The sequence below is a fragment of the Paenibacillus allorhizosphaerae genome, assembly GCF_042659105.1.
GTDB lineage: Bacteria > Bacillota > Bacilli > Paenibacillales > NBRC-103111 > Paenibacillus_G > Paenibacillus_G allorhizosphaerae.
Window position 1 is genome coordinate 115343 of sequence record NZ_JBHSRV010000007.1, and the last position, 57671, is coordinate 173013.

The following is a 57671-nucleotide window of genomic DNA, read 5'->3' on the forward strand; positions in this document are numbered from 1 at the left end:
CGAGTGTTCCTTCCCCTTGCGCAATGAACTCAGTAAGGATTTGGCCTGTCGAGAAAATGACAGGAAGGAAGAAAATAACCCGGAAAAAATCCCGGCCTACGAACTTCTGGTTTAGCAAAATCGCTACCATCATCGAGAATACGATAATGACCGGAATCATCAGCAGCGACTGCCGGAGGAACGGCAGCAGGTCGTTATATAACAACCCGCCGTCCGCCAGCAAAATTTCCCGGTAATACTGTACCCCGACCGGCGTATATTCGATCCCGCTAGCCGTGATTTTTACCCGTTGAAAGCTCATATAAAGCGAATAGCCTAATGGAAATGCAATGAAGGAAAGGAAGCCGATTACCCAAGGTGCGATAAACAGCGAGCCTTCCATCTTGCGGAGGGCAACGGAGCTGAGTCTAAATTTACGGTTCATGACGTTTTCCCTCCCGTTACCACGATGAAGTCCTGTGCCGGAACTCTCAGACTGCCGTTTGTATATTGCTGCGCATTGTAATTGACAATGACCTTCTTGCCGCCTTCATACTCCGTCTCCATCACGTTTGGAGCGAGAGCGCGATGGCCGACAATGGCTTTGTCCTGTACATCGCCCAAAGCTTGGTTAAAGCGCTGATATTCTTCCACCGCTTTGGCTTCCCAATCGCGGTAGTTCATGCTGTAGTACCAGATCGAGTAAGCGCCTTTCATGTCTCCCGATTTGGCACTGGTGAATATGAATGACGGGTATGCTCCATATTCGATGGACCGTAAAAACTCGCTCTGATACTGGTCTCTCAAGTTCGACCAGTTGGATGTGTAAGTCGCTAATCCATGTAACGCAATCTGAGCGAACGGAATGGCTTCATCTACGAACAGGTCATATGAATAATCCTGCGGCAGCCGGTGAAGATGCGTAATATTGGAAATACCGTAGAAGTTCGGTCTATCGACGCTGACGTTGCCGAGTGCCTCTTTGGCTTCCTTCAGCATCTCTTGCTGCACGCCCACGGACTCCGTCCGATTTGTTTTGTAACGGTCGTTAAAGTCGCTGTTCAGGAAGCGACCCGTACCATCTTCAAAGAACAGGCCGTCTGCGCCAAGCTGCTTATATTTTTCCAAATCTTTGGTAAGCGTTTTGGCGCTAAATCTTGGGCTTACCAGCGTGATCTTAGCTCGGTTGTTAAAGTTTTCTTCTTGCAGCAGTCGGCCTGCCAAGTTCCGCGATCCGTCATATCTCGGGCTGAAGCCGTCGCCGTTCGTATTGTTGTACGAGTAGTTGGCGTTCAACAGTACCGGGATTTTGAGCGAATGAGCATAATCGATAAACTGCTTCATCCCCTCATTGCCGCCGAGCCGCTTATCGACCGGGAACAACCCGCCGTAAGTGCTGTAACCGCCGTTCTGCCATCCGGAGTATTGGATCGCCATGTTCTCGATTCCGAGACCGTACAGCCGTTTCACCATTTCCATCGCTTCCGATGTGGTTGTTCCTTTCAAGTACTTATCCCAGAGCAGGCCCTCTTTAATGTCAGCCCCCATGATGTCAAGGAAGAACGGCACTTTCGCGCTTTCCGGCTTCAGCGGCTTGAGTCCTTTTTCTTTCATCAAGTACTCTCTGTACTTAGTAGCCATTCCCACGTAATCGGCTTTTGAAGGTTCGAGCATATAGTATCGAACGGCACGCTGCTCCGTCATATACATCTGCTTGCTGTACGTGTAAAAACCTGCACTGCCTTTCTGGCTTGTGTTCTGGAAAAACTTGATCCGGTACTGCCATTCCGGTGTTACCCAGTTATACGTACCGAATGCGCCCGCAGGCGAAGCGAACAGCTTCGAATATTCTTCGCCGGCCGTGATGACAGACACGAATGCCTGGCTGCCGGATTTCATACCGAATACCGGCATGGTCACCTTTTGCCTATTGGTTCTTTCGACAAAGAAGGAGAAGTCGTTTCCGTACATGTTTTCACGGTACACGGATTTATCGTTGGTTCGGTTCGGCTTGAAATGAATCAGCGCGCCGGAACCGTCCGGCAATACCATATATCCGTCTTGGCCCAAAGAAGGCTGCGCTCCGAAGAGTGGGTACAGCTTCAAGTTGAGCAGGCTCAGCTTGCCTTCTTTAATATCTTTGTCGATGATTTTCGTTTCTACATAGTCGGTAGTCAACTTCACTTCCACCGGAATTTTAAACTGGGTCCCGGCAAAATTGAAAGTGACTTTGAAGCCGTCGGCCGTTTTTTGAAAACCTTCCAGCGTCCCTTTGTCTTCAAGCCAGCTGACGATTTTCGGCTGCGACTTGTAGTTCGCCATATCGATATACTCAAGCATGATCGGCGAACGAAGATTGTTTCTCCATGTGCCTGTGATCGTTTCTTTCGGCCATTGCTCCGGATCCGGGAAAGACCTCAGTACTTGCCCGCTTCGCTTGTCTTCCATTTTGAAGTGAGCCGTTGTGCTGTCTACCCAGAGCTTGAAATTCGCATTTTCCGCCATGACCTGAAACTTGCTCTCATCAGGCATTTCATTTTTCGCTGCTGCCTGCTGAGCCGCCGTTGGAGCGGCCGGCTGAGCCGGAGCGTTCTGCGCAGGCGCTTGGCCCTGCTGGTCGGCAGCAGGCGCATTCGCAGCCGGTGCATTCGCAGCCGGTGCATTAGCAGCCGGCGCATTAGCAGCCGGCGCATTCTCGGCGGCGTTTAGCAGCGGACCGCTCTGGAACGTGACCAGCGTCGTACCGACGACAACCGCCAGGGCGCTCAGCTTCAATTTTTTGCTTATGCGTCTCATCGGATCGTCACCTCCTGGTACACGGAATAGAAGAAGTCCCACAGCTCATTGCTGAGACCGAACGTAATGAAAATGAGAACGCCCAAAATCGTCATCGTTACCATTGAAAGGACAATGTTTACAGCCGTTTCTCCGACGCCATAGTTTTGCATCGACTGAACTTTCCAGAACACCAGCAGGAACACCCAGCCATACAATGCATTCTCAAGGAAATTGTAGATTGCGCCTTCGCTCAGCGTCATGACGCTGGAGAGCAGCGTCAGCGGCAGGCCGACGATCACAAACGGGAAGACCGCATAGGAAGTACCGTAAATGACGTCGCGGAAACGACCTTCGCCGCGATAAATCGTACTGATCAAATAGTTGGCGACAACCCAGCCGACCCAAACGACCGCAAACTGCGTAAACACCGTGATCAAGCTGATCTCAAGCACGACGTTCGGGTTAAACGTAAAGTCGGTCGCAACGCGCATGATGCCGAATGCGATCATGCCCGCCAGCAATAAAATCATACTGCTCGCCATGCTGCCTTTATTCTCGTATCGGATCGCCGAGAAGCCGTCGATCGGATGCTTCAAAATATAAAATACGTGCTTCAATTGAATAACAAGTCTGTTCTTGGAACGTTCGCGGTTGCGCCATTTTTTTCTCCAGGCCGCTTTACGCGTGAACCTATTGAACAGAAAGATGAGAAGGAAGCCGAAAATGACGACGTTCATGAGCAGGCCGAAATGTTTCTGGAACCATATCAATCGGATTTGCCAGAACGCATCGGAGTAGCCTTGTACGAAGCCGGCTTCTTTAAATAGCGCTTGCGCCTTCTCGAACTCTCCTTTTTTGTACGCCGCCTTGGCTAAACCAAGTACCGCAGGAGTATAGTAGGCGTTCAAGCGAAGCACTTCCTGCCAATATTTCTCGCTGTCCTCGTACCGGCCTTCTTGCGTCAACTGGTTCGCTTGGTGAACGAGCGCTCCGAACTCCGACAGCCGGAACCTTTGAACGGCGTTGTTCTCTTCGTCGAGAATGAACAGCTCGTTCTTGGAGTTGTTGGCAATCGCCGACGGCGTTTTTACGACGCCGAGCTTAGTCGCCGATGCGGATACGTCGCCGCCCCAGTAGAACAGCAGGTTGCCGCTGGCGTCGTATTGGTTGACGTATTTCAGCGTCGAGTCGATTGCCGTAATGTTGCCGTCGCTGTCAACGGTCAAATCGCTGAGCTGCGGCTTTTGGTTTTTATCGCTCGGCGGAAAACGGACTTCGCCGAACGCCCTGGTGGTTACTTTGTCCGTGTACTCGTCTTTGGCCGACAGCAAGTCTTTCCCTGCGATGTTCAGCTTCTTGATCTGTCCGGTCGCGATCTCTTTCGTCGCCGTGTAGATAAGTCCGCCTTTATCGGTCGTCACGCTCGCAACGGAACCTGGCAGCTTACTGATTTCACGCAGGTACATTTCCCGTGTATATACTATGCGCTTGAACGCATCCATTACGGAAAATTCGGTTTTGTTGGCTCCGAAGAAGCTTTGGAAGTTCCCTTCCGGGTCCAATTGCAAAAGCCCTTGGTAACCACCGAGTGTTGCGATGTACAAGAAGCCCCGTTTATCTACGACCAGCTTGATCGGATCGTATTTGAACGCTTCCGGCAAAAACTTGGAATCGGGCCGTTTGTATTCCTTCAGCAGCTTGCCGTTGGAATCGAGGCGAATCACCCGCTTATTGCCCGTATCCGCAACATAAATGTCGCCTTTGCCGTCGATGAAAAGACCTTCCGGCTTTTTCATCGGACTTTCCTTCACGTCCAGAATGCGAACTAAATTGCCATTCGGGTCCAGATGAACGATCCGGTTATTGCCGGAATCCGCAATGTAAATATTGTCTTTCTCATCGATAAACAAATCCTTCGGCTGAACAAGCGGGGAAAATACCTGCTTGCTCGGATCTTTCGGATCCGGAATGTAAATTTCCCTGCCCATCACTTCTACCGGGTTGTATGCGGATTGTGTCCATACAAGCCGTTTATAGCTATCTCTGTAGTTCGTATCGTAAGGTACGTAAGCCATTGCACCCGCCGGCCACAAGGAAACGGCCAAAACGATGACCGCCAACATAAGGAGGAGGGGCTTACGCCGAAATTGAGTTAGCAAATGGTATTCCCCCTTCCTTATTTGATACCGGAATGCGCCATCGTAGCGATGACTTTACCCTGGAAGAACAAGAAAATCAGCAGGTTCGGCACGAACATGACGAGCGCAGCTGCGGCGGCGGCCCCTTGACGGGCTACGCTGTTAGCCAGGTTGTTCGTTAAGGTCGACAGGAAGAACGGGAAGTTCTTCATCTCATCGTCCTGCATGAACAGCGTCGAGGTTTCCGTGTTGCCCCATGAACCTTGGAACGTCAGAATCGCAACCGTAGCGACCGCCGGCATAACGACCGGAATGACGATCCGCAGGAAAATGAAAAATTCGCCAGCTCCGTCGATCCTTGCAGCTTCCAGCAGCTCGTTCGGGAGCTGATCGATAAACTGCTTCAATAGAAACACGCCTACCGGCATCGCCACAATCGGCAATATATGTCCGAAATATGTGTTCATAATTCCCAGATTGCTGACCACGAGATACCGCGGAATTTGCACCGTCTCCGGCGCGAACATGAGCGTCAGCAGGATCGTCCCGAAGACAATCTGATGTCCGGGAAACTTATGCTTCGATATCGGATAAGCACAAAGGGCACTGACGATCGTCACGCAAACTACAGCGCCACCGGAAATGATCAAGCTGTTGAACAAATATCGTGTTACCGGTATTGTCGAGGACGACGCTACCAGGAACAGCTCCGTAAAGTTTTGGAACGAAGGTTCTCTTACAAAAAAGTTCGGCGGATATACGAACAGCTCCTGATAAGGCTTGAGCGCATGGTTAAAAATAAACACAAGCGGGAGCAGCATAAAGACGGCGAGTACAAAGAGAAAGAAGACGAGCACTTTCTGAAAGCCGTCCATCGAGTTCAGCCTCGATCTTTTCCCAAAAGGAATTAGCCGTTTCCAATTTGCTAATGCGCGTTGCATTATTCGCCCTCCTTCGGGCCGAACAAGCCCCAGCTTAATTTGTTGGAAAAGTACATGATGAGCAGAAGGGAAACCGAGATTGCGGCAGCATAGCCCATCTCAAACCGAATGAATCCATAGTCGTCGATATGGTTGATAATCAAGTGTCCCGAATACTGCGGCGTCGGGTTCACCCCCGACAATTCCACCCCGATCGCCCCTTGCTTAAAGGTGCCTACGATTGCCATAACCGCGCCGAACAACATTTGCGGCTTCATAGACGGAATCGTAATGTACCAAATCTCTTGTAGGCGGCTGCTCATCCCGTCGATTCGGGCAGCTTCGTACAGCTCCTGATTCACGTTCAATATTCCCGCCAGCATCGCTAGAAAGCCTACGCCCATACTGGACCATAGTGTAACGACGATCATCGAGTTCATCAAATACGCTTTGTCGGTCACCCATAACATAGGTTGATCAATTATGCCCAGTTCAAGAAGAATACTGTTCAAGTATCCGATCCGGTCACCGGTAAGAAGGGGCAGCCATACTACGGACATTGCAACCCCTGCGGTAAGCGAAGGTGTATACATGGCCAGCGCGAACCATCTGGTCGCTGTGCTTGGCAGCTGGGAAATAAGCCATGCCAGCACGAACGCAGCAATATATCCGCCCGGTCCTACGATGAGAGCAAACTTAAACGTGTTCGGAAGGGCATATTTCAAGAACGTCAAGTCCTGCGAGATCAAATTCGCAAAGTTCGTCCAACCGATGAAACGCGGCGGTTCAATTGCATTGAAGTACGTGAAACTTAAGCCGATCGCCGCGATGACCGGGATTAAAATAAATGCGAGAAAACAGAGCATGAACGGTGCAATGAATAAGTACGACAACCGATAAGACCATATCTCGGAAAGGAGGCGTTTGAACTTATCCGTCAGCGTCGGTTTGACGGGAGCGGTTCGCTGCCGAACCGTCCCCGCAGTAGCGTTCGCCTGATTACTTAACATATGCCTTCACTCCTTCCCAAGGTTTGGTTACGATCGGCAGTTCCATCGATTTCAAAATATTGCCCTCGGCATCGACAAAACCGAATTCCTGCTGTTTACGCCTGAGCTCCCGGTTGATTTCCATGACGGCGAGCTCCAGTGAGTTTCGGTAGTTCATTCCATCGACTACCGTACGGTTCCATGCATTATTGATTTCACGGGTTACAAAGTAACCGCCCGGCAAGTTCGGCATATCTTTGTACCACTGCCATTGATTCAGAATGACGTTAGCGTCTTCCCGCTTCCAAGGCAGCTTGGTGAATGCCTCCAGATTCGATGTGTTCCAGCGGAATGCGATCCCGTTGAACGCCTCAAGGTCGGAACCGTAACGTTCCTGTACATCGGCGGAGTTCCACCATTTCAAGTACTCCCATGCTTCTTGCTGTCTTTTCGATTTTTTGAAAATTACGCCTGTCGACTGTCCGCCTCCGGCCCATCGTTCGATCGTGCCGTCCGGCTGTTTCGAACCCGGAAGCGCTGCGATTCCCCAACGCCCGTTCAGCTCCGGCGCCGCAGCGGAGAGCTTGATGTACATGTTGTAGTCAGCAACACCGATCGGCATGTCGCCTTTACGGAAATGCTGATAGAAGTCCGCTACCTCGCGGTCAATCGCGTAAATGTTGAACATGTCGGCCCATTGCCGGAACGCTTTGAAGCCTTCCGGCGTATCCATCGCCGTCTTTGCTCCGTCTTTCGTGAAAAACTCCGCATGGTTCTGGTAGAAGAACATCATGAATTCCTTCGGGTTAGCGTAGAAGTTCATATAATTTTGCTGAAGCGTAGGTAAAATGTCGTATACATCTTCCCATGTTTGCGGAAGCGGAATGCCTAATTTGCTCAAGATATCCTTGCGGTAGAACAACACCTGGAACGATTGCGTCTCCGGCATTGCATAATACCCTTTATTATAATAGAACGGCAGCCACGATCCCGGGCTGTAGCGCTTGTAGATTTCCTGGAAGTCCGGGAACTGCGATATATCGACAATACTGTTCCGAATCGCGTAATCGATCGGCAAGTCTTGCGACAATCCGAGCGCGACGTCCGGCTGAATACCGGCGGCGTTCGACAATACGAGAAGTTGAGAAGTCGGAAGCAGGTTCACTTTTACTTTGATCCCGGTTTCCGCCGTAAACAATTCGTCCGTCAACTCCTGGAGCTGCGTAACATAGTCGCGTCCACGGAGTACCCATACGTTCAGCACGCTATCGTCGATATCACTCAACCGGTTTTTCGAGCGGAACGTATAGAAGAAGTTGACAACCATGCCTTTCATCTTGGAGAAGATGGAAGCTTCCATCTTCGGAAAGCTCTTCTCTACCGGCGCGATATAAATTTCGTCGAACTGCAACGGCTGCTGAATGAGAGTATCCGTAAATTTGCTGACTTTCTCCTGCATGGAGGAAATTTGGTCTGCCTTATACGGGATATCGTCAATCTTCTTCAACATTTTGGCGATATCTTGTGCCGAGGATTCGAAGCCTTGGCTGATGTTATCCACACGGCCGTTGACTTCTGCAGTAAGCTTAGCAAGATCATCTAATTGCTTCTCGATAACCTCCATACGCTTCGGCAGATCGGGCAAATCTTGAGCAATGCGGTATGTTCTGTTCTTGTCATCCACATTACCGGTCAACGACTTCAAATCCCAGGAGACTTCTTGAAGCAAGTCGGCAACTTGTTCGATGCCTCGAATGATCGGCTTAAACGGCGCATGCGTGACGGACATGGAGAGCGTATGTTTCCCTTTTTCCAAGTAAAACTCGTACGGCTTGCCTGCGTCGTCCTGAAGCGCCAAACCTTCCCAACCGGTCGAATACGGGAAGCGATACGTTAAAAATTCCTGGAACGGTACTTTCCCGTCAATCCGGATCGTTCGGAAGGAAGACTTTTGCGAAATCGTATTTTGAAGCGTCCGGGTAGCAATTTTGTATTTGCCCGATTCCGGAACATCAATCGTCCATGTAAGCTCCTGCGTCTGGTTATACCATTTCTTGCCGCCGATGCTGTTGAACGTGATCTTTCCTTTGGCCAGCGGAACGGTGCGTTGATCCGTGTCCGATGCCATCTGGATCGCAGAATCGTTCTTAATCGACGGTTCTTCCGCTTGAATTGTAATCACTTCCGCGGCTGCCGGCTTCGATTGCGGATATGCTTTTGCGACATCGGCGTACGGCTGCAGCTTTTGCGGCGGAGCCAGTTTGATTGACTCGATGGCTACCGGCTCATAGCCTTGCAATCTGATCGTATGCGTGCCTTTAGAGAAAAACCATTGCAGCGGATCCGCATAGGCGCCGCCGGAATCGAAAATCGGTGTTGTCATCCATGTCGTAATTTCGTCCGATCTCGGCCGGATTTGATCACCCTCGTCATCCACCTTGATCGGACGGGCGTCTTTCCATTGACGATACAACGTAATGGAGGACGTTTCCCGGAACGGGCGTTTGCCGTCGACCGACATATCCCATACGATCGGGCGGCGAAGTCCTTTTCCTGTTACCGGACGGTAAGAAATTTGCATTTCATATAAACCGTCGGAAGGAACGTCAAAACGGTACTCGACGAAGCCTTCGCCTGAACCGCCTCCGTTCCATACGAGGACGTTGCTTTTCCCTTCGTAGTTGCCAACCGTGATGTTCTGGTTTTCCGATTTGGCCGACGGAGCGGAACCTTTGATTTCGATCGTCGAAGTTGCCGGCTTGGCACCTTTGTCGATCCAGCCCTTGAGCGTGTCCGCATAATAAGGTTCCGTATCGGATAATTGCACGGCGCTCGCATTCGGCGTCTTGACTGCCGTCGCTGAAGCCGCAGGCGCGGCAGGCGCTTTCGCATCCGTTTCGGCCGCCGACGCCGAAGGCTGACCCGGCGGCACCAGTCCGGTAAGACCGAGAGCTCCAGCCAACGTTAATACTAGTAAGCGTTTCCATGGGTGTTTCGAGGATTGAACGGAAGACAATCGTGTCACTCCTTTCCTAATCAATGGAGTTAATCTATAAAACGTTCGCCGGTTTCATAATTGAAGAACAGCGCTTTGGACATGTCGATCGCTACTTTCACCTTGTCATCTTCTTCAAAGCGGTAGCGAGGATTAACGCGGGCCACGAGCATGCGGTCCTGGCCGATATCGAGATGCAGGAACCGGTCCGCACCCATCAATTCGTCCAATTTATAAGTTCCTGGCACGACGGCGTTCGGGAACGCTTCAAATACGATTTCTTCTAGGCTTACGTTCTCCGGCCGAATTCCCAGAGTTACCGTCTTGTTCACCTGTTTGTTCTTAATCAGCGCATGTTTCTTTCCTTCCGGAATTTCAATCGCGAAGCGCTGTGTATGGAACTCCAGCTTGCCCGGTACGTTTTCCAGGATGCGGCCGTCGATGAAGTTCATTGGCGGCGATCCGATAAAGCTCGCAACGAACGTATTGCTTGGCGTCGTGTAGATCGTCTCCGGCGTATCAACCTGCTGGATGATTCCGTCCTTCATGACGACGATCCGGTCGCCCATGGTCATGGCTTCAATCTGATCGTGCGTTACATAGATCATCGTAACGCCGAGCGTTTTGTGGAGCTTGATAATCTCCGTACGCATTTGCACGCGCAGCTTGGCATCGAGGTTGGACAACGGTTCGTCCATGAGGAACACTTGCGGGTTACGGACAATCGCTCTTCCGAGCGCTACGCGCTGGCGCTGACCGCCGGAGAGTTGTCTCGGCTTCCGGTCGAGGTACTGCTCGATCTCGAGTACGCGGGCCGCTTTTTTAACGGCAAGGTCAATTTCGTGCTTCGGCAGCTTCCGCAAGCGAAGACCGAAAGCGATGTTTTCATATACGCTCATGTTCGGATAAAGTGCGTAGTTCTGGAACACCATAGCAATGTCGCGATCTTTCGGCGGCAAATCGTTCACCAGCGTATCGCCGATGTAAATTTCACCTTCGGAAATATCTTCAAGTCCTGCAATCATCCGAAGTGTGGTGGATTTACCGCAGCCGGACGGTCCAACGAAAACAAGAAACTCCTTGTCCTGAATTTCCAGGTGGAAATCCTTCACGACCGGGTGCTTATCTTTCCCGTATCGCTTGTATAAGTGATTGATCAAAATCTTGGCCATGTAATCGCCTCCACGCGCAATTTACACTATCTTTTCTATATATTAGCTCATTTAGTGTGAAGATAGTGTGAAGTTTTCTTTTCAGCAATATAGTCCATGTTTATTGAGGGAATCGTTCATTTTTATTTTGTTTTTTTTGTGTTAATTTTTGTAAAGGTTAGCGATAGTAACCTGTATTGAAGTTGTGCTTTTACTAAGGGAGGGTTAGGCAAATGGAGACGCAGACGGCGCCGCAGTCAGGGGCGCGAAAGGACGCGGGCACTTCATCAGCCGCAGGCAAGAAGAAGCTTTTTCAGCGTTACCTCGTTTTTTTGAGGCCTTACCGGCTTCGACTGCTGGGGATTATCGGTCTTGGCATTCTGCAATTCGCCGTACCGATGACCACCCCGCAAATGACCAAAATTTTGATTGACGAAGTGCTGCCGGGAAAACCGGGATTTTGGACGCTAGGACGGGTCATCGGAGTATTAGGCGCCGTGTATTTGTTCGGCATCTGGATCAACTTTTTACGGAGCACCACCACATTCCGTCTTGGAAATCGAATGGTATACGATATCCGCCATCAGTTGTACCGCCATATGCAGCAGTTATCGCAGCGCTTTTACGACAACCGGCAGGTCGGCAGCATCGTATCCCGAATCATTAACGACGTGAACGGTGCGCAAAACATCATTAACGGCGGCGTCATCAACCTGATCATCGATTTGGTTCTCGTGTTGTTCGCCGGATTCATGCTGTTTACGCTTCATTGGCAGCTGGCGCTGTTGTCCTTATGGCTGCTGCCGCTTTACTACTTGACTTTTACGAACATGAACGTGCGAATCCGCCTCACCTGGCGATCGGTACACCGGCAGATGGAGCGCATTAACGGCGTGCTGGTGGAACGGATCAGCGGGATGAAAGTGGTGCAGTCGTTTAATCAGGAAGATAAAGAGATGGCCCGGTTCGAGAAGCAAGCCAAGCATCATATCGGCTTTGCCAATCAGGCGCAGCTGCTAGCCGCTTCGCTCGGCCGCTTCAGCCAAACGTTCACTCAGGCGGGAAACCTTATCATCTGGTTTGCCGGCGGAGCTCTTGTGCTGAAAGGAAATTTGACAATCGGTTCGCTGCTCGCTTTCCAGGCGTACCTCGGGCAGCTGTACGGTCCGATCCAACGGTTCGCCGAAGCGAATGCGACGATTCAGAACTCGCTCAGCAATATCGAGCGAATCTTCGAAGTATTCGATATCGAGCCGGAGGTTACGATCAAAGAAAATGCCAAGCCGTTGAATCAATGCCGCGGCGCCGTCCAATTCGACAACGTATCTTTCACCTACGTGATGGAACGGCCGGAACGGCCGGCATCGGATGACAAGAAAGGCGAATACGATCCGGATCTCGTGGAGCTTGCGAAGCCGGCGAAGAAGTTTTACCTTGTCCCGCCGAATACAAGAGTTGAACCGCCGCCGACGGTAACGGAGTTCCGCGTCGCTTTGAAAAGCATCAGCTTCGAGGCGCGCCCCGGCGAAGTCATCGCTCTGGTCGGCCCAAGCGGCGCGGGCAAAACGACGCTCGTCAACTTCATCCCGCGATTCTACGATCCCGATGAAGGCGCGGTACGAATCGACGGGGTCGATCTTCGCGACTACAACCTGTATGACGTGCGCAAGCATATCGCGGTCGTGCTTCAGGATAACGTGCTGTTCTCCGGCACGCTGTATGAAAATATTGCTTACGGCAACCCGGACGCGACGGAAGCGGATGTGCGGGAAGCGGCGAAAGCGGCGAACGCCCACGACTTTATTATGGATATGGAGCAAAAGTACGAAACCATTGTCGGCGAACGGGGCGTGCGTCTGTCCGGCGGACAAAAGCAGCGCATCGCCATCGCTCGCGCCTTGCTCAAAAAGCCGCGCATCCTGATTCTGGACGAAGCGACCTCGGCGCTCGACGCCGAATCGGAATCGCTCGTGACGGAAGCGCTGGAGCGGCTGATGAAAGGACGCACGACGTTCATTATTGCGCATCGGCTTGCGACGGTCGTCCGTGCGGACCAAATCCTGGTGCTGGAGAACGGCGGAATCGTCGAAAAGGGCAGCCATCGGGAACTTCTTGCAGCCGGGGGGTTGTATCGCGATTTGTACTCTAAGCAGTTGAAAGCGATGAACCCCGAAGAAATGCTGCGGCATTCGTTGGGATAACGCTGCAGAAGATGAAGATAAGCAAGAAAGAAGCAGTTCGCCACCGACAAATAGGTCCCCCGACGAGGGGCCTTTTTTTGGCTCAACCAGTAAGCGTTTTCAACAATGATGGAAACGATCTGTCTACAAGAAAGCTTATGCACGAGCGCGAAATGATGATCATCAAAATGGTTTCCACTCGTAGTTTTTGATCTAAGGAGATCATCCGCTGTTATCGAAATAGTAAAGAGCCGCTACTGTTTCCATCGATTCGATCGTAATATCCGGCAGGCCGGGCATTAAGGCGTTCGCTTCCCGAAGATCCATCCATTTGACTTCCGTAACGTCACCGTCGGGATCGGCAACTTCCATGCCTCCCCCCGTGATGCGAGCTAGAAACGTAAAGATTAAAGCATGATGATCGCTTCCCGTGAAAAACACTTCCCGCACCGAATAAATACCGGCGGGTTCAATCTCATACCCGGTCTCCTCTTTCGTCTCGCGTTTGACCGCTTGCTCCAATGTTTCATTCGCTTCAACCGCACCCCCGGGGATACTCCAGTAGGACGAATCTCTCCTGTTGTTTTTCACCATTAATATTTTGTGAATCGAACGATCATACACGAGGGCACAGGCGACATCGACTCTTTTCAACACATCACCTCCTCAACATGAAACTTGTTAATAAGCATAAACCATTATAGTCTATTTTAACATGTGTTCGTAGTAATACTAGCTATATTCCGAGCATGCTTTTTTCATAACATGCTATTCCAACAAGATCGTCTTATTTCCCGAAACGGTGGTTCATCATATTCTTACGGCAAATATGCTACACTAGGTAAATACAAGAAGACTAGCGCTGCCGCCAAGGCAAGCGGGAAAAGGAGACCGCCCATGACAGATCAAGTGAAATCGTATTTGGAAAAGGAACGCGCCCGGCATTTGGATGAAGTAATGGCGTTTGTGCGCATTCCGAGCGTCAGCTCCAGCACGGAGCATAAAGTACATATGAAGGAAGCGGCCGAATGGCTCGCCGACTCGCTGCGCCGTGCGGGTCTGGAGCACGTCGAGGTCATGCAAACGAACGGCCATCCCGTCGTGTACGGCGACTGGCTTCACGCCCCCGGCAAACCGACGGCGCTCGTCTACGGCCATTACGACGTGCAGCCGGCCGAACCGCTAAGCGAATGGAACACGCCGCCATTCGAACCGGTGATCCGGGACGGCAAGCTGTACGGGCGCGGCGCTACGGATGACAAAGCGCAGCTGTACACGCATATCAAGACCGTGGAAGCGTTCCTCCGAACGGAGGGTCGCCTTCCGGTCAACATTAAATTTTGTCTCGAAGGTGAAGAAGAGATAGCCAGCCCCAATCTCGCGCCGTTCCTGGAGGCCCACGCGGAGCGTCTTGCCGCCGACCTGATCGTTATCTCCGACGGCCCGATGCATGACGAGGGCGTGCCTTCCATTTGCTGCGGGCTCCGCGGACTGTGCGGATTTCAGATCGATATTGCGGGGCCGAAGAACGATCTGCACTCCGGGCTTTACGGCGGGGGCGTTGCCAATCCGGTATCGGCGCTTGTGGAGCTGCTCGCCTCTATGAAGGACACGGACGGAACCATTACAATCGAAGGCTTCTACGACAAGGTACGCCCTCTGACGGACGCCGATCGGGAAGCCTCGCGGCCTCTGGAGCTCGATGATGCGAAAATATGCAGCGAGCTGCATGTACCGGAACTGTACGGCGAGAAAGGATACACGTTCCTGGAACGAACGACAGCGAGGCCGACGCTGGAGATTAACGGAATTTACGGGGGGCATCAAGGCGAAGGCTTAAAGCCGATCGTGCCGTCTTCGGCCGGGGCGAAAGTGTCGTGCCGTCTTGTCGACGAGCAGGACCCGGATGAAATTATGGCGCTGATCAAGCGTCATATCGACAAGCATCAACCGCAAGGCGTGACGGTATCCGTACAGCAGTCGCACCGCGGCAAACCGTTCTTCATCCCGCCGGAACATCCGTACATCCAGGCCGCGGCCAAAGCGTATGAAGACGGCTTCGGCAAACCGCCGGTCTATATCCGCAGCGGCGGTTCCATCCCGATCGTCGAGGTGTTCTACCGCCTGCTGGGCACCCCCGTCGTCATGATGGATTTCGGCCTGCCCGGCGAAAATATGCACGGTCCGAACGAGCACTTCCATCTCGACAATTTTGACAAAGGCATCGCGACGCTTTGCCGCTACTGGCAGGAGCTGCAGCTGCTGTCAGAGCAAGCTTAATACAAAATGCCCTCCAAAACCGCCTCAAACGGCGTTTTGGAGGGCTCTTCATTGTTACATCAAACCTCAACCTCAAACCTTATTCATGCTTTTGTACGTCTAACCTATCGTTCTTCGCAGCCGGGCTTCCCATACAAAAGTACCGAAAGGCAACAGCACGGCTACTATGGCCCAAAATACCTGAAGCAGCGACCAACGATGCTTGATCCACACGATGAGAAGCAGAAGCATAAACAAAACGAACAACACGCCATGCGCCATTCCGACTACGCGAACGTAGCCCGGCATATCGGCAAAATATTTGAGCGGCATCGCGATAAACAGCAAAATCAAATAAGAAAAGCCTTCAATAATACCTATACTGCGAAAAATGCCCATGACGGATTTCCCCATTCCGATCCCCCATTTCATTGCATGTCCAATGCATCTTAAATCGGCAGCCCTTCGACCATCTGCAATATTCATATCCATTGTAAGGGCTCTCAATTCGGCAATCAAGACACTTTCCTAACGCAATTGTGGCATTTTTCGCAAAAACAGGGCAACCTCCCCCGATAGATGATTTACCGGAAAGATTGCCCATTCGTTATTATTGCTCCCGCATTTGTTTGGCATAAGAAGAAGGAGTGATTCCGGTGATCCGTTTAAAGACGCGGCTGAAATAAAATTCATCCTCATATCCGACCAATTTGGAAATTTCGGTCAAGTTGAATTCAGAGGCCCCGAGCAGCTCTTTTGCATGATTCATCTTTACGCGGATGATGTATTCTTTAGGGCTGAAACCGAACAGCCGTTTAAATTCCCTGGAGTAGTGACCTGTGCTTATTCCGGCCAACTTGGCCAATTGCTCTATGGATAATGGGGAGCGGTAGTGCTCCGTTATATACTCGCATGTGAATTTGATCGCCGAATCAGTATCGCTCCAGTATTGCTGATCGCGCACATTTTCAATCAAGAGCAGCCAGAGCTCCCGGAACGCGAGATTGCAACGGTACTGGGAGATCGGATCGCATGCTTTCCATAGCTTATACACCTTATCGAACAGCAGACGCACTTCCTGTGGCCGCTCCAAAGCCAGCATCCCGCGCAAGGGGGCTAAGCCGTCGTCAGGCGGCTCAGACAACCAATGCTGCTTGTCCTTGTACACCATCTGGTAATCAAACCGGATATGATAAATTTCTACGTCCTGCGTCTCGGCAATCCACCATTCGAATAATGTATCCGGAACGAAAATCATGACCTTCCCGGCTTCAATCGGGTGCTCTACGCCGTTCATCACATACGTGCCCTTGCCGCTTACAATATAATGAATGGAATGAATGCTGTGAACGTAAGGTTCTTTGCGGGCTCCCGCGGGAAGAATCGTGTTTCCTGCGAAGCTGATCGAGAATGTCGATCTATGCAAATGGTCGGCAAGCTGTGTCGCATTCATCTCGCGAAACTCCCCTTAGGATTAATGAAATCCGGATCCTCGGTACATGGCGGCGATCGATACCCCCCGACGATCAGTTGGCCGGGCGCAAGACGACGAACTGTTTGCCTCTGCCTTTAGGCACCGTCCCTTCCTGATAGGAAACGATAAACGCCCGCCGCACCTTATCTGTCTCATTGCCTTTGGAGGCATGCCACAGCAGCGCATGAAACAGCAAAATGGAGCCGGCCTTCATAGGAACGGGAATCGCCCCGCTCAAGTCCACTTCTTCCTCGATCAGCGCCCTTCGGCACGTACCGTTGTTTTTCGCCGCTAACGGCATTAGTCCTCCCGTATGGCTTCCGGGTACGACCCACAAACAGCCGTTCGCTTCATTCGTGTCCTGCAGAGGAACCCAAATGGACATCCGCGCGGAGCTCGAGACCACTTCATTATAATAAGCGTCATCTTGATGCCAGTGGCAGACGGATTCGCTATGCGGCAGCTTCGTAAGCAGCTTCGAGGAAAAAATGGAGATCCCCGGCTTTACGATGTCTTCGATAAGCGTAAGGATTCGCTCGTCGTACGCAAAATTTTTCGTTTTGTCGGTCAGCAGCGCCAATTGATAAATGAATCCTTCGTGCTCCCCTTGCGTTTGCAGCCGCGTATCGCCCGTTTCCGACAGTGCATGAAGTTCGTCATTCATCTGCTGCAGTTCATCAACCGAGAAAAAATCCGGGATAACTACATAGCCTTGCTCATCATAATGTTTCTGTTCGTCCTGCGTCAATTTGCGCATGATCATCACCTCTGACGTCGTTGTTACGCCTATTCTACTACTCTGCAGAAAGCGATACCATGGAGAAATAGGATGCAGGGAATGGACAAATCTGATATGGATGACCTGTAAAAAAAGAAGCTATGCCTTACGGCATAACTTCTTTTTTGCTCGAATTAGTATTGCCTTGTCGTCAGTTGGTCCAGGCTTTTGAACTCATATCCCTGCTTCTTCGCGTCGTCGATAATGCGTCCCAGCGCCTCCGCGTTATCCTTCGATACGCTATGCAGCAAAATGACGGCCCCGGGATGCAGCTGCTGCATCACCTGCCGGTACGCATAGTCCGCGCCTTTCTGTTCCTTCGGATCCCAATCGCGGTATGCCACCGACCAAAATACGTTTGTATAGCCCAGCTTGCCGCTCGTCTCCAATACCCGTTCGCTGAAAATGCCACGCGGCGGGCGAAGGTAGCGCATTTCCTGCTGACCGGTAACTTGGGCTACGCCTTCCTTCACTTTGTCGAGTTCGTCTTTGATTTGAGCAGAGGAAATTTGGCTCATATCCGGATGGCTCCACGAGTGATTTCCGATCAGATGACCCTCGCTGGTCATGCGCTTCATCAGTTCCGGCTGGTCCTTAATGTAATGGCCGGTGACGAAAAAGATGGCCGGAACTTGCTTTTCCTTCAGGACGTCGAGAATTTGCGGCGTGTAGCCGTTCTCGTACCCGTTATCGAACGTAAGGTACAGCTCTTTGTTCGCGGTATTCCCGAGAAAGACAGCCCCGTGCTTCTCCACGATGCCTCTGAAGCCCTCTTCGTTGATCGAGGCCGGCGAGCCGTTGCGGCTCTTCTTAAAGCCGAAATGATAAGTACGATCCGCGTTGCCGCCGGCGGTTGCGGTCCAAGGCGACACGGCTACGCTTAATATCAATATCATAAGAATGGTCAAGCAGCGCTTCATGTGTATAGTCTCCTTCCGGATTTTTTCAGTTGCAGCGGCAGTGGCAGATAGCTACTATAGGAAAATGCGGTCGTGCTATGTTATTGTAGAAAGAGAGGTGAGACTGAACATGAATTATGTCGTCATTGATCTGGAATTCAACGGACGCAAGCATTACGACGTAAGGCCGATGGAGATTATCGAAATCGGCGCGGTTAAATTAAACGAACAGCTGGAAATTACGGACACGTTCCAATCCTATATACGGCCCAACTTCCCGATCAATCGGTTTGCGCTGCAATTTTGCGGCATTTCGAAAGAAACGCTGCTGGAAAGCGATTCGTTTGCCGAAGTGATCGGGAGGTTTCAGCAATTTTGCGGCGAGTCTTGCAAGCTGTTTGCCTGGGGTGCCGGCGATTTCTTTCATCTATTCGTAGACTGCAAAGTGAACCGTCTGAGCTCTGCCTGGCTGGACAAGCTGGTAGACTTGACCCGTTTCTTTGAAGGCGGCTTGCAGCAAGCTTTGGTCGACCATCAATTGGAAGCGATCGGACAGCATCACTCGGCTCTGGACGATGCGCTCAATGCGGTGCAGCTGCTCAAGCATCAACCGGAAATCATCCAATCTAATCAATATTTTGCACCCGACCCATTTAAACTATGTACCGGCGGCATTAAAAAGCGGATTATGCTTTGCGTGGACGAAGCGATCGCCCAAAATAAAGTGCTGGCATGGAGCGAGTTCAAAACAGATGCTCAAACGAGACAGTATTTCAAGGTAATGCATCTGACCGAAGACGAAATACGGCTCGTCGAGCAGTTGTTCATAAAACTGTCCAACATGAAATACGGCCGCAAATGGAAAAAGCTGCAGACCACCTGATGTTTCAGGGGCTGCAGCTTTTTTCTTAAGAAATTATCCTTTCACCGCGCCGGCGGTAATGCCTTGAATAATGTACCGCTGCATCAGCAGGAAAAAGATCATGACCGGGATGACCGCCATCGTCAGCGCCGCCATGGCCAAATGCCACTCGTTCGTATATTGGCCGAAATAGACGGATGAGGCAAGCGGGATCGTCTGATTTTTTTTGGAGCTCAACGTAATGAGCGGCAGCAGGAAATCGTTCCAAATCCAAAGCGAATGCAAAATGGCGATCGTCGTTGTAATCGGCTTCAATAGCGGCATTAGTATCCGGAAAAAGACGCCGACCGGTCCGCTGCCGTCGATGTGCGCCGCTTCCTCCAGCTCGCGGGGAATGGACTTGATGAAGCCGTGATACAGGAACAAGGCGAGCGGAATGCCGAATCCCCAGTACATCATAATAATGCCGTAAAGCGTATTGATCAGATGCAGGTCCTTGGCGACTTTCACCAGCGGAATCATCATCGTCTGAAACGGAATCACAAGCGAAGACAGGATGATCAAAAATATCGCCTGACTTACGCGTCCCGGCCGGCGAACGAGCTGATAGGCTGCCGCCGAGCTGATCAGCAGGATTCCCACTACCGAAAATACGGTAATAATCAAAGAGTTCATGAATACGCCGAGAAAGTTGATTTGCTTCCAGACGACCCCGAAATTTTTAAACTGGAATATATGGGGAAGCGCCACCGTCGAGGTTACGACCTCGTTGTAGGTTTTAAATCCGTTGATAAACGTCAAATATAACGGAAAAAAGAAAGCGATCGCGAGCAAAACCATACCGAGTTCAAGCAGCAGCTTGCCTGCGCCATAACGTTCCCGATTCACATCTCCACCTCCCTGCGTTTCATGATCGCGACTTGAATCAGCGTGACGGATGCGAGCACAAGGAAGAAGACGACGGCTTTCGCCGAAGCGTACGTAAACAGATTCTTCGTGAACGCGTCCAAATAAATATGCAGCGCCAGCGATTCCGTCGCTCCGAACGGACCGCCTCTTGTAAGCGCGAAGTTCAAATCGAACCCTTTAAAGCCATTGGAAATCGCCAAAAACAAATTGATCGTCATCGCCGGACGAATGAGCGGCAGCACGACATGCCACAATTGCTTCCCCTTGCCCGCGCCGTCGATTTCCGCCGCCTCGAGCATATCTTTCGGCACTCCCTGCAGCGCCGCCAAATAAATGATCATGAAATAACCGACGGAATGCCACACCGTTACGATGACGAGCGACCAGAACGCATAGTTCGGCAAGCTGAGCCAGTTTTTCATAAACAACGTCCACCCGGTCGCGGCACCGATCTCGCCGAACAGCTGCGTAATAATGAACTGCCAAATGAAACCGATAATGACGGGACCAATGACATAGGGCAAAAAAAACGCCGTGCGCAGCACATTGCGGCTTTTCAGTGCCATATTGAGCACCAGTGCGAGCAAGAGTCCAAACAGATTGAGCAGCACCGTGGTGATGACAACGAATTTGGCCGTAAACGCAAACGATTTCATGAAACCGGTATCTTGCAACAGCTTCGCGTAATTGCTCCAGCCCGCCCAGCGAATATTGCTGCTGATGCCGTTCCAATCTTGAAACGAGAACACGATCGCGCGGACAAACGGAACCAAAACGATGAGCGTAAAGAACAGCGCGGCAGGGGCGACAAAGGCGATATAAACAAGATTTTGCCGGGCTCTGGTTTTTATCATGTTCCTCCCCTTTCATAAGGGCGCGAAGGAAAGAAGGCGCATAGCCCGCCGTTATGGAGACTATGCACCTTCAACGCACCCGACTATTTTTTTCTTGCGTTCCAAATGTTCTGTACTTCCGCCAGCGCCTGTTCTTTCTTCATCTGCCCGCCCACATAAGCTTGCAGCGGCTTTGCAAATTCCTGGTTCGTACCGGAAGGCCACAGCGTATGCGCCCACGGAATCGTTTGATTTTTCGAGACGTACGCGCTCAAATCTTCGGCCAGCGGTCCGAGATCCGGCGTCGTCTTGAGGTCGGTAAAGGCCGGAATCAGCTTGAAGGAATCCACCAAATACTTTTGGCCGTTTTCATGGATCCAGTTCAGGAACTTCTTGCTTTCCTCCAAGTTTTTGGAGTTTTTGTTAATGACGTAGTAGCCTGGCACGCCTACCGGCATCTTCGTATCGGCGGCATTGTCGGTGAGCGGAATCGCGAACATGCCCATTTTGATGTTCGGGTTGATTTTCATAATCGAGTCGATCGTCCATACGCCTTGCTGCATCATGGCCGTTTTGCCGGAAGAGAAGTCGGCTACTTGATTGTCATAGCTGACGCCTACCGATTCCGCGCCTTTTCCGTATTTCAACGTCGAGTCCAGCACGTCGAAGAATCCGTTCATCGCCGCGACGTCGCTGACTTTCGCCTGGCCTTTATTGATTTTATCGATGGTCGCAACCGGATCTTTCTCGTAAGCAAACGGCAGGTTGAACAAATGCTGGCCGAGAATCCACCACTCTTTGTAGCCTTCGGCAAACGAAGGAATATTCGCCGCCTTCAGCTTCTCGTTCGCCTGCTTCAATTCCGTCAGCGTCGTCGGCACTTTGTCGATGCCTGCCTTCGCGACCAAATCTTTGTTATAAATAAAACCGTACCCTTCGAATGCGATCGGGAAGCCGAGCTTCTTGCCGCCTACGGTCATCCCTTGCACGGCGGAAGGAGATACTTTGGACATCCACGGCTCGTTCGACAAATCCGCCAATTTATCGGACCAGTCGGCAATATCGGTATACGCCTTGGTCATGAACACATCCGGCTCGTCTCCGGAAGCAAACCGGGTTTTGAGCAGCGTCTCGTAATCTTTGGTCACTTGCGCTTCGATGATGACATTCGGGTTTTGCTTCATGTACTCATCGGCCATCGCCTTTACTTTATCTGTAATCTCCACTTTGAACTGCATTAACTTGATCGTGACTTTACCGCTGCCGGCTGCATTGCCCGCCGCCTTGTTCGAACCCGCCTGACCGCTCGGCTCATCCCCGCCAGCACAGCCGACGAGCGACGACAAAAGCAGTGTGCTGACGGTTAACGTAGAAAGCCATTTTTTCATATACTTTCGTCCCCCTGCATCGTGGTTTCTTGTGGTTATGTTGTTTATTGTAAGGATGCGCAGGTCAAAAAGGCAGAGAATATTTTCGCCCAAATAAGGAATTTATGAACCTCGATGCATTTTGCGGTACGACAGCGGCGGGAGCCCGTTTTGTTTTTTGAACACCTTGCTGAAATAGTTCTCGTCGGCGTAGCCGAGCATACCGGCAATCTCCGACACGGACAGCTCGGTATGCTTCAGCAGCGATGCGGCCTTCTCCATCCGCAGCTCCGTCATGTACGTCATCACGGTCGTGTTGTACAGCTCCTTGAATTTTTTGGCGATATATTGCGGACTGAAATGAAACAATTCGGATAAGTCGGACAGCGAAATATTGTCCTGAAAATGCTTGTGAATGTAATCGCGAATCGACTGAATGCCGCGGTTTCCAGCGGCTTCGCCCCCTTCTTCCTCGATCAGCGCCCACCATTGGCGGACGACCGCCTTCTCCCATTCATCCAGATCACTGATCCAAAGCGGAACGGACAAGTCCGTCGCATGCTTATAAAACAGCTGCCGAGCCGCCTTCTCCAGCATGAGATTCGCCTCGATGGAGCAAAGCTGCAGCTCCTTCAGGCAGAGCGAGCCGCGTTCGCGCAACGTCTGGACGAACGACCGGATAATTTCGGCAATGTAGATTTTATTTTTCGTTTTGAGCGCGTTCAGCAAAAGCACTTCCTGGGCGGCGAAGCCCGGCAGCTCCGCCGGCTGCGACAGGTGCGCGGAGCGGTCGACGACGCTTAATTGGAGCAGCGCCGAACGGGCTTCCTGGGCGGCGGAAGGCAGCGATTCCACCCCCGCTGCCGTCTCGCACAGCCCTGCCAGCACTTTGAGCCCGAGAGTGGACTCCCATGCGCCGGTCACCTTCCCGATATAACTGGGGTATAGACCGGACAAGCCCTCACCCTCGGAGGAAGTGAGCAAAATCCACTGGTAGTCGTCAAGCCGACATAAGTAATGAGAACCGTACAAGCGCAGCGCTTCGTGGGTTATATTGTTGACGGCGAACAAGAACAGCTCCCCGTCTCCGGAAAAACGCCGGTCCACCAGCTCCATCCGGTTTTTGGGCAGCAGAAACGCCACGTTTATTTTTTCCATGGAAAGTCCGGTTTTATAGAAAAGACTGCGTATACCTTCGTGAAACGCAACCTCCCCTTTCAAATACAAAGCCAGCTTCTGCTCGTCGAGCAGCGCACCCGCCTGGCGCAAACGATGCTCGGTCTCGCGCTCGTCGCGCAAGCTGTTCTCCCTCTGCCTCCAAGCTGCAATCGCCCGCTCCAGCGCCTGCTCCAGGTCCGCTTTGCGGAACGGCTTGAGAATATAATCGACGCCTTGCGCGCGAATGGCGGCCTTCGTATAAATGAAATCGTCATATCCGCTCACCACGATGATTTGCGTGTCCCAGCCTTCATCGCGAATCCGCTGCAGCAGCTCCATCCCGTTCATCTCCGGCATGCTCATGTCGCAAAACAAGATGGCCGGCTTATACTCGCGAATAAGCAGCAGGGCTTCCGTCCCGTTCTCCGCCATAAGCCGCTGCTCTATGCCGAATTTGGGCCAGTCGACGGACAGCTCGATCCCATCCCTTACGTGCTCTTCGTCGTCTACAATCAACACTTTCAATTCGACCCCTCCTTGTCGGCAGCCCCAGTGTCCACCGTAAGAACAATTTCCGTCGCTTCGTAAGGCGTGCTTTCCATCGACCAAGCAAATCGGTCGCCGTAATACAGGCGCAAACGCTTGAGCACATTAAGCAGCCCGATGCCGCTTTCTTCCCCGTAATGAAGCCGGTCTTCCTCATACTGTTTCCGGATGCCATCCATCACGTCCTGACTGATCCCTTTTCCGTTATCGATCATGCGAATGACCAGCGCCTCGTCCCATTCGATGCCGATATGCAGCGTCCCCGTGCCGCGCCCTTTCTCCATGCCGTGAACGATACTGTTCTCGACGAGCGGCTGCAAGATCATTTTCGGCACTTCGATGCAGAGGGCTTCATTCGGGCAAGTGAGCGTATAGGACAACCTGTTTTTGAAACGTCCCGTTTGCAGCGATAAGTAGTGTTCAATATGCTCAATTTCCAGCTTGAGCGGCACGGTCTCCGTCTGCAGATCCATACTGTAGCGCAGGATGGCCCCAAGCTCGCCGATCTTGTCGCTTACTTCTTCCGAGCCGTGGCGCAGTGCCAGCGTCCCTATGGATTGCAGCGTGTTGTACAGAAAATGGGGGTTGATTTGCGCCTGCAGCATCTTCAGCTGCGCGCTTGTCAGCTCCAGCCGGTTGCGGTATTCCCGGTTCATCAGGTCGTCCAAATTATGAATCATCGTCTGGAACCGCTGCTCCAGAACGCCCAATTCGTCTTCCCGCCCGGACGGGCGCTCAATCCGAAAGTTGCCGGTTTCTACGCGGGCAATGCTGCGGAGCAGCCGTTTAACCGGAGAGATCGTGAAATACGACAGTAAAAAAGCCGTTACGAGCACAAAGGCAATCGCTGCCATCTGAATAATCAACGATCGGCCCAAGGTTCGATTGGCGGACTCGTTAATCGCCGCCGATGGTACAAATTTGACCAGGGTCAGCGGCAGCTCCATGTAGTGATCTTTCATATATACGAATACCCCGTGCTGCCCGTTGAAGTCGCCTTTAAACGAACCTTGCGTCCTCCCCGCGACAAGTTCATTCACGGCGGCCGGCTCCATAGCCGCTCCTCCGCCTGAATCGTACAACAGCTTCAAATCATCCTGGATGTACAGGAATACATCGTTTCCCTCGGACAGCCCCGTGCGCAAGATGGTCCCGATTTCATCCATGCCGATATACAGCGACAGCACGCCGAGCGTCTCCGGCCTCGGATAATCGACGAGCAGTTGATGGAGCGCGAGCACTTTTTCTTTATCGACGTAAGCCACCTCGTACCGGTGCGTTCTCTTCCATTCCCGGTCTTCTTTACCCGGAATTGCCATCGGCGGCATGTGGACGTTGATCCCGACCTGGCTGTTGTTGTATTTCATAAACGACTGCCCGCTGAGCGCGCTCATGTAGCGGGTCGCGCGAAATTCGGAACGGGTGTTGTAAAGATTGTCCACTTGCGTAGTGATGAATAACGATTGGGCGGGAACGATCTCTTTCGACCGCAAATACTGCATCAGCGTCTGATCATAGTAAAAAGAAACGGATACCCGATTCAACTCCTGCATATACCGCTTAACGTTTTCCATGCTGAGGCTCATTTGATCCAGATTTAAATCGATCACTTGTTTTTTGACTGAATCGGAGGTCGTTTTGTACGAGATGATATTCGACAAGGTATACGGAATAATGGTCGAAATCAGCATCCCCGCAAGCAATTTCGCCAGCAAACTTCGCTTGAACCAGTTCATCGGTTTTCCCCTTACATATTTTCGTTTCAAACTCATTCACCCCCCATCATACCAACGCACCTTGTCGGACGGCAAAAACAAATTTATGCAATTTTGGCGAGGAAGGATCGGCAAGTCTCGGAACGGGAATCGTTATCATTACATAATTAGACAACGTTCGGCAAACAATGAAACAGAGGAAAGATTGGCAGCGGAGGTGCGCATAATGACCATTTGGGACTGGATGAAAAGACGCTCTAAACAGCAAAGAAAAAAACAGCAGCAGCCTCGCGTCGCCGACTCTTACCTGGATCAGGCTCCTGAAGAACTCCTCACTTCGAATTTGGAGGAAACGATTCAGTTCGTCACCGATCTGCTGGGCAGCTCCGAAGACTTTACGCTGCGCCGTCTGCATGTGTTCGGCGAACATCCCGCGGTGATGTTTTATATGTCGAATATGAACGATAAATCCACGATGAATACGGATATTTTGAAGCCGCTTATGTATACGCCGGACCATTTGGTTGGGAAGCCCATTCCGCTGGACAAGCTGAGAGACATTTTGCTGTACGAAACGCTCTATTTCAATAAAGTTGCCTCTATCACCAAGCGCTCTGTCTTGATAGAACAGATATTACGCGGAGGAACCGTCGTTGTGGTGGAAGGTCTGAGCGAAGCGATCGGCCTCGACACGGCACAAGTCGAGAAACGTGCCATTCAGCATCCCGACACCGAACAAGTCATCCGGGGCCCGCGGGAAGGCTTTATCGAACAGCTCGGCACGAATATATCACTGCTCCGTTACCGGCTCCCGACAACCGATTTTCACGTCAAAACTATGCAGATCGGGCGCATAACGAAATCCAAGGTAGCGATTTGCTATTTAAAGGGCATCGCCAACGATGCCCTGGTCAGCGAAGTGGAGAAACGGTTGTCGGTGATCGATATCGACGGGGTGCTCGACGTCGGTTATTTGGAGCAATACATCGAGGATAATCATCACTCACCGTTTCCTCAGACGCAAAATACGGAGCGAACCGACAAAGCGGTGGCCAACATGCTGGAAGGCCGGGTCATTATTCTCGTAGACGGCTCTCCGTTCGCGCTCATCGTCCCGACCGTATTCAGCCAATTTTATCAAACGGCGGAAGACTATTCGGAACGGTATTTGATGGTCAGCTTCATTCGGGTAGCCAGGCTGCTGGCCCTCGCTTTTTCCCTGGTGACTCCGTCCTTGTATGTCGCCATTATCTCGTTCAACCCGGAGCTGATTCCAACCGAGTTCGCGGTAGCCGTGTCCGGCGGACGCGCCGGCGTTCCGTTTCCTTCGGCGGTCGAAGTGCTCATTATGGAAGCGTCGATGGAAGTGCTCCGGGAAGCGACCATTCGTCTGCCGCAGCAAATCGGCGGAGCGCTCTCGATCGTCGGGGTGCTGGTCATCGGCCAGGCGGCGGTATCGGCCGGCTTCGTCAGCCCGATCACCGTTGTCGTCATCGCCCTGACGACGATCGGATCGTTTGCGACTCCAGCCTATAATGCCGCCCTTGCATTGCGGCTGCTTCGCTTTCCGCTTATTTTTCTTGCCGGCATGTTCGGGCTGTACGGCGTGATGGTCGGCCTCATTTTGATCGCCAACCACATGCTGTCATTGAAATCGTTCGGCGTTCCTTATATTACGCCTCTCGTTCCGGGCAGCTTCCAGGGAATGAAGGATACGCTTTTCCGCGCGCCCCTCTGGAGTATGAAAAAAAGACCTTCGATGCTGCATACGCCTAACGACACCCGCGTAGGAAAGCAAGTATTCGACGCGCTCAAAGAGCCGCCCGTCAATACACTTGATCCGATCAAAGTAGGGAATCGAAAGGAGCACATGGACCATGGAATATCCTCGCCAGATCACGGCGATTCAAGCAGCGGCGATTCTCATTAGCAGCATCATCGGGGTCGGCGTGCTCCCCCTGCCTCTATTTGCCGTTCGGGCGGCGGATACGGGAGCCACGCTGGTTACGGTGTTAGCCATATTGCTTGCGTCCTTCGGGCTATGGCTGATCACGAGGCTTGGCATGCGCTTTCCGACCTTGTCATTTGTCGAGTACAGCGAGCTTATATTGGGCAAATGGCTTGCCATGATCGGCACTGTTCTGGTAGTGCTGTTTTTTGGCATACTGACCTCGCTGGCCGCAAGGGAGTTCGGGGAAGTCGTCATTACGGCCGTCCTGAAAAAAACGCCGCTTGAAATAACGGTCATCGTCATGCTGCTGCTGGCTACGCTCTCTTCGAGGAGCGATATAACGACTTTCACATATATACACCACTTTTATTTGCCGATCATTGTGTTTCCCGCCATTCTCATTGTGGCGCTCTCGCTAAAAAATGCACAACTCGTCAGTATGCTGCCGATTTGGGGAAACAATCCCAATCCACACTCGATGGTTCAAGGTATCTTGATTGTCGCCGCCCTGTTCCAAGCTTCGTTCGTGTACACGATGGTCATCCCTGCCATGCGAAATCCAAAACGAGCGATGATCTCGAGTTTCTGGGGCATGATTATCGCCGGCGGGCTCTACTTGTCCATCGTCATCGCTTCCGTCGGCGTATTCGGCTCCGAGGAAACGAGCAACTTGCTATGGCCGACGCTGGAGCTTGCTAAAACGACGACGCTGCCCGGCAATATATTGGAGCGGCTCGACGCGGCATTTCTGGCCGTCTGGGTTACCGCCGTATTCACGACGTTATTCTCAACGTACTACTTCACGATCCATACATTCTCGAAGATGATCCGTTTACGGGATCATAAAGTGTTATCCTTATTCATTCTGCCGTTTTTGTTCGCGGCGGCCATGTACCCGGAAAACATTTTGCACATGTATGAAATTATCTCGCTTGTCGGGCGAATGGGACTGCTCGTCACGGTCGCATACCCGCTGCTTCTGCTAATTGTCGCTTCCATTCGCCGCAAAAAGGGGTGATTCCATGAATGGCGGAAACATACGCATACCATTGAAACTGTTCCTCTTCCTGGCATTCCTGTGCATTGTTCTAACGGGATGCTGGGACCGGCAGGAAATCGAGGAGCGGGCTGTCGTGCTTGGAATCGGTATCGACGATGCGGGGGAGGGGGCCGCCAAAGAAGAAAACGAGATTTCGTTTATTCACGGCACGATCCCTCCTCCGAAGACGGGAATGATTCGCGTCACGGCGCAAATCGCCGTACCGGGACGTATTCCGCTTGGCCCCGGCGGCGGTGGCGGAGGCGGCGGACAAGGCGGAGGCGGCGGGCAAAATACGGTCTGGGTCGTGAACGGGGTGGGCTATACGATCAACGATGCCATCAACAATTTGCAGCAGCGCGTCTCGCCGCCTTTATTTTTCGGTCATTTGCGCATCATCGTCATATCGGAGAGCGTCGCGCAAAAAAGCATTAAAAATTTAAACGATTTTTTTCACCGGAATCCGGATATACGCCGAATGAACTGGATGTTCATTTGCAAAGGCTACGCGGAAGCGCTGATGAAATCTTCCCCGCAGCTGGAACGCGTCCCTACCCTTTATCTCATGAATACGATGGACCAATCGGTTAAAATGGGCAGGTTCCCGAATGACTTCCTAGGCATTTTTTGGAGTGCGTCTTCTGCGAGAGGGAGGGAAGGCTATCTCCCCTATATTACGCTCAAACCGCAAGGAACCGTGGAACTGAGCGGGCTCGCTTTTTTTCGCGGCGATAAACTGGTCGGGACGACCAAACCGCTTGAAATCCCCCTGTACATGGGCATTGTCGGGCTTAATCCCGCAGGTGGCGAAGCTTTCGTCCAGCTCCCGGGATCGAACGCGCATTACCTGTTCGGCGCGCGCAACCGAAAATCGGTCATCACGCCGGAAATTCGCAACGGGAAGCCGCATGTGAAAATCAAAATTTATATCGAGGGCAATATTTTGGAAAAATCGAACGAAGAAGTACGGAGTACGAGAGAAGTGCTCCTCCAAATCCAACAGGAGCTCAGTAAACGGGTCGTTGAAGCCTATGACGGCTTGATCCGAAAAACGATGGCTAAAGGCTCGGACATTTTCGGCTTCGGCGAGCATATCAGAGCCAAAGAGTGGAGGTACTGGAACCAGGAAATCAAAACCAAAGAAAATTGGCAAAAAATGTATAAAGATCTGACTTTCGATATTGACGTTCACATCTTTATTCGCCGCGTCGGCATGAAGGGCAAATAAACGCGGGGCCAACTTACGGCATGAAGCGTCCGGGGAGGAACGAGCATGGTTTCCGGTTTTTCGATCGGGTATATGAACTTTACGGTTTTTTTGTTTTTGTTCAGCGGGATACTGATCTTGTGGATTGATGTGAAAAACTATGCAAGGGAAGGCATGCACAAGGAGAAGCTCGCTTCCCGCATTATGGGGTGGATGAGCCTGTCGCTCGCCGTTCTCGTCTATATCGGGAATTGGATTTATCAAAAGATGTATTGAATGATACGAAATTGAAGGCGGCAGAAAACGGATGAGCGTGCATTCCTCACGGATGTTGAGCCGCTTTGACCGGGTAAAGCTGCGGCCGCGCTTCCCTGTTGTAGCGGCTCTCCGATCGGATTGCGGGATTAAGCACAACGGCTTAGCCTCTGCCCGCCTTTCTTTGGTGCTCACGCAGATCTTCGTAGCTCCTGATGACGGGGACGGCGGCAGGCGGGGTCCAAGGCAAATATTTGTCCGCGTGGGACGTATTGAATAGCACCACCGATTCCCCGCGGGTAATCCAGCCCCCTTCGCGAAGCTGTATGAGCCCTGCGAGCGTGGCGGCCCCTTCCGGCGAGCTGGAGATGCCCAGTCGCCCCATTTGCATTTGCGCTTCCCGGATTTGCTCCGCCGTAACCCCGAGTGCCGTCCCTTGCGACTGTTTTACGATTTGCACCACAAGCTCGCCGTCCGGCGGATTCGGCACTCGCAGCCCGGTCGGCTTGGATGTGACCGTTTCGGTAGAAGGCGGTACGAAGGCGCCCGTACGGAGCGCATCGACCAGAGGCTGGCAGCCCGCCTCTTGCACGCTAACGAATCGGGGCAGCTTTCCGCCGATCCACTTCAGCTGAAGAAGCTCCTGAAACGCTTTCCACATACCGACGATGCCCGAACCGCCGCCTGTAGGATAAATAATGACATCCGGCAGCATCCAGCCAAGCTGCTCGGCCAGCTCCAGCCCCATGGTCTTCTTGCCTTCCACTCTCCCCGGCTCTTTCAATGTACCGGCATGAAACCATCCTTGCTCTTGCGCCCCTTCTTCGATAATCCGGCTTGCGTCGTGAATCATTCCGTCAACCACATAAGTAGAAGCGCCGTAACGCAAACATTCTTCGATGATGATGCCCGGACAATCTTTGGGAACGATTACGGCCGATCTCATCTCCGCACGCGCCGCGTAAGCGGCCATCGCCGACGCCGCATTTCCATTGGACGGCACCGCTACGTAATCGATCCCGTGCTCCTTCAACAGCGAAATGGTCGAAGAAAATCCTCTCGATTTGAAGCTGCCCGTCGGGTTTTGTTCCTCCCGTTTCACCCATACCTGCCGTACATTGAGTTTCCGCTCAAGCGGCTTCATGGACAACAGCGGAGTCCACCCTTCGCCCAGCGTCACGATGGATTGTTCCCGGGCTAGCGGAAGCAGCTCCTTGTACCGCCACATCGTTGCGGGTCTTTCCTTCAGCGCGGATTTGTGCACCGTACTGCGTATGCGTTCCATATCGTATTCTACCAGCAGCGTTCCGCCGCATCCGCATCGCCCGCTCAGTGAAAAACGGACCGTGCGGGCGCATCGGGCGCACGTTTGCCAAAACTTGTTCACAGCCGGACCTCCGTCCTGTCATGAGATGCTTTTCTTCGTACATAGACCGAAGCGGATTCGTTATACGATACGTATCCGGCGGCGATCTGCGAACGGCTACGGCCTAAATTTGCGGAAATAAGGAAACTTTAGGCGGTCCCGCCCATACGATGTGGTGTACCTACGTGAAGGAGGAATTTCATGCTCCGCTTAATGTGCAAAGGTAAAATTCACCGGGCGACCGTGACGGAAGCCCGATTGGATTATGTCGGGAGTATTACGCTGGACGCGCTGCTGATGAAAGAGGCTCATATTAAGCCTTATGAAATGGTACAGATCACGAGTCTCCGCAATGCGACCCGCTGGAAAACATATGCGATCCCCGCTCCCGAAGGGTCGGGCAAAGTGTGCCTGAACGGTCCTCCGGCGCATCTGTTCGAGCCCGGAGATCTCGTCATCGTGCTCAGTCTCGGCTTGTTTGCAGAGCAGGAAATCGACGAATTGAAGCCGTCGGTCGTCTTTGTCGACGCGGACAATCAAATTACAGGGGTGGAGCATCACGATCTGGTCGTTTCCGAACAGGATGCGAAGCTGGACCAAAACGGGTAGGCCGCTCATGCGAGCGGCCTGTTGGTCGTGATATGAAGTTCGGTTCGGTGTCGAAATCGGTCCAATGCGGACGGTTACGCGTACACGTCAAACGGAAAACGATACGGTCCCGCTGCGGATAGCATCCTGTTCGAAAGCAGCAGTTGTATTCCGGACTGCGCGCCCATCAGCAGCTTTCGATCAGGCGCGCGAGCAGCGACGTCCGCGCCGGTATCTCAGCGACGCGCACGTACTCGAGCGGCGAATGCGCATGATCGCCGCGCGCGCCAAGGCCGTCCAGCGTCGGCGTGCCGACGGCTGCCGAGAAGTTGCCGTCGCTGACGCCGCCGGTGGCGGTTTCCTCCAGCGCGATCGCCAGCTCCGTCCGCGCCACATCGCGGGCGAGCGCGTAGAGCGAAGCGATCGCGTCGGTGCGTTCCATCGGGGGCCGCATCATGCCCCCGGTCACTTCGATTTCCGCTCCGGGGAGGAACGGCTTTAGCAGGGCGAATTCCGCCTCGATCCGCCTTGCTTCCTCAAGCGTAGCGACGCGGACGTCAATTTCCGCTTCCGCATGCTCGGCCACGACGTTGCTGCCGATTCCGCCATGAACGACGCCAACATTGACGGTCGTCCCTTGTGCATAATCGGTCATGGCGTGCAGCCGTTGAATCTGGCAAGCCATCTCCAGAATGGCCGATACACCCTTTTGCGGATTCACACCGGCATGGGCGGACACGCCCTTCACCGTCAGCTTGTATCGGCCGCTTCCCTTGCGGGACGTCTTGAGCGCGCCGCTCGGCTCCATCGGCGGCTCCAGCACGAAAGCGGCCGCCGATTGCCGCGCCGTTTGCTCAATAAAATCGCGGGACGTCGGGCTGCCGATCTCTTCGTCGCTGTTGATCAGCAGCACCACCCGTTTGCCTGACGGAAAACGGCCGGCGTCCTGCAGCGCCTTCAGCGCGAACATCGCCTGCAGCAGCCCCGCCTTCATATCGTAGACGCCGGGCCCGTAGGCGTTGCCGTCTTCGATGCGAAACGGCCGCTTGGCCGCTTCGCCCAGCGGCCAAACGGTATCGTAGTGGCCGACGAGCAGCACTTGCTCCGGCCCGTCGCCCACTTCGCACAGCAGCCGGTCCCCGGCGACCGGGTGCGGGACGCGGGTGACGCGCCCCCCGGTCAAGCGGGTAAATTGCTGCGCGTACCAGTCCGCCATTTTGTCGCCCGCTTCCTTGCATTTGGACGGAGAGTCCATATTGACGCTTTCCTCAAGCAAGCGAAGCAGCTCGGGGAGATCGGATTGGATTTGTTCGGTAAGGTTGTATGACATGGTTGCAATGCATCTCCATTAGTGGGACTGCGAATTGGAGCCGAACAGGCGGTCCAAACCATAAACGCGTTCCAAAATAATAATGAATACAAGACTCAGCAAAATGACGACGGACGAAATCGAAGCGACCAAGGGATCGAGCGATTCCTGCATATGGCTGAAAATCGCCAGCGGCAATGTCGTCGTAGACGGGGAAATCAGGAACAACGATACCGTCACGTTGTCAAACGACGTCAGGAAGGCAAAAATCATGCCCGACATGATCGCCGGTTTGAGCAGCGGCATCGTAATATCCCAGAATACATTGATCGGCTTCGCACCCATAATGTAAGCCGCCCGTTCCAGCGTGTAGTCAAAAGAACTGAGCCCCGTCAGCACAAGACGGACGACGTACGGGATGGAAATCAAAATGTGCGCCAGCAGCAGTCCGAAGAACGTACCTGCGATCCCGACCCGCGTAAAGAACAGCAGCACCGCGATCCCGATAATGAGCGCGGGCACCGTCAGCGGCGACAGCAGCAGTCCGTTAATGACGCCGCTGCCGCGGAATTTGTATTTGTGCAGCGCCAGACCGGCCAGCGTGCCAATGATCGTAGAGATGACCGCCGTCAAAGCGGCCAGTTCGAGACTAAAGATGAACGACTCCGTAAATTCGGGGCGGTCGAATATTTTCGCATACCACATGCCGGAGAAACCGACGGGCGGGAACGACAAATATTTGACCGACGTGAAGGAGGTCGGAATGACGACAAGCAGCGGCGAAATGACAAACAGTACGACGATAAACGTAATGGTGCCGAGCAGCCAATTTTTTTTCATCATGAGGAAAACACCTCTTTATACCGCTTCGTTTCCACAAGCTTCGTAAACAAGGTCACAAGCACGACCGTCGACGTCAGCAGCAGGAAAGAAAGCGCGGCGCCCACTTGCCAATTCAGCTGGGTCATAATTTTCTCATAGGCGATGACCGGCAGCACTTTCACCGATGTGCCGCCCATCAAAGCCGGCGTTACGAACGAGCTCATGGACAAGCTGAATACAAGCGTAGATCCGGCCAGCATCCCCGGCAGCGTAAGCGGCACTACGACGGTGAAGAACGTGCGCACTTTGCCGGCGCCGAGAATGCCCGCCGCTTTATAGAGCGAGCCGTCGATCTGGTAAAGGCTAGTTGCGATCGCCAAGATCATATATACGATCAAGGAGTCGGTCAAACCGATGACGACGCCGAGCTCGTTGTACATGAGCCGGATCGGCTTGTCGATCATTCCGAGTTTCAGCAGGGCGTTGTTGACCAGACCCTTTTCCCCGAGAATAATGACCCAACCGAAATTGCGGATGACGACGCTCACCAGGTGCGGGGCGATGATGAGGAACGTGATGAGTCCCCTCATTTTGTTCGACGCCTGCGCCATATACATCGCAACCGGGTAGCCGAGCACGAAGCAGGCGATCACGGTGTACAAGCTCAGCTTCACGGTACGCCATAAGATTTGCAAATAGTACGGGTCTTTCACGAACAGCACGTAATTGTCGAACGTAAGCTGTTCGTGTTTATCCTGAAAGCTAAGCAGTAAAATGTACAGCATCGGAAGCAGAAACACGCCTAACAACACGATAAACGCGGGAGCTAGCAGCAATAAAGCGGTTCGCTTGAAACGGCTACGACCCTGCGTCATTGTCCTTGCCCCTCTCTCGGGAATACGAATACATCTTCTGGCTTCCACTCCAGATAAACCGTTTGGCCCGCTTGCAGAGACACATTATGCTCCACGCTTTGAACGCGTACGGTGACCGAGTAGCGGCCTACCTCGACTTCGCATTCCGTATGCGCTCCGAGGAACGAGGTCAGCTTGACCGTCCCTTTCGTCCGGTTGACGTCTTGCGTCCCGCGGTCGTCGGTATGGAGGGTAATTTTCTCCGGTCTCACATAGATGGATACGTTCGTTTTGGCTGCGATTTGCTTGTCACGGCTATCTCCGAACAGCGTAAAGCCCGCATCCGTTCTCAGCAGCATCCTGCCGTCATACACCTGCTCGACGACGCCCGCCATCCGGTTCGATTTGCCGATGAACGTGTGCACGAATTCGGAGGCCGGACGGTTGTAGATGTCCCACGGCGTCCCGATTTGCTCCACCCTGCCGTGATCAAGCACGACGATCCGGTTGGACAAATAGAGCGCTTCCTCCTGATCGTGCGTAACGAAGATCGTCGTTACCCCGATCTCCTGCTGCAGCCGCTTCATCTCGTCCCGCAATTCCTCGCGCAGCTTCGCGTCAAGGTTGCTGAGCGGTTCGTCAAGCAGCAGCAGGCTAGGCTCGGTGACGAGCGCCCGCGCGATCGCAATCCGCTGGCGCTGCCCGCCGGACAGCTGTTTCGGGTACCGGTCCGAGACGTGGGGAAGCTTGACAAGTTCCAGCACTTTGCCTACCCTCGCGGCGATTTCTGCCTTCGGCACTTTTCGCAGCTTGAGCCCGTACGCGACATTCTCGAAGATGGTCATGTGCGGAAACAGCGAATACGTCTGGAACACCATCCCCAGATCCCGTTTGTTGGATGCTACGCCGTTCATCCGCTTGCCTTTGATGATCAGCTCGCCTTGGTCGGGCTCCAGGAAGCCCGCAATCATATTAAGCGTCGTCGTCTTCCCGCACCCGGATGGGCCGAGGAAGGAGACGCACTCTCCTTGCTCGATTTGCAAATTGAAATGATCCACTACGACGCTCGAGCCAAATTTCTTCTGGATGTTTTTCAGTTCAACGTCTATGTTTTTGCTCACGAGGCATCACCTTATTTTCCGACTTTAGGAGCTACTTCTTTATTGAAACGGTCAAGCCACTCCGGTGTCTTTTGCCCGACAACCTCCAGATCGAAATTGACGACTTTGCTGCGGTCAAAGCTCAGTTTCTTGGCAAGATCATCCGGAAGTTTCACATTTACAGCCGGGTTGTAATACAATTTGCTGCCGTACAGTGTTTGCACTTCGTCCGACAACAGGAAGTCGATGAACAGCTTCGCCGCGTTCGGGTTTTTCGCCCCTTTGACGATCGTCGCTACGTTAGGAACGAGGTTCGCGCCTTCCTTCGGAATGACGAATTCGAGATTGAGGCCCGCATCCTTCTGAACCAGGCTTCGCGCCATGGTCCAGGTCGTGTAAGCCGCCGTCTTGTTCTGCATATCTTGCTGCAATTGAGCAGACGTTTTCGCGAAGGTCGGCATATAGCCTGCGATCGTTTTCAACTTCTCGAAACCAGGGTCCATGTTTTTCTCGGAACCGCCGTTCGCATAGGCGAGCATGATCAAAGCGGAACGTCCGAAGTTGCTCGAAATTTCGGCGATGCTGAGGTTGCCCTTCATCTCCGGCTTCGCCAAGTCGTTCCACGACCCGGGAACCGGCAGTCCTTTCGCTTTTACAATTTCAGCGTTATAGGAAATGCCCATCGGCGTAAAATTGACGGCTACCCCGCTGTTGTCTTTTACTTTCAACTCGGAGCCTACTTTTTTCATATTCGGAATATCTTTGTCTGAAAGCGTATCCCATAATCCTTCTACGCGGCCGCCTTCCTGCTCTCCGCCCTCAATAACCGTAACGTCGATTTGCGGGGATGCTTTTTGCGCCTTTACTTTGGCTACGATTTCAGTGGATACGCCGGATACGTAAGTTAGCTTTACATCGGGATATTTTTCATTGAATTTTTTAAAAATTTCGTCTTTCATCAGCTGTTCTACCGTTGCCCCGTTGCCCGCGACAACTAGCTGTTTCTCCGGTGCGGTGCCCGCCGGCGCCGTACCTCCGGCAGCACCTGCGTTATCGGCCGGTTTCGGAGCGGAGCCGCAGCCCGCAAGCAAAGAGCCGCATAGCGCAGCGACGGAAAGAAGAGTACCCCATTTTTTCATATAAATCCTCCTCAATGTTGTTTAACTGTTCACTATACGTGAACATTGTTTACTATGTGTGAATATGTTAAAATATTAGCACGGGATCGCATGACAGCGCAATAAGTTTTTTGACTCATGTCATATTCTCTTACACGTAAAATTTCATTCTAGGAAAAAAACGGCGTCTGTGGTAAACTACCTTCTAAAAAATGTCATTCGTCCACATGATTTCCCAATGAGTAAGGAGCTAAAATCGGTATGGACAATCATTTATCCTCCGTTAAAAACAGCTGCAGATTGATGAAGGCGTTTCTCGATTCCGAGAAAGAGCTGGGCGTCAGCGAATTGAGCCGCCAGCTTCAGCTCTCGAAGGGAGCCATCCACAAGCTGCTCATGACGCTCGAGAGTGAAGGATTCATTAAACAAAATCCGTCCAACAAACAGTATTCCCTCGGATATACGCTGTTAGAGCTCGGAAACAAGGTTTTGACGAATCACAATTTGGCGGAGTTCGCCAAACCGTTCCTGCACCAGCTGTCGGATGCGACGCAGGAGTTCGTCTGCTTGTGCGCCCGGGATCAATATGAGGCGATCTACGTCGATAAAATCGAATCCAAGTACCCGATTCGGTTCAACGTCGACGCTTATCGCCGCTTTCCGCTCTATGCAACTTCGGCGGCCCGATCGATTCTCGCGTTTCGGGACGAGAGCTTTATCGATCATGTGCTGTCCGAGGACATCCGCACCTTTACGCCGTATTCCATGAAGAAGCCGGATGAAATCAAGGAGCGGCTTGCCCGCATCCGCGAGAACGGCTACGAGGTCAGCTCCAATATGCGGAACGTCGGGGTAACGGGAATTGCGGCGCCGATCTACGATGCGGACGGCTCGGTCAATGCAGCGATCAGCATGATAGGCCCGACCGATCGGGTGCAGCCGCTACTCGATTCGTTCATTCAGCATGTCGTGGCGACGACGCTGGAAATCTCCAATCAGATGGGATATCGCGGGAAATGAAATAAAAAAGCAAGGCTTTTCCTTTGGAAGGAAGCCTTGCTTTTTTCATGCCTGGTTTACCATTCGTTCTACACGGCCTTCGTGGCGAGACCGTACGTAAATGCCGCCTTGCGGACGGCCTCTTCAAAAAGATCGACATCCGGCATGTTCCGGTCTTTAGCGATGCGGACAACTTGATCGATGTCGTAAGCGATGCGGCGAATATGCACGGCGATATCGCGCCCCGTCACATCGATGAGCGCATAGCTCGCACGGTTGTCACCGTCGAACGGCAGGCCGATGCTGCCGCTGTTCACGATCAGCCGGCCGTTTGCGCTCCGCACGAAGGCATGGTGAATATGGCCGTATAGCACCAATTGCGTCGACTCGTCCTTGCGAAGCGCGTCGAGCTCGTCGTTTGCCGCCCACGGCCATGTAATTTTCGCGAGCGAAGCCGGCGAAGCATGGTACAGCTCGGCTTGGATGTTGCCCGCGTGCAGCACGTGCTCCGTCGGCCAATGGCCAACCCAGTGCTGCTCCTCGCTGGAAAGCAGCCGTTGATTATATTGAAGCTGCCTCCGATTCATTTCTTCCTTCGCGTTCTTGGGCACCCATTCCGACGCATCGCGATAGCGCGCAAAATAATGATCGTGATTGCCTTTGATCGAAACTAGAGGATCAAGCGAACGGAGCAAGTCTATGCATTCCGCAGGCTGCGGACCGCGCATGGCCAAGTCCCCCAAAAAAACGAACGCATCCGGGCTTTGCCGGCGCAAATCTTGAGCGACCGCTTCGAACGCTACAGCATTTCCGTGCGTATCCGAGAGTACGGCGAGACGCATGTCGAAACTTCCTTTACGTTATCATATCGGCTTATCCTCTCATTATAACGAATATACGTTCGCCAAACAAGCATTCCCTTTCCGTAACTCAACTTACCCGGATAGGGATGCTCTTCTCAGCGCTTCTTCGTACAAGGCGCTATGCTCTTTCACCCATGGCACCCGATATGCCCGCTCCGGTTCGAATAAGCTCCGCCCGGCCGTTTCATCGGTGCTTCCGAACGCATCCAGCCTGGCTACGGCCGCCGTATAAAATACCATATAGCTGTCGGGATACGGATATTTATAATGCGCCGGCTTCTCGCCAAGCAGCCGGATCTGTTCATAACCGAGCAGCATCGGCGAGCCGATGCTCGCGCCTGTTTCTTCGTACAATTCTCGTTTTACGGCTTCTTCCGGCGTTTCTCCGGGTTCGATGTGTCCACCGGGAATATCCCATCCTCTTTCATGCAGGTGCGTTAATAATAATTGGTCCTGCTGAAATGCGAGTACAAACGCGCAGGTAATTCGCTCGGTATCGGGAAGCCGGCCCGATATTATAAGGCGCGTTTCGTTAGGCAGCGGGATGCCTGCAACATTCTTCCCTTCTCTGACCACAAGCATTTACAACGATTCTCCCTTCTTCCTTTGTGAGTTCGCGTTACATTCGTTAATGCGCAAATGAGGTCACCCTTTTCGTCGTCGCTTGCTCTTCGCCACTATAGACGCTTCACAAACCCTTTTCGTTCCGTACCGCTAAAGCCTTGCCGCTCAAAAAATCGGTGCGCTTCCGCTCGGTACGAGCTGCTGAGCAGCAGCATTTCCGTACAGTCCCGCTCCCTGCAGCATTGTTCCAAATGCCCGAAAAGCTTGTTCCCTACGCCTTTTCCCCTGCTGTTCGGGTCGACTACGACATTCTCGACGAGCGCAAAAGGCCTTTTTCCATACATCGGATCGAGACAAATATGAAGCAGCACCGTCCCGATCACGCGCCCTTCATCGTCGTAAACGACACAATACTGGTTCGGATCGTTCCGAATCTCTTCCAAACGTTCCCCGAGCACATGGATCCGGCCATCATCGGGCAGTAGCAGCCGGTATAAACGTTCGATTTCTGCTGCATCTTTCGCTTCCGCTTCTCTGATCATCCTTGTTTCCTCCACGCTCTGCGATGTGCATTCTTTGATTACAAAATATTATACACCATTACGTTTTCCCAAACGGACAAAACGGGCAATTCGGTTATTTCGGAGAGTGCACGACTGCTAGCGACCGCTCCTTTCGAAAAATGGACAAAAAAGCTTTATTTTAGGCGGAAAATAACATAGCCGGATAAAGATTGCATTCCATCCATTGTGATAATCTGTAACCGTTATTCCGGATAAGGTGGTGTTCGAAGCATGAAATCGATAAAACAACGGATCATCGTCTGCTGCATATTCGCGGCCATTGCCGCCGTGACAGCGGTTTCCTTGATCCAGGACCGCAGGTCGCAGGCCGGCGGCGAGCCGGAAGCGGTACCGGAGCGTTTGCCGGCATTCCCGGGGGCGGAAGGCGCGGGCATGTATACGACGGGCAGCCGCGGCGGAGAAGTGTACGAGGTGACCACGCTCCGCGACGGCGGTCCGGGGTCGTTACGCGACGCTGTCAGCAAAGGCAACCGGACGGTCGTATTCCGCGTATCCGGTACGATCGAGCTGGTTGGCCCGCTTAGTATCAAAGGCTCCAACTTGACCATCGCCGGCCAAACCGCCCCCGGAGACGGCATCACGATTGCCAAATACGAAACGAATATTGACGCGGACAACGTCATGATCCGTTACCTTCGATTCCGCCTCGGGGATACGTCCAAGCGGGAAGCCGACGCTTTCGGCGGACGAGGCCGGCGCGACATCGTCATCGATCATTGCTCGACGAGCTGGGCGGTGGATGAAGTGCTGTCCGCCTATGCCATCCGCAACCTGACGGTGCAGTGGTCCCTGCTCGGGGAAAGCTTGACGATGTCGGTACATCAGAAGGGCGCGCACGGATACGGCGGCATATGGGGCGGGCAAAACGTTACGTTCCACCACAATCTGATCGTGCATAATTCCAGCCGAAACCCGCGATTCCCCGGAGAAACGCCGGTGAAGGACAATTTGATCGACTTCCGCAACAACGTCATTTACAACTGGGGATTTAAAGCGTCGTACGGCGGAGAAAACGCTCGCGTGAATGCGGTCGGAAACTATTACAAATGGGGGCCGGATACGAGAGAACGCGCGAAGCAATTCATGCTCGACCCGGCGGGACCGGGAGGACAATGGTATGTCGCCGGCAATTACATTGACGGCTTCCCGGAAGGGACCGCCAATAACTGGAATGCCGTATCCGGCGCGGACGCTTCCATGGTGAAGCTGACACAGCCGATCCCGTTCGAGCATGAAGTGAAGACGCAGACGGCGGACGAAGCCTATGAGACTGTGCTTCAACAGGCGGGGGCGATCGTGCCCCGGCGCGACGCGGTCGACGCGAGGCTTGTGGCCGATGTCCGAAACAGGACCGGCCGGCAAATCAATTCGCAGGCCGAGGTTGGCGGTTTTCGGAAAAGCGAACCGGCGGAAGCGCCGCTCGACTCCGACCATGACGGTATGCCGGACAGCTGGGAGAAGGCACAAAGGCTCGATTCTAATAACCCAGACGACCGGAACCGGATCGGCAAAGGCGGCTACACGATGCTGGAAAACTACTTGAACTCGATTGCGGGCAATGTGGCGAATCCATCCGTCGTCCTCACCTCCCCCAAGGTGAATACGATCTACGGGGGGAATGCGGACATCGCGATCGAAGCCGACGTAAAGCCGGTATCCGGCGCGAAGATTCGCAAAGTGGAGTTTTACGACAATGACGTGAAGCTCGGCGAATCTGCCGCAGCGCCTTATCGCTTCACCTGGAAAGCGGTTCCTGACGGCACGCACTTCCTCTCCGCTTACGTGGTGGATGACAAGGGAATGGCGGCACAATCCACTGCGGTGCCCGTTCATGTGAATAAGGCGACGGATCTCGAGGGATGGCACACGGCAGATATCGGACAGCCCGGTATCCAAGGATTCGCGTCGCTGAGGGAAGGCCGCTTTACGCTGAAATCGGCCGGAAAGTTGGAGGGCAAATCCGACGCCTTCCGGTTCGTATACCGTACAATGGAGGGGGATGGCGATATCATCGCCAAGGTGGAAGCGATCACAGCCGTAGCTGAGGGAACGGGGGCCGGCGTCATGATTCGGGCAGGGCTTGAGCCTGAGGCGGCCGCGGCGATGATGCGAATCTCTTACATCAAGTCGGGCACGGGTGGAGCCTTTGCAGCGCGCACGACCGCGGCAGCCGACCTGAAATCGATGGAAAGCAAGGACGGCACGTTCCCATATTGGGTGAAGCTGAGCCGGCGCTGGGAGACGGTGACAGGCTACATGTCGCATGACGGGCAGGAATGGAAGCCGTACGGAACGGCCGACGTGAAGCTTGGCGGCACCGTATACGTCGGTTTGGCGGCGGATGCCGTGAAGACGAGCAACCAAATCGATAACTATACGGTCGCCACCCTATCCAACGTTTCCATCGTGAACAAATAAGCTACGGCACTAGGCAAAGGAGCCCCGCTGTACAAAGTCGAGCAACATGTGATGCAATCGATCGGGTCCGGCATGCAGACGATCATTGCCGTTTGTTCTACGGCGGGCCCGGCCTTGTACACTGTTTTTTTCGCAACCAGCAGGCAGCGGCTTTAACCTTTGGGCTCAGCGTCGTCCGCCCAGCTTAACACAGCCTCCAGCGTTTTTTTCAACTGCTCCGCTCGATACAACTCCGGCTTGGCCTTCACTAACGCAAACTCCTCACTTATATGCCGCATGAAATCATCCTGCAGCCTTTCGATCTGATCCGCAGTCAGCGCGTACAAATATTCCGGTACATGTTCATAAGACAAGTGCCATTCCCGTTGTTCAAGAAACGTTAACGATCCGTTTTGATACCATTGTTTGACGTGAGCTTTCAAATCAGCTGCGATCGATTCATCGTTGCCCGACATCGCATGCAGCCGTCCGGAGGCGATCAAAAGCCGGTATCTGGACATGTTCTCGTCCGGCTGCGCAGACGGAAGCTCGTAAAAACGTAGCGATGGATCCAGCATCGCCACGTAGACGCCGGAACCCGCCTGCCCGGGATGAAACTGCAGTCTGACCGCCGCATGCGCCATCTGCTTAAGCAAACCGAGCGCCTCGGCCAGCACCTGCTTGCCCACGGGGCCGACAAAAAACAAATGCTGCTTGCCCGCACGTATTTCCGCGCGGTCTATCGCTTCATGCAGTTCGTCCTCAAGCAGTTCTTTACCATATGCCGCCCACCGGTCCATGCGATCGGTAAGCATCTTGCTTAGACCAAACTCTCTGCGGATGATACCGCGGATGTCGATCCCGCCGCCGCCATTGACGACATCGAATAGATCAAGCAGAAACTTCTCCAGATGTTTCGCTTTTTTGACCGCGCCTATCGCTTCTTGCGGGACGGTGTATACGGCGGCTTCTTCTTTTTGTTTCAACTCGGCGATCAATCGATTCAGCTCCTGAAGCATTGCTTGCTGCATCCTGTTCCCACCCTTCCTGCATTATGATTCCATCTTCGGGCCCATTTCAGTCCATTCCACGACACAACTACGCAGGCCGTTATTGTCGCAGCAAAAACCCCGACACAACCGCTGCCGATTTGGAATTGAATGATCGACGTACCATTTTTTAAATATTCCTTGACAGGAATATTCCTTTAAGGATATACTCCAATCATAGATATAAAACGTTTCCGCTTAGAGCGTAAAACAAGCAAAAAAACGTTCCATCTAACAAGCAGCAGGAACGACGTCAAAAGGAAGCGAGTCCGGCATATGCTCCAGGCTTGCTGTGAACAATGAATATCAAATCCATATGGGAGGAATTGAGTCATGACGGCAGGAAAAGCGACAAGCAATACGGTCACGGAGGTACAGGATCGGGAGCTCATCATTAAGAGGGTATTTCAATCTCCACGCGAGGCGGTGTACAACGTTTGGACGAATCCGGATCATTTGCCGCATTGGTGGGGACCCAGGGGGTTCACGCTTTCGGTGAGCGAAATTGATGTTAGACCGGGCGGCGTCTGGCGCTACGTGATGCACGGTCCCGACGGTACCGACTATGACAACAAAATCACGTACCGCGAGGTGGAACGGCCCGAACGGCTTGTGTACTCCCATGGCGACGGCGAAGACGATGAACAATTTCGCGTGACCGTAACGTTCGCGGAACAGGGCCAAACGACCGAACTGACGATGCGGATGCAGTTCAAGTCGGCAGCGGAGCTGGAGAAAGTCGTCAAGGAATACGGGGCTATTGAAGGAGCCAAACAGACGCTAGATCGCTTGGAAGAACAACTCGCGCGCATTTAAGAAATTACGGAAGATCAAACTATTTAGGAGGATGATGTGTCATGAGAAAAATAAACATTTTGTATTGGGTTTTCACGGCGCCCTTCGCGGCGTTCATGTTTCTGGGAGCGATCCCGAATCTGATGTCCGCCCCGGACTCCACTGCTATATTCGACCATTTGGGGTATCCCGCTTACTTGCTGCCTTTTCTCGGGGTGGCCAAAATTTTAGGTTCCTTGGCGATCGTTGTCCCCGGGTTTCCGAGATTGAAGGAATGGGCTTACGCCGGCTTGGTATTCGATTTGACGGGTGCGATGTATTCCGTCATTTCGGTTGGCGACCCGGCCAGCAGCTGGATATTTTTCGTACTCTTTTACTTTTTTGCTGCCGGCTCCTATATGTTTTATCACAGAAAACGCAAAGGAGTTTCATCCGGCAATGCCGAATTCATGGGTAACTCAACCGTACCGTCCATTGGAAAAACCGTAAATTAGGAGGAATGAATCATGTCCGAAAACAAAGCAGCAGCCAGCGCAGCAAACGAATTGGTGATTACCCGCACGTTCGATGCGCCTCGCGATCTCGTTTTTCAAGTTTGGACGGACGAAAAGCACTTGAAGCATTGGTGGGGCCCGACAGGCTTTACGTTTACTTCCGCCAAGCTGGATCTTCGTCCTGGCGGCATCTTTCACTACAGTATGGTTTCTCCGGAAGGGGATGTATTGTGGGGCAAATTCACGTTTTATGAAATCGAAGCGCCGGAGAAGCTTGTGTTCGCCAACAGCTTCTCCGATCCGGAGGGCAACACGGTAAGACCTCCCTTTAGCGAGTCTTTTCCGCTCGAAGTGATGAATTCATTCACGTTCGCGGAGCAGGACGGCAGAACGATCATAACGATGCGGGGACGTCCTTACAACGCAACGGAGGAAGAAGTCCGATTCTTCGGTTCGATGCACGAGTCCATGCATCTAGGATTTGGCGGAACGTTCGACCAACTCGACGCGTACCTGGCCAGTCTCTAGCAGCGAGCAGCCGTTAACGGAATCCCCTTGTCCTATACGTCGCGGCCAATTATCCGAAACCACACCGGTTATCGATGGTTTGCTGCGGCGCCCGGCGAAGGGGATTTTGCTTTTACCATCGCTCGGCACGAAACTGGTTGGCAGCGTACTCCCCAATGCGTCTGCGGGTGGCCGGCGACGTGTCTTCGGGCAAATCGTCCAACGCAAAAAAACGCAGCTCCGCAATCTCCGCATCCGTCTTGGCACGGGCGATCGCGGAAAATTCAGTAATTTCGAATAGGGCGATATGATCGATCTTCCCTTCATTCCGGCTGAAATAAAGCTGAAGCAGCTTCGGACGAACCGCTTCCAATCCGCATTCCTCCGCCACTTCGCGAATGATCGCTTGTTGAAAGCTCTCCCCTCGCTTGACCCCGCCGCCCGGCAAGTACCAGCCCTCCACGTACGTCTGACGAATCAACAAAATATTGCCGTCTTGCCTAATGATCGCTCGGGAGCCCATTGTAACCGGACGCCTTATTTTCCAATACATGCGAGCTAACCGGTACAACCACTTTTGCAGTGCCATCCGAGCACCTCCACCGCCTTTCCTACCATTTTACGACAATAGATCATGCAAATAGAGCGGATACGTTAGCGTAGTCCCATGTCCGCCGCTGCGGTTCCACTGGTATAACGATAGGCTCGTGACGCATAGTCCACAAGGTAATTTTTGGATATATTTATTTTCGATTTGCGCTACGAAATCAGCTTCGTCTGCTTCGCCTTCTTGGATACGCGTTCCGTGTAGCCGCTGAGCGGCTTTTTGAGCGCCAGGGCGACAATGCAGCAGATCGCAATAAAACCGAGCAAAAACAAAATGTCCTTAACGACAACGCCGGGCAGCATGCCGCCGACCGCCTCGCGCAAAAGTCCGACTGCATACGTAAACGGCACGATCGGGTTCAGCTTTTGAAAAAAAGGCGCCGACGTGCTGACCGGGAACGTACCGCCCGAGCTTGAAAATTGCAGCACCAGAAAAATAATCGCCAGTCCTTTGCCGATATTGCCGAAAACGGACACGAGCGTATACGTAATCGTCACGAATACCGCGCTGATTAAAAAAGCAAACAGCACGAAGCCGATTTTGCTCACGACATACGTCCCGAGAATGAAGAAATCGCCGAGCGAAACGATGAGCGCCTGAAAAAAGCCGATCGTCAAAAATATGCACATTCTTCCGAAATAGACCTCATGACTTTTATATATGCGTTCCGTGTCCTCCACATCCACTCTCATTAACGATACGAGCAGCATCGCTCCGACCCACAATGAGAGCGTCGTATAAAAGGGCGACATCGCCGAGCCGTAATTCGGAATCGGGAACTTCTTGATTTCCTTGATCAGCACCGGGTCGGCCAGAAAGTCGCTTTCCCGCCCGGTATCGCTGCGCAGCCAATCGAGCAGCTCGTCGATGTTGTTCTGTCCCTCCAGCCTTCTGATCTGATCGGCCGCCTTGTGCACAGCCGCTTCGAAAGCGGGCAAATCGTCTCGTACAAAATCCGCCACCTGATGCACTGCGCCTTCCACATCCGCGAAATGCGTCCGGTACAGGTCAGAAATTTTGCGCAGTTCCTCCTCCGCGGCCGGCAAATCGATGCGCACGAAATCGGCCGCTTGATGCAGTTTTTGCTCCACGCGAGGCAAATCGTCGCGAACGAATGCTGCGGCCGCATTCACCGCCTGCGTCACTTCGTTCATTTTCTGCTGAAGCGAAACGGAAGCGTCGTGTATTCGCGCTCGGATTTGCGGCATCTCGCCCTGGAGCGCATCCAGTCCCGTTTGGGCAAAACGAATCCCTTGCTGCGCATCTTGCAAGATTGCTTTCATATCCGGAATTTTCGCTTTAACCGTCTGCAGCACATCGGAGGCGTTTTGCGCGACGGACTGAATCTGATTCAGCGCTTTCTTCATATTCGGCACGATTTCCGTGTCGTAGCGGGAGAGCAAATCGCCGAGGATCGCGCTCGCTTCCCGGGACAGTGTGTTCAGCCGGTCGATGAGCGCCTTAGCCGGCTGCTCCCCCCGCTCCAGCGCCGCTGCCACCGTCTGCATCGTTTGCGCCAGCCCCGTCAAATTTGTGCGCACCGCGCCGAGCCGCTCAATGGCATGGTTTAACGGGGCTGCGGGCAAATATGCGTTCAGCCTCGTGAACAAATCGATCATCCCGTCCGCGATGCGGGCCGCTCCCGATGCCCGGTCCGCGGCAAACGTGAGTGCGGCGATTACCGGCTTCGGATCGATGTTCGCGTTTTGCAGCAGCGCCGTTATTTGCTGGACCGCATCCGCTGTCTGCTGCAGCAACATTAAGTTTTGCCGGATGACCGGAATCAGCGCCTCGAATGCGGCGTTATTGTTTTGCAGAAAGCGGCTCAGCTGATCGGCAAAAGCGCCCCCGTCTGCGGCAATCGCCTCGATCTTCGGGATCATGGCAAGCGCTGTATCAACGATTTCATTCGCTTTGCGGGTGTCTTCGATGGCCTTGTTCAATGCCGCCTCCACTTGATCGAAATGTTGATCGAGCTCGGTCACGCGGCCGGCCACGCGCTGAATGTCGGGCAGCTTTTCTTGAAGCAGCAGCACATCCTGCGCCGCTTCATTTATTTTCGGCCAACGCTCCTCGAGCTTCAGCAGCGTTTTGCCCGCTTGGTCGATCTCGGGAATACGCTGCTCCAGCTCTACGATTTTATCCGCTTTCTCGCGAATCTGCGGCAGCTTTTTCTCCACGTCGAGCGCTTTGCTTCCGATCGCCTCGATATCGGGCAAACGCTTCTCCAGCTCCAAAATCCGGCTTTCGATGCGGCGAATCGTCGGCAGCTGCTGTTCGAACTCCATCCCCAGCTCCTTCATACGGGCCAGCACCGTCTCGCTCACGGTCCGGATCAAATTTTCGCTGATTTGCGCGGTCACGTTGGTTGCGCCTTTTTCCGTAATTTTCGGAGCGACTGCATTCAGCTTTTCGTTCACGGTGTATATGATTTCCGGCTTCTGCGCATTTCCGCTGACACTGCTGGCGATCTTTTGCGAAAAATCGGCCGGAATGAGCAAACTGGCGTAATATCGGCCGCGCTCGACGCCTTCCAGCGCTTCGTTCTCATCCACGAACGTCCAGCCGAGCTGGTGGTTTTTTTTCAAGCTTTCCACGACTTCATTGCCGATATTGAACGGTTTATTTTGAAACGCCGCCCCTTCGTCAAGACTGGTTACGGCAATTTTAATGCCCGACGTATTGCTGTACGGGTCCCACATCGCGAAGAGATTAATCCAGGCGTACACCGACGGCAGCACGGCGAGTGCAATCATGAGCAGAAGTCCGGTAGGCACGCGGGCAATATTGCGCAAATCCGTTATATAAATGCTGTATACTTTTTTCATTCCACACGCTCCTGCATCCGGTCGGCGGCCGGCTAATCTTGTCATTGCATCTTAATTTGTCCTTGTCTATTCTTTCCCATTCTGTAGGAGGAGACTGACACCGCGGCCGTTTTACGGGTGAGAGCCGGGCCACTTTCCATACGAATTCGGGCGGCCATGATTGCGGTAACAAATAAGCCCGTCTACCGTACGCATCGCGCGTTCGGTGACGGGCTCAAGCTCACATCCATTTCGCCGAGGCCGCTTCTGCAAGCAGCCCCGGCTATGAATTGATTGAATAACTACGATTCAATGAAGCTTCTCTACTTGCACCCTGCCTGAGAAAAAGGTGGCTCCTCCGCCCATATCCGCCACCCGTTCCGGCGTCAGCGCGTTAACCAGACTTTTGCGTCCCGGCGCGTCCGCCCACAGCCCTTGACTCACGACTACGCCGGGCAGCACATCGTCGCCCGCGGCGGCGGTAAGCTCGCACTCGCCCCGGTGGTTCCATACCCGCACCCGGTCGCCGCTTGCAATGCCGAGCGCTGTGGCGTCCGCCGCGTTCATGTGCAGTCGTAGCGTTTTCTCCATGCGGGCGTGCTTCTCGTTGTGAGCGAACGTTGAATTCAAGAAATTATGATTCGGCCCGGGGATAAACAGAAACGGAAGATCGCCTTCTTCTTCGGCAAGCGGCGTGTACGTCGGCAGCGGCGTGTATCCTTTGCGCTCCATCTGCTTCGAATACAGCTCGATCTTCCCGCTAGGCGTCCGCAAGGTGCCGGGGAATAGCGGCTTCACCTTCCCTTTGAGGAATTGCTTCTCCGCGAGCCGCTCGTAAGTCATCCCTTCGAGCACCGGATTGCCGGGATGATCCAGCGCCTGACGAATCATGTCTTCCTCCGTGTCCAGGAACGCCTGTTCTTCGAAGCCCATGGCGCGCGCCAGCAGGCGGAACACTTCCACGTTGGACTTGCTTTCGGCGTACGGCTCGATCACCGGCTGCTGTATGTGTACGTAATGATGCCAGTACGAGCGGTATAAGTCCGTATTTTCGAACGACGAAGTGGCCGGCAGCACGATATCCGCATACTTCGCCGTCTCGGTCAGGAACAGGTCGTGCACGACCGTAAACAAATCTTCCCGCACCAATCCTTGTCTTACTTTATTCGCGCTCGGCGCGACGACCGCCGGATTGGAATTGTAGACGTACAGTGACCGGATCGGGGGCTCCAGCTCCAGCAAAGCGCTGCCGAGCAAATTCATATTGATCCGCCGCGTGCTTTTCTTCATCAAGTTTGGGCGCTGCAAAGCGGCTACGTTATGCTCCAAGTAAGCGCTGTTCCCTTTGATCGCGCCGCCGCCTTTGTGCAGCCACGCTCCGGTGAGCGCCGGCAGACACGCGATCGTCCTGACGCACATCCCCCCGTTGTCATGGTGCTGCGGGCCGTTGCCGATCCGGATAAAGGATGGCGAGATCGTGCCGTACATGCGAGCCAGACGGTACAAATCATCGACAGGCACGCCAGTAATCGCGGAAACCGTATGCGGATCGTATGCGCGGACATGGTCGCGAAGCTCCTCGTAACCGACGGTATATTCGCGAAGAAACGATTCGTTCGTCAACTGTTCCGCAAACAAGATGTGCATGAGCCCCAGTGCAAGCGCCGTATCCGTGCCCGGCCGCACCGGAATAAACCAGTCCGCCCATCGTCCGGTCTGATTTTTGTGGACGTCGATGACGACTATCGTCGCCCCGTTTTTGCGCGCCTGCTCCGCGAGCATGACCTGATGCATATTCGTGCTTACGGCGTTGATGCCCCACAAGATGAACAGCTTGGCGTGAACGGTTTCTTCCGGGTCGGTTCCATAACTGGCGCCCATCGTATACTTGTAGCCTTCGGTGCCGGCCGCTTCGCAAATCGTATACATCAGGCGGCTTGCCCCCAGCCGGTGAAAAAACCGCCGGTCCATCCCTTCCGTACCGAGCCGGCCCATGTTGCCGTAAAAGCTGTAAGGGAGAATCGATTCCGACCCGTCGTCGGCAATCAGCTTCTTCCAGCGGGACGTGATCGTATCGATCGCTTCCTCCCACGTAATCCGCTCGAATCGGTCTCCGCCTTTCTCGCCGACCCGCTTCATCGGGTAGCGAAGCCGCTTCGCATCGTAAATTCGCTCGGCCATATGCCTCACTTTGTTGCAGATCGCCCCTTGCGTAACCGGATGCGCAGGGTCGCCTTCTATTTTTACAATCGTTCCCGCTTCTTTATGAACCAACAACCCGCACTGGTCCGGGCAATCCAGAGAACAGACGGCCGGAACAATCCCGGTTTGCCGGTCGATAAACGTATGATTCATGGTGCCGCTTCCCCCTATCCAACACTTCCGACATACCCACATCATAGTGAAAGGACATAAACAAAACAAGAGTCGCATGCAATATTTTGTTAAAGCCGTAACGGCGCCGCCAGCGCGTGAAGTTGTGTTATACTGGGAGCATCATGCATCATGAAGCACGGCTCACCGGATCGATGAAAACGCTGGGACAAAAGAAGCTCGTCTGGGTAGCGGAGGTTTAAATACGCGCTTCGGCGCTTCAATATAGGTAATCTTTTTTACTTTTTCAATAAGGAAGTGCAGCTCTGGTGGCATACTCGTGGAAACGCAATTTGTTTTTTTTGTGGATCGGCACCTTTTTGGTCAGCATGGCTTATTCGGTCTCCATTCCGTTCATGTCGATCTACTTGCAGGAAGATTTGGGGGTAACGGATCATCTGGAAGCATGGACGGGGATCATCTTCTCCGCAACGTTTCTAGCCAGCTCACTGATCGCGCCTTTCTGGGGATCGATCGCCGACAAATACGGTCGAAAGCCGATGATGCTGCGGGCAGGCATCTGCTTGTCTCTGGCTTACTTCTTGTACTTCGTTGTGCAAAATCCGTACGAGTTGATCGCGGCCCGAATATTGGAAGGGCTGCTCGCCGGCTATATTCCTTCTGCTATCGCGCTCGTGGCGACGAATACGCCGGATAAACATGTCGGCTATGCGCTCGGCATCATATCTACAGCCAGTGCCGCGGCGTCCGTTATCGGCCCTCTGCTCGGAGGGGTGATTAGCCATATGATCGGACCCCGCGATACTTTTTTTGTTGCCGGAAGTATGGTGTTCATCGCTTTTCTGATCGCCTTGTTCTGGGTGAAAGAACCTTCGTTCAAGAAGTCGGAAGCCAGACGATCATCGGTCATCAGCGACTTGAAAGTGGCTGCTTCCAACCGGATTTTGATGGGCGCGCTGTTCGTCGTTTTCATTACGTCCACCGCTACGATGCTGCTCGAACCGCTGCTTACGGTCTATGTGCTGAAGCTGGGCTCCAGCGAATCGTCCGCGTCGCTCAACGCCGGAATCATTTTCTCCGCCGTCGGCATCGCCACACTCATCTCGGCGCCGTTCTGGGGCAAATATGGATCCCGGATCGGATATGAAAAGGTGCTGTTCATCGGTCTGCTTGGCGGAGGGATCGGCAACCTGCTCCAAATCGCGTTCCACAGCTTGGTCGGCTTCGGCTCGCTGCGCTTCGTTTACGGACTATTCTTCGCCGCCGTATTTCCAGCGCTCAACGCGTTCATTGCGCAGCATACGGATCCCGCGTTCCGCAGCCGCGCATTCGGTCTGAACCAGTCGGCGAATCAGCTCGGATTGTTGGTCGGCCCTTTGGCCGGAGGCTTTCTGGCGACCCAATTGTCCATTCCGGTCGTGTTCGCCATTACAGGCAGCCTGCTCTTATTCGTGGCGCTGATGCTGAAGATGCCCAAATTTTCCATGCGAACGAGCGCTTCCGCCTCCACGGCAAAAGAAACGTCACATTTATAAGATTCACCCTATGCTAAAGTCGGCCGCATGGCCGGCTTTTTTTATGTAAGTGTTGGATATCGGCATAACATACCGTTCCTTCGGTTGTGGACAACCTTTCCTGTGGATATGTTGACATGATGTAAAGAACATATGCACAAACTTTATCGGGAGGCTGTTTATTATGTGGATAAAGTTGTGGATAAATGATAAGGAGCTTTCTTTTTGACAAAATTAATTGTTTTAAATATAATTGTCATAACAACTAATTGATAGGGGATCGTGATTCACCATGTCCAAGCAAGCAACCAATCGAAGTATTTTGGACAGCTCGGCCGGGTTTCTCATGGGCGCCACTTACCGTAAAATATCGCAATTGTTCATGCAGCGATTGAAACCCTACGACATTACGCCCGAGCAATGGCTTGTCTTGTATTGTGTCGGGGAGCAGAAAGGCATGATCCAAAAAGACATCGCGGCCAAAGCGTCCAAGGACAAGCCGACGACAACGCGCATCCTCGATATGCTCGAGTCCAAAGGACTCGTTATAAAGCAGCCGGGTCAAAGCGACCGCAGGTCCTTTATCGTGCATACTACGGATAAAGGCAAGGAGTTGATCGCCCAGACAGAGGCGATCGAACGAAAAGCTGTCGAGGACGCCACGGCAGGAATGAGCACAGACGAATACAACCTGTTGATCGGGCTGCTGCACCGCATTGGAGAAAATATCGATCACCTGAATGCCAAAGAATAGGAGTGTCTATCAGATGTCGCAACAACCAGAATCGTCACAACCCCTAGAGCTCGCACCCTCGGCGCAAAAATTGTGGACTACCACTTTTATTGTGCTGACGGTGTCTTATTTTTTGTTATTCCTTTGTTTGCAAATGCTGCTTTCCCCGCTTCCCACCTATGCGAAGGAACGGTTTCATCCCGGGGACTTTACCGTCAGCTTGACCACGAGCGTCTTCGCGCTGGCCGCCATCGCATCGCGCTTCCTTACGGCCGCCTTGATGCGGCGCACGCATCGAACCGTGCTGCTGTTCAGCGGCATCTTCATCGCCGCGGCGGCAACCGCTGCTTATCCGTTTGCGGGCAGCATACAAGCCTTGCTCGCGCTGCGCATCTTATTCGGGATCGGCTTCGGGAGCACCAGCACGATCATGCCAACGCTCGTATCGCAAATTATCCCGTCCAGCCGCATCGGAGAAGGGATCGGCTACTTCGGTCTGTCCACCAGTCTCGCCATGTCGTTCGGCCCGATGATCGGCCTATCGGTTCTGGACGAATACGGCTTCGGCCTGCTCGCGACGCTCGGCACCGTCTCGGTCGTGCTAACCGTTCCGCTGTTGCTCGGGTTCCGTTCCATTCCGCCGCAGTCCCATGGACAAGCCCGACCTGACGCCAAGGCTTCGGTAGGAGCGAAACGCAAAACGCCGTTTAACGTCAAGCTGCTCCTGCCGGCACTGCTCAACGCCTTATTCTCCGTCACCTACGGCGGGCTGCTGAGCTTCCTGGCACTGTACGGCAAAGAAGTGCATCTGAATCATATCGGCTTGTTCTTTTTGTTCAATGTCATCACCGTACTCATTATCCGCCCGATTTCGGGACGTCTGTTTGACAGCAGGGGACACTCGGCCGTGCTCATTCCGGCGGCGCTGATCATTTTCGCCAGCTTGACGCTGCTTTCGTTCACTACCAGTCTTCCGCTGCTGATCGTTTCGGCGCTGCTGTACGGTCTCGGCTTCGGCGCCATTCAACCGACGCTTCAGGCGTGGATGCTGCGCGATTCGGCGCCGGAGCAGCACGGAACGGCCAATAGCCTGTATTATAACGCGCTCGACTTCGGCGTCGCGATCGGCGCCATGGTGCTCGGGCTTATCGCCTCCGGAACAAGCTACGCCGTAATGTACCGGTATTCCGCTTTATTTATGGTCTTATTTTTAATCGTATATGTGGTATTCCAGTTGGTCAGCGTGAAGAAAAACAAGCCGGCGACGGCTTCGTAATTGGGAGTAGCTCCTGCTCTTGCTTACATGAGGCTTATATTTGTTTGATGAATATGTCCTTGGATGGTAAATATGCAGAAAACCCGAGAGAGGATACGTCCCTCTCCCGGGTCACAGTTCATCCGTAGAAGTAATTTATAGTGATCGCCACTTAATTTTCTTTTTATTGCAAAATGGACATTTATTATTTCGAGATTTCGAGTTTATTCAAGTCCCATTTGGTTCTTAAGTGAAAGTTTTCCTGATTTAAAACTAAAAATCGCGCTAGCGCCTTCAGAGTTTTCACCCAGATACAGATACGTGGCTTTGTAATTAGTACCTCTATTTGCACCTTCTTGGGATAGAGTAGTACCAGGACCACCAATAATTTCCTTAACCTGATCATAGGTCATGCCGTAATAGATCTTATCAAATTCCTCTTTTGTGATTGTTACTTTTTCAGTCTCGATCTCCACTGAGACAGGCGCTCCAAATGAGCTTCCAAATATGTCTGATGCAACAGGCTGTTCATTTTGTTCTGCTGAAGTAGGTGTGGTAACCATTGTATTAGGTGCTTCGATTAGTTCAGATGACTCTGGCTGTTCAGCTAGTTTTTCAGTATCATTTGCATTAGCTTGTTGTGTATTTGAACTTTGAATGGATTGATCGGGTTCAGAAGCCGCCTCAGAGTGTGAGTTAATTCCTGCCAAGCTAATAGACGCTATGAGGACAAGTAATGATAACCAAAACCACCATTTCGTGAAGATTGTCTTTTTTATTTTCTTTTCGTCCAACGGGTGTCTCTCCTTTCCATCAACAAGTTAACTCTTAAACTTTATTTTATAATAGTTCGAGAACTTGTTTTAGAATAAATGGGTACCAGTTAGACCAAATTCAACCAATAACAAAGTCAGATACCGTTAAAACAATTGCCAACTCCTCGGGCGTCAGTGACTTTTTCCTACAATAAAAGCGCAAAAAGGACGGATTACTCCGCCCTTCTACGCTTTAAATTCAGTCGAAATCGTACCTCTGTTCTTTGAACGGGTCCCCATACATGTGATACCCGTTGCGCTCCCAGAAGCCCGGCTTATCTTTCTCCATAAACTCGATGCCGCGCAGCCATTTGGCGCTCTTCCAGAAGTACAAGTGCGGAACGACCGCCCGTACCGGATACCCGTGCTCCGGGGTAAGCAGCTGCCCGTTGTGCTTGATGCCGAGGAACGTCGTATCCCGCAAAAAATCCTCCAGCGGCAAGTTCGTGCTCCAACCGTGCTCTCCGTGCAGCATGACGAACTTCGCCTCCGGCTTCGGCTTCACATGCTCCATGAGTGTCGATACCGCCACGCCTTCCCACACATTATCCAGCTTCGACCAAGTGGTGACGCAGTGAATGTCGTTTTTGAACTCCCTTCGCGGCAGCCCCAAAAAATCTTTATAGCTGAACGCCACTTCTTCCTCGACTAATCCGAATACGCGCAAATCCCATTTGCCCATATCGTTATAATACGGCACGCTTCCATAGTGAAGCACCGGAAAGCCTTCCGTCAGCGTCTGGCCCGGCGGAACGCGATGTTTTATGCTGTCGCTCTCTTTAGAATCTGATGTCATCCGTCTGTTCTCCCTTACGGTTTGATATGCTTTCTTTCTAGTATAACCGTAATAGGCATCATTACAATAATTATTGGCAAACCGACCAAAGCAAACATCTTCAAAGGCTTAGCAACTTATGTTAGAATAAATGCATTGACTGATTTTATGTTCATCTGGGGGATTTCATTCATGTCCAAACATAAGGGACTGTGGCTGAGCGCGTCTATCGTTTTGTTTTTGGCCTTGATAGCGCTTGCGATCGTTTTCGAATCGACTCAGTTTTTGTACGCGGCGAGCGCACTGCCGATTGTGATCGTGCTGCTGCTGCCGGATATTCAAAACCAATACATTCATTCGAACAAAAAAAAGCAAGCTCTTTTCACCAAGCATGGCGAAGGAGATGAAGCGGCGATAGCCATTACCTTTTCTCCCGGCTATGTGCAGTGGAAACGAAACAAGCTCTATTTCCGCATTGATTCCGTTGCCGTTTCAGACAAAACCGAAGCTGCGGTCGGAGCCGACGCCGTGTCGCTCGGGGTTCTTCCCTTCGATCTGTGCGTTCACCCGCGCAAGGCGGGCTGGGTTGGAATCGATCTGTCGCAGATCGCCGAGCGGACCCGGGGGCTTTCATTCACAACCAAGGAAGTCACGCGTCTCGTAATACGGATGAACGATTTGGAGACCATCGGGATGCATCTTATGGGCACAGCCCCAATTGCAGGAGCATCCGTTCCCGGCAGCAACACGACCATGGAAGCATAACAGGTACGCAAAAAGATAAGTGGATTCCAAAGAAGCTTCAAGCGGCCGCCGACGTTCGGCAGCGGCCAAGCTTTTTAGAATCCACTTTTTTGATTTCACGGGTGCCTACATCCGTGAAACTTAATTGTAGTACCCTGCCGCCTGCTGCACAACCTGCTGCATCGGCAGATGATACGGGCATTTTTCCTCGCACAGCGGCTTTTCCTTACAGGGTTCGTAATCGGCGCAAGACAATATCTTGTCCTTTTGCCGCTCATAAAACCCGTCTCCCTTCG

Annotated in this window: 50 protein-coding genes (2 of these 50 running past the window's edge); 17 read left to right on the plus strand and 33 right to left on the minus strand. The window is 52.9% G+C overall.

The annotated features are described in order from the left end of the window. The 7 genes in view from ACFQI7_RS23735 to ACFQI7_RS23765 are tightly spaced (at most 29 nt apart) and all read right to left on the minus strand, a layout consistent with a single transcriptional unit that may run on beyond the window. Nucleotides 1-424 carry the 5' end (the start) of a carbohydrate ABC transporter permease gene (locus ACFQI7_RS23735; protein WP_218100041.1) on the minus strand. 446 nt of this gene lie to the left of the window's left edge, so only the first 424 of its 870 coding nucleotides appear in the window; it begins with the start codon at nucleotides 422-424; its stop codon lies beyond the left edge, outside the window. Further along, nucleotides 421-2775 (minus strand): DUF5696 domain-containing protein, encoded by a 2355-nt coding sequence (locus ACFQI7_RS23740; protein WP_218100042.1) that lies wholly within the window; start codon nucleotides 2773-2775, stop codon nucleotides 421-423. The genes ACFQI7_RS23735 and ACFQI7_RS23740 overlap by 4 nt, the downstream gene beginning before the upstream one ends. After that, nucleotides 2772-4916: a YIP1 family protein gene (locus ACFQI7_RS23745; protein WP_230415135.1), complete on the minus strand. Its 2145-nt coding sequence runs from the start codon at nucleotides 4914-4916 to the stop codon at nucleotides 2772-2774. The genes ACFQI7_RS23740 and ACFQI7_RS23745 overlap by 4 nt, the downstream gene beginning before the upstream one ends. A gap of 17 nt (nucleotides 4917-4933) precedes the next feature. Continuing rightward, nucleotides 4934-5836 (minus strand): carbohydrate ABC transporter permease, encoded by a 903-nt coding sequence (locus tag ACFQI7_RS23750; RefSeq protein WP_218100043.1) that lies wholly within the window; start codon nucleotides 5834-5836, stop codon nucleotides 4934-4936. After that, on the minus strand, nucleotides 5836-6825 hold the full coding sequence (locus ACFQI7_RS23755; protein ID WP_218100044.1) for a carbohydrate ABC transporter permease: 990 nt from the start codon (nucleotides 6823-6825) through the stop codon (nucleotides 5836-5838). The genes ACFQI7_RS23750 and ACFQI7_RS23755 overlap by 1 nt, the downstream gene beginning before the upstream one ends. Further along, nucleotides 6815-9820 (minus strand): extracellular solute-binding protein, encoded by a 3006-nt coding sequence (locus ACFQI7_RS23760; RefSeq protein ID WP_218100045.1) that lies wholly within the window; start codon nucleotides 9818-9820, stop codon nucleotides 6815-6817. The genes ACFQI7_RS23755 and ACFQI7_RS23760 overlap by 11 nt, the downstream gene beginning before the upstream one ends. A 29-nt stretch (nucleotides 9821-9849) precedes the next feature. Continuing rightward, nucleotides 9850-10971, minus strand: coding sequence for an ABC transporter ATP-binding protein (locus ACFQI7_RS23765; RefSeq protein WP_218100046.1), 1122 nt, complete (start codon nucleotides 10969-10971; stop codon nucleotides 9850-9852). Nucleotides 10972-11183: 212 nt separating this feature from the next. Between ACFQI7_RS23765 and ACFQI7_RS23770 the strand changes: the two genes are divergently transcribed. Beyond that, nucleotides 11184-13151, plus strand: coding sequence for an ABC transporter ATP-binding protein (locus ACFQI7_RS23770; RefSeq protein ID WP_218100047.1), 1968 nt, complete (start codon nucleotides 11184-11186; stop codon nucleotides 13149-13151). Between the two features lie 201 nt (nucleotides 13152-13352). Here the strand turns inward: ACFQI7_RS23770 and ACFQI7_RS23775 are convergent, their stop codons facing one another. Beyond that, nucleotides 13353-13787: an NUDIX hydrolase gene (locus ACFQI7_RS23775; RefSeq protein WP_218100048.1), complete on the minus strand. Its 435-nt coding sequence runs from the start codon at nucleotides 13785-13787 to the stop codon at nucleotides 13353-13355. A gap of 240 nt (nucleotides 13788-14027) precedes the next feature. Here ACFQI7_RS23775 and ACFQI7_RS23780 point away from each other — a divergent pair, with 240 nt between their 5' ends. Continuing rightward, the gene (locus ACFQI7_RS23780) at nucleotides 14028-15410 is read left to right on the plus strand and encodes a dipeptidase (RefSeq protein ID WP_218100049.1); all 1383 of its coding nucleotides are present in this window, start codon (nucleotides 14028-14030) and stop codon (nucleotides 15408-15410) included. A gap of 99 nt (nucleotides 15411-15509) precedes the next feature. On the opposite strand, the gene ACFQI7_RS23785 is transcribed toward ACFQI7_RS23780, so the two are convergent. From ACFQI7_RS23785 to pdaA, 4 genes are all read right to left on the minus strand, one after another. Then, on the minus strand, nucleotides 15510-15803 hold the full coding sequence (locus ACFQI7_RS23785) for a DUF3817 domain-containing protein (RefSeq protein ID WP_218100050.1): 294 nt from the start codon (nucleotides 15801-15803) through the stop codon (nucleotides 15510-15512). A 196-nt stretch (nucleotides 15804-15999) separates the two neighbouring features. Continuing rightward, nucleotides 16000-16842, minus strand: a complete 843-nt coding sequence (locus ACFQI7_RS23790; protein WP_218100051.1) for an AraC family transcriptional regulator — start codon at nucleotides 16840-16842, stop codon at nucleotides 16000-16002. A 73-nt stretch (nucleotides 16843-16915) separates the two neighbouring features. After that, nucleotides 16916-17620, minus strand: a complete 705-nt coding sequence (locus tag ACFQI7_RS23795) for a phytanoyl-CoA dioxygenase family protein (protein WP_218100052.1) — start codon at nucleotides 17618-17620, stop codon at nucleotides 16916-16918. A 155-nt stretch (nucleotides 17621-17775) separates the two neighbouring features. Next, nucleotides 17776-18561, minus strand: coding sequence for a delta-lactam-biosynthetic de-N-acetylase (gene pdaA, locus ACFQI7_RS23800; protein ID WP_218100053.1), 786 nt, complete (start codon nucleotides 18559-18561; stop codon nucleotides 17776-17778). Nucleotides 18562-18670: 109 nt separating this feature from the next. Here pdaA and ACFQI7_RS23805 point away from each other — a divergent pair, with 109 nt between their 5' ends. After that, the gene (locus ACFQI7_RS23805) at nucleotides 18671-19423 is read left to right on the plus strand and encodes a 3'-5' exonuclease (protein ID WP_218100054.1); all 753 of its coding nucleotides are present in this window, start codon (nucleotides 18671-18673) and stop codon (nucleotides 19421-19423) included. 33 nt (nucleotides 19424-19456) lie between these two features. Here the strand turns inward: ACFQI7_RS23805 and ACFQI7_RS23810 are convergent, their stop codons facing one another. The 5 genes from ACFQI7_RS23810 to ACFQI7_RS23830 all read right to left on the minus strand — a co-directional run bounded on the left by ACFQI7_RS23810 (nucleotide 19457) and on the right by ACFQI7_RS23830 (nucleotide 25981). Next, nucleotides 19457-20290 (minus strand): carbohydrate ABC transporter permease, encoded by an 834-nt coding sequence (locus ACFQI7_RS23810; protein ID WP_329958246.1) that lies wholly within the window; start codon nucleotides 20288-20290, stop codon nucleotides 19457-19459. After that, the gene (locus ACFQI7_RS23815; RefSeq protein WP_218100055.1) at nucleotides 20287-21165 is read right to left on the minus strand and encodes a carbohydrate ABC transporter permease; all 879 of its coding nucleotides are present in this window, start codon (nucleotides 21163-21165) and stop codon (nucleotides 20287-20289) included. The genes ACFQI7_RS23810 and ACFQI7_RS23815 overlap by 4 nt, the downstream gene beginning before the upstream one ends. An 83-nt stretch (nucleotides 21166-21248) precedes the next feature. Then, on the minus strand, nucleotides 21249-22532 hold the full coding sequence (locus tag ACFQI7_RS23820) for an ABC transporter substrate-binding protein (protein ID WP_218100056.1): 1284 nt from the start codon (nucleotides 22530-22532) through the stop codon (nucleotides 21249-21251). A gap of 102 nt (nucleotides 22533-22634) precedes the next feature. Continuing rightward, nucleotides 22635-24188: a response regulator gene (locus ACFQI7_RS23825; protein ID WP_230415149.1), complete on the minus strand. Its 1554-nt coding sequence runs from the start codon at nucleotides 24186-24188 to the stop codon at nucleotides 22635-22637. Nucleotides 24189-24190: 2 nt separating this feature from the next. After that, a complete protein-coding gene (locus tag ACFQI7_RS23830) occupies nucleotides 24191-25981 on the minus strand; it encodes a sensor histidine kinase (RefSeq protein ID WP_218100058.1) in 1791 nt (596 codons plus the stop codon). Nucleotides 25982-26156: 175 nt separating this feature from the next. Between ACFQI7_RS23830 and ACFQI7_RS23835 the strand changes: the two genes are divergently transcribed. The 4 genes from ACFQI7_RS23835 to ACFQI7_RS23850 are packed head-to-tail and all read left to right on the plus strand — an operon-like array spanning nucleotide 26157 to nucleotide 30403. Continuing rightward, nucleotides 26157-27860, plus strand: coding sequence for a spore germination protein (locus ACFQI7_RS23835; protein ID WP_218100059.1), 1704 nt, complete (start codon nucleotides 26157-26159; stop codon nucleotides 27858-27860). Beyond that, nucleotides 27808-28899, plus strand: coding sequence for a GerAB/ArcD/ProY family transporter (locus ACFQI7_RS23840; RefSeq protein ID WP_218100060.1), 1092 nt, complete (start codon nucleotides 27808-27810; stop codon nucleotides 28897-28899). The genes ACFQI7_RS23835 and ACFQI7_RS23840 overlap by 53 nt, the downstream gene beginning before the upstream one ends. A gap of 4 nt (nucleotides 28900-28903) precedes the next feature. Continuing rightward, nucleotides 28904-30148, plus strand: a complete 1245-nt coding sequence (locus tag ACFQI7_RS23845; RefSeq protein ID WP_218100061.1) for a Ger(x)C family spore germination protein — start codon at nucleotides 28904-28906, stop codon at nucleotides 30146-30148. Between the two features lie 45 nt (nucleotides 30149-30193). After that, on the plus strand, nucleotides 30194-30403 hold the full coding sequence (locus ACFQI7_RS23850) for a CLC_0170 family protein (protein WP_218100062.1): 210 nt from the start codon (nucleotides 30194-30196) through the stop codon (nucleotides 30401-30403). 142 nt (nucleotides 30404-30545) lie between these two features. On the opposite strand, the gene ACFQI7_RS23855 is transcribed toward ACFQI7_RS23850, so the two are convergent. Next, nucleotides 30546-31769 (minus strand): threonine synthase, encoded by a 1224-nt coding sequence (locus ACFQI7_RS23855; protein WP_218100063.1) that lies wholly within the window; start codon nucleotides 31767-31769, stop codon nucleotides 30546-30548. Between the two features lie 180 nt (nucleotides 31770-31949). Between ACFQI7_RS23855 and panD the strand changes: the two genes are divergently transcribed. Next, nucleotides 31950-32357 (plus strand): aspartate 1-decarboxylase, encoded by a 408-nt coding sequence (gene panD / locus ACFQI7_RS23860; RefSeq protein WP_218100064.1) that lies wholly within the window; start codon nucleotides 31950-31952, stop codon nucleotides 32355-32357. Nucleotides 32358-32523: 166 nt separating this feature from the next. Here the strand turns inward: panD and ACFQI7_RS23865 are convergent, their stop codons facing one another. Genes ACFQI7_RS23865 through ACFQI7_RS23885 form a run of 5 tightly spaced genes read right to left on the minus strand, consistent with a single transcriptional unit; the run spans nucleotide 32524 to nucleotide 37560 of the window. Next, nucleotides 32524-33666: a M20 family metallopeptidase gene (locus ACFQI7_RS23865; protein ID WP_218100065.1), complete on the minus strand. Its 1143-nt coding sequence runs from the start codon at nucleotides 33664-33666 to the stop codon at nucleotides 32524-32526. A gap of 18 nt (nucleotides 33667-33684) precedes the next feature. After that, nucleotides 33685-34485, minus strand: coding sequence for an ABC transporter permease (locus ACFQI7_RS23870; RefSeq protein WP_218100188.1), 801 nt, complete (start codon nucleotides 34483-34485; stop codon nucleotides 33685-33687). Next, the gene (locus ACFQI7_RS23875; RefSeq protein ID WP_218100066.1) at nucleotides 34485-35342 is read right to left on the minus strand and encodes an ABC transporter permease; all 858 of its coding nucleotides are present in this window, start codon (nucleotides 35340-35342) and stop codon (nucleotides 34485-34487) included. The genes ACFQI7_RS23870 and ACFQI7_RS23875 overlap by 1 nt, the downstream gene beginning before the upstream one ends. Beyond that, nucleotides 35339-36442, minus strand: a complete 1104-nt coding sequence (locus ACFQI7_RS23880) for an ABC transporter ATP-binding protein (protein ID WP_218100067.1) — start codon at nucleotides 36440-36442, stop codon at nucleotides 35339-35341. The genes ACFQI7_RS23875 and ACFQI7_RS23880 overlap by 4 nt, the downstream gene beginning before the upstream one ends. A gap of 11 nt (nucleotides 36443-36453) precedes the next feature. Then, a complete protein-coding gene (locus tag ACFQI7_RS23885) occupies nucleotides 36454-37560 on the minus strand; it encodes an ABC transporter substrate-binding protein (RefSeq protein ID WP_218100068.1) in 1107 nt (368 codons plus the stop codon). A gap of 240 nt (nucleotides 37561-37800) precedes the next feature. On the opposite strand from ACFQI7_RS23885, the gene ACFQI7_RS23890 reads away from it, so the two are divergent. Beyond that, on the plus strand, nucleotides 37801-38559 hold the full coding sequence (locus tag ACFQI7_RS23890; RefSeq protein WP_218100069.1) for an IclR family transcriptional regulator: 759 nt from the start codon (nucleotides 37801-37803) through the stop codon (nucleotides 38557-38559). Nucleotides 38560-38627: 68 nt separating this feature from the next. On the opposite strand, the gene ACFQI7_RS23895 is transcribed toward ACFQI7_RS23890, so the two are convergent. From ACFQI7_RS23895 to ACFQI7_RS23905, 3 genes are all read right to left on the minus strand, one after another. Then, on the minus strand, nucleotides 38628-39380 hold the full coding sequence (locus ACFQI7_RS23895; RefSeq protein WP_218100070.1) for a metallophosphoesterase family protein: 753 nt from the start codon (nucleotides 39378-39380) through the stop codon (nucleotides 38628-38630). A 93-nt stretch (nucleotides 39381-39473) separates the two neighbouring features. After that, the gene (locus tag ACFQI7_RS23900) at nucleotides 39474-39983 is read right to left on the minus strand and encodes an NUDIX domain-containing protein (protein WP_218100071.1); all 510 of its coding nucleotides are present in this window, start codon (nucleotides 39981-39983) and stop codon (nucleotides 39474-39476) included. Between the two features lie 95 nt (nucleotides 39984-40078). Then, on the minus strand, nucleotides 40079-40507 hold the full coding sequence (locus ACFQI7_RS23905; RefSeq protein ID WP_218100072.1) for a GNAT family N-acetyltransferase: 429 nt from the start codon (nucleotides 40505-40507) through the stop codon (nucleotides 40079-40081). A gap of 252 nt (nucleotides 40508-40759) precedes the next feature. On the opposite strand from ACFQI7_RS23905, the gene ACFQI7_RS23910 reads away from it, so the two are divergent. Next, nucleotides 40760-42967: an Ig-like domain-containing protein gene (locus ACFQI7_RS23910; protein WP_218100073.1), complete on the plus strand. Its 2208-nt coding sequence runs from the start codon at nucleotides 40760-40762 to the stop codon at nucleotides 42965-42967. Between the two features lie 152 nt (nucleotides 42968-43119). Here ACFQI7_RS23910 and ACFQI7_RS23915 read toward each other — a convergent pair whose 3' ends face one another. Then, nucleotides 43120-43977 (minus strand): hypothetical protein, encoded by an 858-nt coding sequence (locus ACFQI7_RS23915; RefSeq protein WP_218100074.1) that lies wholly within the window; start codon nucleotides 43975-43977, stop codon nucleotides 43120-43122. A gap of 351 nt (nucleotides 43978-44328) precedes the next feature. On the opposite strand from ACFQI7_RS23915, the gene ACFQI7_RS23920 reads away from it, so the two are divergent. Genes ACFQI7_RS23920 through ACFQI7_RS23930 form a run of 3 tightly spaced genes read left to right on the plus strand, consistent with a single transcriptional unit; the run spans nucleotide 44329 to nucleotide 45812 of the window. Continuing rightward, complete coding sequence (locus tag ACFQI7_RS23920) at nucleotides 44329-44811, plus strand: SRPBCC family protein (RefSeq protein WP_218100075.1); 483 nt, start codon at nucleotides 44329-44331, stop codon at nucleotides 44809-44811. A gap of 41 nt (nucleotides 44812-44852) precedes the next feature. Further along, on the plus strand, nucleotides 44853-45284 hold the full coding sequence (locus ACFQI7_RS23925; protein WP_218100076.1) for a DoxX family protein: 432 nt from the start codon (nucleotides 44853-44855) through the stop codon (nucleotides 45282-45284). 12 nt (nucleotides 45285-45296) lie between these two features. Next, entirely contained in the window at nucleotides 45297-45812 is a 516-nt protein-coding gene (locus tag ACFQI7_RS23930; protein WP_218100077.1) for an SRPBCC family protein, read from the plus strand. A 112-nt stretch (nucleotides 45813-45924) separates the two neighbouring features. On the opposite strand, the gene ACFQI7_RS23935 is transcribed toward ACFQI7_RS23930, so the two are convergent. The 3 genes from ACFQI7_RS23935 to ACFQI7_RS23945 all read right to left on the minus strand — a co-directional run bounded on the left by ACFQI7_RS23935 (nucleotide 45925) and on the right by ACFQI7_RS23945 (nucleotide 51560). Continuing rightward, a complete protein-coding gene (locus tag ACFQI7_RS23935; protein WP_218100078.1) occupies nucleotides 45925-46380 on the minus strand; it encodes an NUDIX domain-containing protein in 456 nt (151 codons plus the stop codon). Nucleotides 46381-46550: 170 nt separating this feature from the next. Beyond that, nucleotides 46551-49226 (minus strand): YhgE/Pip domain-containing protein, encoded by a 2676-nt coding sequence (locus ACFQI7_RS23940; RefSeq protein ID WP_218100079.1) that lies wholly within the window; start codon nucleotides 49224-49226, stop codon nucleotides 46551-46553. Between the two features lie 288 nt (nucleotides 49227-49514). Next, nucleotides 49515-51560 carry a molybdopterin oxidoreductase family protein gene (locus ACFQI7_RS23945; RefSeq protein ID WP_218100080.1) on the minus strand — a complete coding sequence of 682 codons (2046 nt, stop codon included), beginning with the start codon at nucleotides 51558-51560 and terminating at the stop codon, nucleotides 49515-49517. Between the two features lie 287 nt (nucleotides 51561-51847). Between ACFQI7_RS23945 and ACFQI7_RS23950 the strand changes: the two genes are divergently transcribed. From ACFQI7_RS23950 to ACFQI7_RS23960, 3 genes are all read left to right on the plus strand, one after another. Further along, nucleotides 51848-53074 (plus strand): MFS transporter, encoded by a 1227-nt coding sequence (locus ACFQI7_RS23950; protein ID WP_218100081.1) that lies wholly within the window; start codon nucleotides 51848-51850, stop codon nucleotides 53072-53074. 271 nt (nucleotides 53075-53345) lie between these two features. Further along, entirely contained in the window at nucleotides 53346-53807 is a 462-nt protein-coding gene (locus tag ACFQI7_RS23955) for a MarR family winged helix-turn-helix transcriptional regulator (RefSeq protein WP_218100082.1), read from the plus strand. A gap of 13 nt (nucleotides 53808-53820) precedes the next feature. After that, nucleotides 53821-55062: an MFS transporter gene (locus ACFQI7_RS23960; protein ID WP_218100083.1), complete on the plus strand. Its 1242-nt coding sequence runs from the start codon at nucleotides 53821-53823 to the stop codon at nucleotides 55060-55062. Between the two features lie 203 nt (nucleotides 55063-55265). Here ACFQI7_RS23960 and ACFQI7_RS23965 read toward each other — a convergent pair whose 3' ends face one another. Next, a complete protein-coding gene (locus ACFQI7_RS23965; protein ID WP_230415137.1) occupies nucleotides 55266-55835 on the minus strand; it encodes a hypothetical protein in 570 nt (189 codons plus the stop codon). Between the two features lie 220 nt (nucleotides 55836-56055). Further along, nucleotides 56056-56652 carry a sulfite oxidase-like oxidoreductase gene (locus ACFQI7_RS23970; RefSeq protein WP_218100084.1) on the minus strand — a complete coding sequence of 199 codons (597 nt, stop codon included), beginning with the start codon at nucleotides 56650-56652 and terminating at the stop codon, nucleotides 56056-56058. Between the two features lie 171 nt (nucleotides 56653-56823). Between ACFQI7_RS23970 and ACFQI7_RS23975 the strand changes: the two genes are divergently transcribed. Then, nucleotides 56824-57396 carry a hypothetical protein gene (locus ACFQI7_RS23975; RefSeq protein WP_218100085.1) on the plus strand — a complete coding sequence of 191 codons (573 nt, stop codon included), beginning with the start codon at nucleotides 56824-56826 and terminating at the stop codon, nucleotides 57394-57396. Nucleotides 57397-57516: 120 nt separating this feature from the next. Here the strand turns inward: ACFQI7_RS23975 and ACFQI7_RS23980 are convergent, their stop codons facing one another. Then, nucleotides 57517-57671, minus strand: partial view of an aldo/keto reductase gene (locus ACFQI7_RS23980; RefSeq protein ID WP_218100086.1) — the 3' end only. It continues 862 nt past the right edge of the window; the window shows 155 of its 1017 coding nt (coding positions 863-1017); its start codon lies off the right edge, out of view; the stop codon is at nucleotides 57517-57519.

What these genes read in the sequence shown, in the direction of transcription:
- ACFQI7_RS23870 (WP_218100188.1), bottom strand. Translation starts at nt 34,485, where the DNA reads ATGAAAAAAAATTGGCTGCTCGGCACCATTACGTTTATCGTCGTACTG.
- ACFQI7_RS23740 (WP_218100042.1), bottom strand. Translation starts at nt 2,775, where the DNA reads ATGAGACGCATAAGCAAAAAATTGAAGCTGAGCGCCCTGGCGGTTGTC.
- ACFQI7_RS23795 (WP_218100052.1), bottom strand. Translation starts at nt 17,620, where the DNA reads ATGCGCAAATTGACGCAGGACGAACAGAAACATTATGATGAGCAAGGC.
- ACFQI7_RS23780 (WP_218100049.1), top strand. Translation starts at nt 14,028, where the DNA reads ATGACAGATCAAGTGAAATCGTATTTGGAAAAGGAACGCGCCCGGCAT.
- ACFQI7_RS23790 (WP_218100051.1), bottom strand. Translation starts at nt 16,842, where the DNA reads ATGAATGCGACACAGCTTGCCGACCATTTGCATAGATCGACATTCTCG.
- ACFQI7_RS23820 (WP_218100056.1), bottom strand. Translation starts at nt 22,532, where the DNA reads ATGAAAAAATGGCTTTCTACGTTAACCGTCAGCACACTGCTTTTGTCG.
- ACFQI7_RS23975 (WP_218100085.1), top strand. Translation starts at nt 56,824, where the DNA reads ATGTCCAAACATAAGGGACTGTGGCTGAGCGCGTCTATCGTTTTGTTT.
- ACFQI7_RS23835 (WP_218100059.1), top strand. Translation starts at nt 26,157, where the DNA reads ATGACCATTTGGGACTGGATGAAAAGACGCTCTAAACAGCAAAGAAAA.
- ACFQI7_RS23925 (WP_218100076.1), top strand. Translation starts at nt 44,853, where the DNA reads ATGAGAAAAATAAACATTTTGTATTGGGTTTTCACGGCGCCCTTCGCG.
- ACFQI7_RS23770 (WP_218100047.1), top strand. Translation starts at nt 11,184, where the DNA reads ATGGAGACGCAGACGGCGCCGCAGTCAGGGGCGCGAAAGGACGCGGGC.
- ACFQI7_RS23765 (WP_218100046.1), bottom strand. Translation starts at nt 10,971, where the DNA reads ATGGCCAAGATTTTGATCAATCACTTATACAAGCGATACGGGAAAGAT.
- ACFQI7_RS23885 (WP_218100068.1), bottom strand. Translation starts at nt 37,560, where the DNA reads ATGAAAAAATGGGGTACTCTTCTTTCCGTCGCTGCGCTATGCGGCTCT.
- ACFQI7_RS23915 (WP_218100074.1), bottom strand. Translation starts at nt 43,977, where the DNA reads ATGCAGCAAGCAATGCTTCAGGAGCTGAATCGATTGATCGCCGAGTTG.
- ACFQI7_RS23945 (WP_218100080.1), bottom strand. Translation starts at nt 51,560, where the DNA reads ATGAATCATACGTTTATCGACCGGCAAACCGGGATTGTTCCGGCCGTC.
- ACFQI7_RS23755 (WP_218100044.1), bottom strand. Translation starts at nt 6,825, where the DNA reads ATGTTAAGTAATCAGGCGAACGCTACTGCGGGGACGGTTCGGCAGCGA.
- ACFQI7_RS23785 (WP_218100050.1), bottom strand. Translation starts at nt 15,803, where the DNA reads ATGGGGAAATCCGTCATGGGCATTTTTCGCAGTATAGGTATTATTGAA.
- ACFQI7_RS23750 (WP_218100043.1), bottom strand. Translation starts at nt 5,836, where the DNA reads ATGCAACGCGCATTAGCAAATTGGAAACGGCTAATTCCTTTTGGGAAA.
- ACFQI7_RS23970 (WP_218100084.1), bottom strand. Translation starts at nt 56,652, where the DNA reads ATGACATCAGATTCTAAAGAGAGCGACAGCATAAAACATCGCGTTCCG.
- ACFQI7_RS23845 (WP_218100061.1), top strand. Translation starts at nt 28,904, where the DNA reads ATGAATGGCGGAAACATACGCATACCATTGAAACTGTTCCTCTTCCTG.
- pdaA (WP_218100053.1), bottom strand. Translation starts at nt 18,561, where the DNA reads ATGAAGCGCTGCTTGACCATTCTTATGATATTGATATTAAGCGTAGCC.
- ACFQI7_RS23865 (WP_218100065.1), bottom strand. Translation starts at nt 33,666, where the DNA reads ATGTCATACAACCTTACCGAACAAATCCAATCCGATCTCCCCGAGCTG.
- ACFQI7_RS23920 (WP_218100075.1), top strand. Translation starts at nt 44,329, where the DNA reads ATGACGGCAGGAAAAGCGACAAGCAATACGGTCACGGAGGTACAGGAT.
- ACFQI7_RS23895 (WP_218100070.1), bottom strand. Translation starts at nt 39,380, where the DNA reads ATGCGTCTCGCCGTACTCTCGGATACGCACGGAAATGCTGTAGCGTTC.
- ACFQI7_RS23875 (WP_218100066.1), bottom strand. Translation starts at nt 35,342, where the DNA reads ATGACGCAGGGTCGTAGCCGTTTCAAGCGAACCGCTTTATTGCTGCTA.
- ACFQI7_RS23805 (WP_218100054.1), top strand. Translation starts at nt 18,671, where the DNA reads ATGAATTATGTCGTCATTGATCTGGAATTCAACGGACGCAAGCATTAC.
- ACFQI7_RS23840 (WP_218100060.1), top strand. Translation starts at nt 27,808, where the DNA reads ATGGAATATCCTCGCCAGATCACGGCGATTCAAGCAGCGGCGATTCTC.
- panD (WP_218100064.1), top strand. Translation starts at nt 31,950, where the DNA reads ATGCTCCGCTTAATGTGCAAAGGTAAAATTCACCGGGCGACCGTGACG.
- ACFQI7_RS23910 (WP_218100073.1), top strand. Translation starts at nt 40,760, where the DNA reads ATGAAATCGATAAAACAACGGATCATCGTCTGCTGCATATTCGCGGCC.
- ACFQI7_RS23905 (WP_218100072.1), bottom strand. Translation starts at nt 40,507, where the DNA reads ATGATCAGAGAAGCGGAAGCGAAAGATGCAGCAGAAATCGAACGTTTA.
- ACFQI7_RS23900 (WP_218100071.1), bottom strand. Translation starts at nt 39,983, where the DNA reads ATGCTTGTGGTCAGAGAAGGGAAGAATGTTGCAGGCATCCCGCTGCCT.
- ACFQI7_RS23955 (WP_218100082.1), top strand. Translation starts at nt 53,346, where the DNA reads ATGTCCAAGCAAGCAACCAATCGAAGTATTTTGGACAGCTCGGCCGGG.
- ACFQI7_RS23940 (WP_218100079.1), bottom strand. Translation starts at nt 49,226, where the DNA reads ATGAAAAAAGTATACAGCATTTATATAACGGATTTGCGCAATATTGCC.
- ACFQI7_RS23890 (WP_218100069.1), top strand. Translation starts at nt 37,801, where the DNA reads ATGGACAATCATTTATCCTCCGTTAAAAACAGCTGCAGATTGATGAAG.
- ACFQI7_RS23960 (WP_218100083.1), top strand. Translation starts at nt 53,821, where the DNA reads ATGTCGCAACAACCAGAATCGTCACAACCCCTAGAGCTCGCACCCTCG.
- ACFQI7_RS23935 (WP_218100078.1), bottom strand. Translation starts at nt 46,380, where the DNA reads ATGGCACTGCAAAAGTGGTTGTACCGGTTAGCTCGCATGTATTGGAAA.
- ACFQI7_RS23815 (WP_218100055.1), bottom strand. Translation starts at nt 21,165, where the DNA reads ATGATAAAAACCAGAGCCCGGCAAAATCTTGTTTATATCGCCTTTGTC.
- ACFQI7_RS23930 (WP_218100077.1), top strand. Translation starts at nt 45,297, where the DNA reads ATGTCCGAAAACAAAGCAGCAGCCAGCGCAGCAAACGAATTGGTGATT.
- ACFQI7_RS23850 (WP_218100062.1), top strand. Translation starts at nt 30,194, where the DNA reads ATGGTTTCCGGTTTTTCGATCGGGTATATGAACTTTACGGTTTTTTTG.